General features: G+C 68.1%; 43 protein-coding genes. 27 read left to right on the top strand and 16 right to left on the bottom strand.

The window, feature by feature from the left end; all coding sequences use genetic code 11:
- Positions 1-280: 280 nt before the first annotated feature.
- The 3 genes from rpsT to VN779_RS07875 all read right to left on the bottom strand — a co-directional run bounded on the left by rpsT (position 281) and on the right by VN779_RS07875 (position 4,709).
- Complete coding sequence (gene rpsT / locus VN779_RS07885) at positions 281-547, bottom strand: 30S ribosomal protein S20 (RefSeq protein WP_325721667.1); 267 nt, start codon at positions 545-547, stop codon at positions 281-283.
- Positions 548-846: 299 nt separating this feature from the next.
- Complete coding sequence (locus VN779_RS07880; protein ID WP_325721666.1) at positions 847-3,525, bottom strand: AAA family ATPase; 2,679 nt, start codon at positions 3,523-3,525, stop codon at positions 847-849.
- The gene (locus VN779_RS07875) at positions 3,522-4,709 is read right to left on the bottom strand and encodes a metallophosphoesterase family protein (protein ID WP_325721664.1); all 1,188 of its coding nucleotides are present in this window, start codon (positions 4,707-4,709) and stop codon (positions 3,522-3,524) included. The genes VN779_RS07880 and VN779_RS07875 overlap by 4 nt, the downstream gene beginning before the upstream one ends.
- 204 nt (positions 4,710-4,913) lie before the next feature.
- Between VN779_RS07875 and lepA the strand changes: the two genes are divergently transcribed.
- Together lepA and hemW are read left to right on the top strand one after the other, a co-directional pair.
- The gene (gene lepA, locus VN779_RS07870; RefSeq protein ID WP_325721662.1) at positions 4,914-6,776 is read left to right on the top strand and encodes a translation elongation factor 4; all 1,863 of its coding nucleotides are present in this window, start codon (positions 4,914-4,916) and stop codon (positions 6,774-6,776) included.
- 58 nt (positions 6,777-6,834) lie between these two features.
- Positions 6,835-8,055 (top strand): radical SAM family heme chaperone HemW, encoded by a 1,221-nt coding sequence (gene hemW / locus VN779_RS07865; protein ID WP_325721660.1) that lies wholly within the window; start codon positions 6,835-6,837, stop codon positions 8,053-8,055.
- 55 nt (positions 8,056-8,110) lie between these two features.
- Here hemW and VN779_RS07860 read toward each other — a convergent pair whose 3' ends face one another.
- On the bottom strand, positions 8,111-8,995 hold the full coding sequence (locus tag VN779_RS07860) for a DUF3097 domain-containing protein (RefSeq protein ID WP_325721658.1): 885 nt from the start codon (positions 8,993-8,995) through the stop codon (positions 8,111-8,113).
- Between the two features lie 213 nt (positions 8,996-9,208).
- Between VN779_RS07860 and hrcA the strand changes: the two genes are divergently transcribed.
- The 3 genes from hrcA to VN779_RS07845 all read left to right on the top strand — a co-directional run bounded on the left by hrcA (position 9,209) and on the right by VN779_RS07845 (position 12,386).
- Positions 9,209-10,330, top strand: a complete 1,122-nt coding sequence (gene hrcA / locus VN779_RS07855; RefSeq protein WP_325721656.1) for a heat-inducible transcriptional repressor HrcA — start codon at positions 9,209-9,211, stop codon at positions 10,328-10,330.
- Positions 10,331-10,421: 91 nt separating this feature from the next.
- Positions 10,422-11,552 (top strand): molecular chaperone DnaJ, encoded by a 1,131-nt coding sequence (dnaJ, locus tag VN779_RS07850; protein ID WP_325721654.1) that lies wholly within the window; start codon positions 10,422-10,424, stop codon positions 11,550-11,552.
- 75 nt (positions 11,553-11,627) lie between these two features.
- Positions 11,628-12,386 carry a 16S rRNA (uracil(1498)-N(3))-methyltransferase gene (locus tag VN779_RS07845; RefSeq protein WP_325721652.1) on the top strand — a complete coding sequence of 253 codons (759 nt, stop codon included), beginning with the start codon at positions 11,628-11,630 and terminating at the stop codon, positions 12,384-12,386.
- A 34-nt stretch (positions 12,387-12,420) separates the two neighbouring features.
- Here VN779_RS07845 and VN779_RS07840 read toward each other — a convergent pair whose 3' ends face one another.
- Entirely contained in the window at positions 12,421-13,074 is a 654-nt protein-coding gene (locus tag VN779_RS07840; RefSeq protein ID WP_325721650.1) for a hypothetical protein, read from the bottom strand.
- Positions 13,075-13,274: 200 nt separating this feature from the next.
- Between VN779_RS07840 and VN779_RS07835 the strand changes: the two genes are divergently transcribed.
- From VN779_RS07835 to VN779_RS07810, 6 genes are all read left to right on the top strand, one after another.
- The gene (locus tag VN779_RS07835) at positions 13,275-13,667 is read left to right on the top strand and encodes a histidine triad nucleotide-binding protein (protein ID WP_325721648.1); all 393 of its coding nucleotides are present in this window, start codon (positions 13,275-13,277) and stop codon (positions 13,665-13,667) included.
- 349 nt (positions 13,668-14,016) lie between these two features.
- Positions 14,017-16,104, top strand: a complete 2,088-nt coding sequence (locus VN779_RS07830) for a PhoH family protein (protein ID WP_349260697.1) — start codon at positions 14,017-14,019, stop codon at positions 16,102-16,104.
- Between the two features lie 8 nt (positions 16,105-16,112).
- A complete protein-coding gene (ybeY, locus tag VN779_RS07825; protein ID WP_325721644.1) occupies positions 16,113-16,592 on the top strand; it encodes an rRNA maturation RNase YbeY in 480 nt (159 codons plus the stop codon).
- Positions 16,593-16,595: 3 nt separating this feature from the next.
- Entirely contained in the window at positions 16,596-18,080 is a 1,485-nt protein-coding gene (locus VN779_RS07820) for a hemolysin family protein (RefSeq protein WP_325721643.1), read from the top strand.
- Between the two features lie 24 nt (positions 18,081-18,104).
- Entirely contained in the window at positions 18,105-18,458 is a 354-nt protein-coding gene (locus tag VN779_RS07815) for a cytidine deaminase (RefSeq protein ID WP_325721642.1), read from the top strand.
- A gap of 91 nt (positions 18,459-18,549) precedes the next feature.
- Positions 18,550-19,752: an LCP family protein gene (locus VN779_RS07810; protein WP_325721640.1), complete on the top strand. Its 1,203-nt coding sequence runs from the start codon at positions 18,550-18,552 to the stop codon at positions 19,750-19,752.
- 17 nt (positions 19,753-19,769) lie between these two features.
- On the opposite strand, the gene VN779_RS07805 is transcribed toward VN779_RS07810, so the two are convergent.
- Positions 19,770-20,372: a TMEM165/GDT1 family protein gene (locus tag VN779_RS07805; protein ID WP_325721638.1), complete on the bottom strand. Its 603-nt coding sequence runs from the start codon at positions 20,370-20,372 to the stop codon at positions 19,770-19,772.
- Between the two features lie 82 nt (positions 20,373-20,454).
- Positions 20,455-20,664, bottom strand: coding sequence for a hypothetical protein (locus VN779_RS07800; protein ID WP_325721637.1), 210 nt, complete (start codon positions 20,662-20,664; stop codon positions 20,455-20,457).
- Between the two features lie 389 nt (positions 20,665-21,053).
- On the opposite strand from VN779_RS07800, the gene VN779_RS07795 reads away from it, so the two are divergent.
- Positions 21,054-22,025: an acyl-ACP desaturase gene (locus VN779_RS07795; RefSeq protein WP_325721635.1), complete on the top strand. Its 972-nt coding sequence runs from the start codon at positions 21,054-21,056 to the stop codon at positions 22,023-22,025.
- A gap of 2 nt (positions 22,026-22,027) precedes the next feature.
- On the opposite strand, the gene VN779_RS07790 is transcribed toward VN779_RS07795, so the two are convergent.
- Positions 22,028-22,474, bottom strand: coding sequence for a VOC family protein (locus VN779_RS07790; protein WP_325721633.1), 447 nt, complete (start codon positions 22,472-22,474; stop codon positions 22,028-22,030).
- A 264-nt stretch (positions 22,475-22,738) separates the two neighbouring features.
- Here VN779_RS07790 and VN779_RS07785 point away from each other — a divergent pair, with 264 nt between their 5' ends.
- The 4 genes from VN779_RS07785 to VN779_RS07770 all read left to right on the top strand — a co-directional run bounded on the left by VN779_RS07785 (position 22,739) and on the right by VN779_RS07770 (position 30,859).
- Positions 22,739-24,430: a chaplin gene (locus tag VN779_RS07785; RefSeq protein ID WP_325721632.1), complete on the top strand. Its 1,692-nt coding sequence runs from the start codon at positions 22,739-22,741 to the stop codon at positions 24,428-24,430.
- A 171-nt stretch (positions 24,431-24,601) separates the two neighbouring features.
- Positions 24,602-25,366 carry a class E sortase gene (locus VN779_RS07780; RefSeq protein WP_325721631.1) on the top strand — a complete coding sequence of 255 codons (765 nt, stop codon included), beginning with the start codon at positions 24,602-24,604 and terminating at the stop codon, positions 25,364-25,366.
- A gap of 320 nt (positions 25,367-25,686) precedes the next feature.
- Positions 25,687-29,070, top strand: a complete 3,384-nt coding sequence (locus tag VN779_RS07775) for a choice-of-anchor D domain-containing protein (RefSeq protein ID WP_325721630.1) — start codon at positions 25,687-25,689, stop codon at positions 29,068-29,070.
- 220 nt (positions 29,071-29,290) lie between these two features.
- A complete protein-coding gene (locus VN779_RS07770) occupies positions 29,291-30,859 on the top strand; it encodes a cellulase family glycosylhydrolase (protein WP_325721628.1) in 1,569 nt (522 codons plus the stop codon).
- Positions 30,860-31,003: 144 nt separating this feature from the next.
- Here the strand turns inward: VN779_RS07770 and VN779_RS07765 are convergent, their stop codons facing one another.
- Entirely contained in the window at positions 31,004-32,923 is a 1,920-nt protein-coding gene (locus VN779_RS07765) for a cellulase family glycosylhydrolase (RefSeq protein WP_325721625.1), read from the bottom strand.
- Between the two features lie 297 nt (positions 32,924-33,220).
- Between VN779_RS07765 and VN779_RS07760 the strand changes: the two genes are divergently transcribed.
- The 6 genes from VN779_RS07760 (at position 33,221) to VN779_RS07735 (ending at position 40,391) form a co-directional block, all read left to right on the top strand.
- Complete coding sequence (locus tag VN779_RS07760) at positions 33,221-34,249, top strand: LacI family DNA-binding transcriptional regulator (RefSeq protein ID WP_325721623.1); 1,029 nt, start codon at positions 33,221-33,223, stop codon at positions 34,247-34,249.
- A gap of 289 nt (positions 34,250-34,538) precedes the next feature.
- Positions 34,539-36,200, top strand: a complete 1,662-nt coding sequence (locus VN779_RS07755; protein ID WP_325721622.1) for an ABC transporter substrate-binding protein — start codon at positions 34,539-34,541, stop codon at positions 36,198-36,200.
- A gap of 158 nt (positions 36,201-36,358) precedes the next feature.
- A complete protein-coding gene (locus VN779_RS07750; RefSeq protein ID WP_349260696.1) occupies positions 36,359-37,339 on the top strand; it encodes an ABC transporter permease in 981 nt (326 codons plus the stop codon).
- The gene (locus VN779_RS07745; RefSeq protein WP_325721618.1) at positions 37,340-38,299 is read left to right on the top strand and encodes an ABC transporter permease; all 960 of its coding nucleotides are present in this window, start codon (positions 37,340-37,342) and stop codon (positions 38,297-38,299) included.
- Positions 38,296-39,354 carry an ABC transporter ATP-binding protein gene (locus VN779_RS07740; RefSeq protein ID WP_325721616.1) on the top strand — a complete coding sequence of 353 codons (1,059 nt, stop codon included), beginning with the start codon at positions 38,296-38,298 and terminating at the stop codon, positions 39,352-39,354. Before VN779_RS07745 ends, VN779_RS07740 begins: the two co-directional genes overlap by 4 nt.
- A complete protein-coding gene (locus VN779_RS07735) occupies positions 39,351-40,391 on the top strand; it encodes an ABC transporter ATP-binding protein (protein ID WP_325721614.1) in 1,041 nt (346 codons plus the stop codon). The genes VN779_RS07740 and VN779_RS07735 overlap by 4 nt, the downstream gene beginning before the upstream one ends.
- Before the next feature lie 65 nt (positions 40,392-40,456).
- Here VN779_RS07735 and VN779_RS07730 read toward each other — a convergent pair whose 3' ends face one another.
- From VN779_RS07730 to VN779_RS07700, 7 genes are all read right to left on the bottom strand, one after another.
- Positions 40,457-41,428, bottom strand: a complete 972-nt coding sequence (locus tag VN779_RS07730) for an acetylxylan esterase (RefSeq protein ID WP_325721612.1) — start codon at positions 41,426-41,428, stop codon at positions 40,457-40,459.
- Positions 41,429-41,437: 9 nt separating this feature from the next.
- The gene (gene mmuM / locus VN779_RS07725) at positions 41,438-42,340 is read right to left on the bottom strand and encodes a homocysteine S-methyltransferase (protein ID WP_325721669.1); all 903 of its coding nucleotides are present in this window, start codon (positions 42,338-42,340) and stop codon (positions 41,438-41,440) included.
- A 748-nt stretch (positions 42,341-43,088) separates the two neighbouring features.
- Positions 43,089-44,669, bottom strand: coding sequence for a Na+/H+ antiporter (locus VN779_RS07720; protein ID WP_325721611.1), 1,581 nt, complete (start codon positions 44,667-44,669; stop codon positions 43,089-43,091).
- Between the two features lie 133 nt (positions 44,670-44,802).
- A complete protein-coding gene (locus VN779_RS07715) occupies positions 44,803-46,506 on the bottom strand; it encodes an MFS transporter (protein WP_325721610.1) in 1,704 nt (567 codons plus the stop codon).
- 134 nt (positions 46,507-46,640) lie between these two features.
- The gene (locus tag VN779_RS07710) at positions 46,641-47,264 is read right to left on the bottom strand and encodes a TetR/AcrR family transcriptional regulator (protein ID WP_325721606.1); all 624 of its coding nucleotides are present in this window, start codon (positions 47,262-47,264) and stop codon (positions 46,641-46,643) included.
- Between the two features lie 35 nt (positions 47,265-47,299).
- The gene (locus VN779_RS07705) at positions 47,300-48,553 is read right to left on the bottom strand and encodes an acyl-CoA dehydrogenase family protein (RefSeq protein WP_325721605.1); all 1,254 of its coding nucleotides are present in this window, start codon (positions 48,551-48,553) and stop codon (positions 47,300-47,302) included.
- Positions 48,554-48,567: 14 nt separating this feature from the next.
- Complete coding sequence (locus tag VN779_RS07700) at positions 48,568-50,244, bottom strand: long-chain fatty acid--CoA ligase (RefSeq protein ID WP_325721603.1); 1,677 nt, start codon at positions 50,242-50,244, stop codon at positions 48,568-48,570.
- 103 nt (positions 50,245-50,347) lie between these two features.
- Here VN779_RS07700 and VN779_RS07695 point away from each other — a divergent pair, with 103 nt between their 5' ends.
- From VN779_RS07695 to VN779_RS07675, 5 genes are all read left to right on the top strand, one after another.
- Positions 50,348-51,409 carry a phosphotransferase family protein gene (locus VN779_RS07695; RefSeq protein WP_325721601.1) on the top strand — a complete coding sequence of 354 codons (1,062 nt, stop codon included), beginning with the start codon at positions 50,348-50,350 and terminating at the stop codon, positions 51,407-51,409.
- Between the two features lie 14 nt (positions 51,410-51,423).
- The gene (locus VN779_RS07690) at positions 51,424-52,623 is read left to right on the top strand and encodes an acyl-CoA dehydrogenase family protein (protein WP_325721599.1); all 1,200 of its coding nucleotides are present in this window, start codon (positions 51,424-51,426) and stop codon (positions 52,621-52,623) included.
- Positions 52,620-53,747, top strand: a complete 1,128-nt coding sequence (locus VN779_RS07685; RefSeq protein ID WP_325721597.1) for an acyl-CoA dehydrogenase family protein — start codon at positions 52,620-52,622, stop codon at positions 53,745-53,747. The genes VN779_RS07690 and VN779_RS07685 overlap by 4 nt, the downstream gene beginning before the upstream one ends.
- A gap of 479 nt (positions 53,748-54,226) precedes the next feature.
- A complete protein-coding gene (locus VN779_RS07680) occupies positions 54,227-54,871 on the top strand; it encodes an N-acetylmuramoyl-L-alanine amidase (RefSeq protein ID WP_325721596.1) in 645 nt (214 codons plus the stop codon).
- A 42-nt stretch (positions 54,872-54,913) separates the two neighbouring features.
- Positions 54,914-55,220: alpha/beta fold hydrolase (locus VN779_RS07675; RefSeq protein ID WP_414639608.1), on the top strand; the 307-nt coding region annotated here is incomplete at its 3' end.

Here is a 55,220-nt window from a genome sequence, read left to right as displayed (position 1 = left end):
TATCAGCGGCGCATTGCCGCAATTGTCGGGTACGGCACAGCGAATCGGCCAAGCGGCGGGCCTGGCAAGGCGCCGGAGCATCCTCGCGCTCCTCATTCAACACCGTGGGTCGTCTGTGGATGTTTCGGCAACGCAGCCAGGCCCGTCGATCGGCCGATTCGCCCCCACAATGGGATCAGACGCCCTCTGATAACGGCAGCGGCCCGGCGGGTCCCCGAAGGAACCTCGCCGGGCCGCCGACACGAGTCAATGCCGCGTCAATGCCGCACGGGTCGCCAGATCAGGCGGCCATGTCGTTGACCTTCTTGGCCATCGCGGACTTCTTGTTCGCGGCCTGGTTGGCGTGGATGACGCCCTTCGAGACCGCCTTGTCCAGAGCGCGGGACGCGGCGCGCGCCAACTCCTGCGCCTTGGCCTGGTCGCCGCTCGCGACCGCCTCGCGGGTCTTGCGGATCGCCGTCTTGAGCGAGGACTTGATCGACTGGTTGCGCTGACGCGCCTTCTCGTTGGTCTTGATCCGCTTGATCTGGGACTTGATGTTCGCCACGAAAAGCCTCTTCACATCCTGGTGGTGGTTACAGCGCGGCGGGCCGCCGGGATCCGTCCCGAAGGTCGCGCGACGTCTTAGAGGTGTGACCACCGGCAGGCCGTCCGGCCCGCGCGTCCCAGGGGGACGCTGTGCAACGCCGCGCTACTGCGATCCCAGACCGGCTCGGAGAGCAACGTCACAGAGAACCGCAGGCCACGCGACCGCCACTTTAGCAGCCGCCGCGAGCTTCCCCGAAATCGCGCGACTCGAGCAACTCCGGCTTAGGTAATCCCGCTTGATGTATGCCAATGCCACAGCTAGAGGATCACGCTGCACGCGCCGCCGATCCGAAAACGCTCCGGCGCATGCGTCAGCAGGATGATCTGCACGCGGGTTCCCGCTCGGTCCAGAATTGCTGCCAGCTGATTAAGCCGTGCACGATCTGTGTGCCCGAGTGCGTCGTCGAGGATCAGCGGTACGCCGCCCACGTCCTGCGCCCCAGGCGGCGTGATCAGTTCCGCGCAGGCGATCCGGCCAAGCAGCGCCAACTGCTCCCGCGCGCCCGCCGAGAGCTGGTCGAACGCCACAGTCGCGCCATCCGTCGTCTTCGCGCTGATGGTCAGGTCTTCGTCCACCGCGATCCCGACGCCAGATCCGAATACTGCTGCCGCGTACTTTTCCACCAGCGCGCGGAACGGCTCGGCGTACCGCAGCCACGCCCGCGAGCGATAGCGATCAAGCGTCTCGAACAGGAGCCTTGCCGCAGCGGCCTCCCGATGCAGCTGCTCGTACGTCCGCTGCACGCGCGCCTGGTGCGTCGACGCGGCGTCGAGCGACTCCTCCGGCCCGCTTTCCGCGAACGTCGCGATCCGCTCGGCGAGCGTGGCCAGCCGCTCACGCCGGGCGACCTGCTCCTCTTCCAGCCGGGCCGGCAACGAACGCGCCGTGCCGAGCCGCAGCTCCAACTGCTCGGGATTCAGCTGCTCGATCCGATCAGCCGCCGCCTGCCGCTGCGCCCGCAACTGCCCGAGTTCCGACTCGGTGCGCGCGGCGGGCAATTCGGCGAGCCTGGCCTTCGCGTGTCCGGTATCCGCTGACGCGTTATCCACTTCACGCCGCAGCGACGCGATCTGCTGCCGCAGCCCGACGACGCGCGACTCCTCGTGCCCCGCTGCGGAATCGGCGCCGTGCAGTCGCGCCGCGGCGTCGTCCTGCGCGCCACGCAGCTGTGTTTCCGCCGCCAACGCCGCCTCAAGAGTTGTGGGCACTGGCGGTTCGGCGGCCCGGCCACCCTCATGCGCCGCGATCCGATCCCGCAGCGCCGTCAGCCGATCGTGCAAGTCAGACAGCTCTTCACCATCTTGGCGCGCGTCGGCGACCGCGGCGTCCCGCTCCTGAACCGCCGCGCGGCGTTCCTCTTCAGCCGCGCGCCGCCTGCGGTGAGCGTCCTTGGCCGCCGCCAAATCCGCGACGCCCGCCGCCGAGCACAGCTCCCGGTACTGCGAGCGTGTCGTGCGTTCCGCTTCCCGGCGCGAGCTCTCGCCCGCGCCAGGGCTGATCACAACCCGCACCACGCCCGGCGCCTCGACCGTGATCGACTCGACAGCCGGATAACTGGCAGCCGCAGTCGCAGCCGGCTCGGAACCCGAACCTGAACTCGAACTCGGGCCGATCGCCGCAGCATCGACACCCGCCGCATCGCCGCTGGCCACGGTCACCAGGGCGTCTCCCAGCGGCGTGACACTCACCGTCGCCGCGTTCGCGTGCAGGAGCGCCGCCGCCTTGTCCCACTGCTTGTGCGCGCTCTCGATCCGATCCAGCACTTCCTCGGTGACGGGATTGGCCGCCAAAAGCTGGTCCGCGCCGCGCACCCGCCCAACGGCATCTTCGGCGCGTTCGAGCTGCGCCGCGAGTCGATCCGCGGCCTGCCGGTCCCGATGCCAGCGCACGTCCTCGCCGGCCAGGCGCACCGCCGCTCGCAGCCGCTCCACCTCGTCGCGAAGACCGGACGCATGCTGGTGTGCGTTCTGATAATCAGCCTGCGCCACGGCCAGTTCCTTGGTCGCGATGGCCAGTTCCGTGTCCAGTTGCGCCGACCTCGCGGCGAACCGGCCCAAATCCGCGGTCGCGGCCTCGATCTGCTGCGCGAGCGTCAACGCTGCGTCGATCTGCCCGAGTCGGCCACGTAACCGTGTCAGCTCCGCGTTCTGCTCCTCCAGCGCGGCCAGGTCCGAGCGCGCCTCATCCAGTTCGAGCGCCGCCTCATGCGACTCGCCGCGCAGCCGCGTCTGCTCCGCGATCGCGCCCTCGGCGTCCGCCAATGCCTGCTTCGCCGCCTCGACCCTGCTGTTCGCCTCGTCAAGCGCGGCGCGCGCCTCGGCGTATTCGCCGCGCGGCTCGCCGCGCTTCGGGGTGTAGTAGAGCTCGTACTGCTGGCGCGCCCGCTCGTGCAGCGCCTCCTCCGGCCCGGTGCGCACCGCCTGCGCGTTCTGCCGCTCCAGCGCGCCACTGACCGCGGGCAGGCCCGCGATCGCCGACTGGCCATCCGCGCGATGACCCTGCGCGCGGCTGCGCTGCCAGTCCTGACTGATCCTCAGCTGCCGCCACAAGAACAGGTCGATGCCCGCCTCGTGCAACAGCTCAGCGAAGCGCTCATGTGCGGGGTTGCCACTGACCTGCTGCGGTGTCGGGCTCAGCACCCGCAACTCAGTGGTCTTCCCCTTGATCCACTGCTTGCGGTACACGACCCGATAGCCGCCGAAGCTCAGCTCTGCTTCGACACACGGTCCGACATCACGCCCGGCCGGCTGCACGGCCATGATCTCTTTGCGGGTCGAGCTGGCCTTCTCTTCGAGCAGCAGGTCCAGCGCCTCGACCAGCGAGGTCTTGCCGATTTCGTTGGGCCCGGACACGATCGTCACGCCCTGCTCGGCGAACTGCACGGTCCGCTCGCGCACACCCCGGTAGTCGGTCAGCGTGATCCGGTGCAGCCTCATCGGGCGCCCGCCTCGTTCGTGATCGCCATGCTGCCGCTTCCGTTCGCGCTGCCGCTCCTGATATCGCCGCCGGCGAGCCGCAGCAGTAGGCCGAGCGCGTCGCGCGCGGTGTCACTGTCCAAGCCGCGTAACTCCTCCACCGCCTCGGCGGCGAAGCCAGTCAACGCCAAGTCCGCGAAGTCCTGATCATCCGACCGCACGCGCAGATCGCTGCGACCCGACGGCGCAATGGCCGCGAACAGGTCGCGCCGCTGCTCGACCGCCTCGGTGAGCCGGGCGTGCTCGGCGATGGTCAGGTCGCCGCGCAGGATCGGCTTCGCCACGGTGCGCGACGGTTCGGGGAAGTCGTCGAGCCACGTGAGCACGTCATCCGCCGAATCGGCGCCCCGCAGCACGAACTCCCGCTCCGCGAAGGTCCAGGTCGCGACCTGATGCGGCGTGACTTTCACCGCCGCGCCGGGCTCGATGTCGACCACGAGCAACTGTCCGGGGTCGATCTCGCGCGTCGCGGTCGGCTCGGGCGTGCCCGAGTACCAGATCTGGCCGGTCGCGCCGACCTGCGTGCGCGAATGCCGGTCGCCGAGCGCTGCGAAATCGATCCGCCGCTCGGTCAGCGCCTTTTCCAGGGCTGACACGCTGATCGGATCCTGCGTCAGCTGCGAGGCCAGCGAGTCCACCCCGCCGTGGCCGACCGCGATCCGCACCAGCGCGCTCTGCGGTCCGATGATCGGTGCGCGCACCGCCAAACGGTCGATCTGCTCGGCCGGTGGCTGCTTGCCATCCCAAGGTGCCGCAAGCAGTTCCACGCCTGACCGCACCTCGACCACGCCCGGCCGGTCCAGCACATGCACGTTCGCAGGCCGTTCAGCCCCGAACCAATGCGACGCGTAGATCGAAGCCGAGGAAAGGTGATCATGGTTGCCTGGCAGCAAGTACACCGGCACCTGCTGCGAGACGGCCCGCAGCGCGCGCAGCGCCGGAGCCGCCGTTTTGCGCGCCACCTGCACGTGCTCGAATACGTCACCGCAGACCACGATGAACTCGCAGCCTTCCGCCGCCGCGATCCGCCCGATCTGCCCAATCGCCTCAAGCCGTGCCTGGTCGTAGCGCCCCTGCGTCCCGGGACTGAGAAAGTGCCTGGTCATGCCGAGCTGCCAGTCAGCCGTGTGCGCGAACCGGACCATTCAGGGCCTTCCGAAGATCGGGATGACGCGAGGCTCAAGCATGGCATGCGGGCAGCGCCCGTCGCTGGCGGTTCTCGCTAACGCAAGGTGCGGGCCGGCCGCTGCGCCGCAGGTCCTGGAGTCCCGCTCTCCGGCCATTCGGAGAACGAGGTGGCCGCATGGGACCATGGAGCCGGTTCCCACAAGTCGAATGGATTGACTTCGTTGCCCTCGCTTCCGCCCAACGTGCCGCAGCCGTCTCGCACGGATCCCGCGCTGATCCGGAACTTCTGCATCATCGCGCACATCGACCACGGCAAATCCACCCTGGCCGACCGGATGTTGCAGCTCACCGGCGTGGTCGACGAGCGGCAGATGCGCGCGCAGTACCTCGACCGGATGGACATCGAGCGCGAGCGCGGCATCACCATCAAGTCGCAGGCGGTCCGGCTGCCCTGGCGCATCGAGGGCACCACGCACATCCTCAACTTGATCGACACTCCCGGCCACGTCGACTTCACCTACGAGGTCTCCCGCTCGCTCGCCGCCTGTGAGGGGGCGGTCCTGCTGGTCGACGCCGCGCAGGGCATCGAAGCACAGACCCTGGCGAACCTGTACATGGCGCTTGAGAACGATCTGACGATCATCCCGGTGCTCAACAAGATCGACCTGCCGGCCGCCCAGCCGGAGAAGTACGCGGCCGAGCTGGCGCACCTGATCGGCTGCGACCCGGACGAGGTGCTCAAGGTCTCCGGCAAGACCGGGCAGGGCGTGCCCGAACTGCTGGACCACGTGGTCCGCACCATCCCGGCGCCGCTCGGAGAGCCGACCGGCAAGGCCCGCGCGATGATCTTCGATTCGGTCTATGACTCGTACCGAGGCGTGGTCACGTACGTCCGCGTCGTGGACGGCCAGCTCACCAAGCGCGAGCGCATCCTGATGATGTCGACCGGCGCGACCCACGAACTCCTGGAGATCGGCGTCATCTCGCCCGAGCCGACTCCCGCCGACGGGCTCGGCGCCGGCGAGGTCGGTTACCTGATCACCGGCGTGAAGGACGTGCGCCAGTCCAAGGTCGGCGACACGATCACCGCACAGCACAAAGGCGCGACCACTGCGCTCGGGGGCTACAAGGAACCCAAGCCGATGGTCTTCTCAGGCCTTTATCCGATCGACGGATCGGATTACCCGGACCTGCGCGACGCGCTGGACAAGCTGCGCCTCAACGACGCCGCGCTCGTCTACGAACCGGAGACCTCGGCGGCGCTCGGCTTCGGCTTCCGGGTCGGGTTCCTCGGCCTGCTGCACCTGGAGATCATCCGCGAGCGGCTTGAGCGCGAGTTCAACCTCGAACTGATCGCCACCGCCCCGAACGTGGTCTACCGCGTCGTGATGGAGAGCGGCGAGGAGCACACGGTCACCAACCCGAGCGAGTTCCCCTCGGACGGCAAGATCGCCGAGGTGTACGAGCCGATGGTGCGCGCGACCGTGCTGGCGCCCTCCGACTACATCGGCGCGATCATGGAGTTGTGCCAGTCCCGCCGCGGCAACCTGCTCGGCATGGACTACCTCTCAGAGGACCGGGTCGAGCTGCGTTACACGCTGCCGCTCGGCGAGATCATCTTCGACTTCTTCGACGCCCTCAAGTCAAAGACCCGCGGCTACGCGTCGCTCGACTACGAGGCGACTGGCGAGCAGCAAGCCGAGTTGGTGAAGGTGGACATCCTGCTGCACGGCGAGAAGGTCGACGCGTTCTCGTCGATCGTGCACAAGGACCGGGCCTACAACTACGGCGTGAAGATGGCCGAACGGCTAAAGGACCTGATCCCGCGTCAGCAGTTCGAGGTCCCGATCCAGGCCGCGATCGGCGCCCGCGTGATCGCCCGCGAGACGGTCCGCGCGATGCGCAAGGACGTGCTGGCCAAGTGCTACGGCGGCGACATCACGCGAAAGCGCAAGCTGCTGGAGAAGCAGAAGGAAGGCAAGAAGCGGATGAAGATGGTGGGCCGGGTCGAGGTGCCGCAGGAGGCCTTCATCGCGGCGCTGTCCACCGACTCCGACGCTCCTGTCGAAGCGAAGAAGAAGTAGCGGAAAAGCACGAAGACCAAGTCGCGAGCAAAACGAGCAGCAGGCGGACAATCGTTTCATGCCATCAGTTGCACCCGACGGAGCGCCGGTCCCGGACGACGGTGCGCTGCCTGCCGAGTCCGTAGCCGCTTTTGGCGAGCGGGCGTTCGGCTTCTACGTGCACGTGCCTTACTGCGCGACACGCTGCGGTTACTGCGACTTCAACACGTACACCGCTAAGGAACTCGGCGGCGGCGCTTCGCAGGCGTCCTACGCGGAAACGGCCATCGCGGAGATCCGGCTGGCCAGGCGGGTGCTCGGCGACCGATACGTGCCCGTCGAGACCGTGTTCTTCGGAGGCGGCACGCCCACGCTGCTCCCCGCAGGAGACCTGAAAGCGATCCTCAAGACGATCCGCGACGAGTTCGGCCTCGACGCCGCGGCCGAGATCACCACCGAGGCGAACCCCGAGTCGGTCGACGAGAAATACCTGGTCGAGCTGGCCGAGGGCGGCTTCAACCGAATCTCGTTCGGCATGCAGTCCGCGCGCAAGCACGTCCTCGAGGTGCTCGAACGCGGCCATACGCCCGGCCGGCCGGAGCAGTGCGTGCGGTGGGCGTACGACGCAGGATTCGAACAGGTCAATCTGGACCTGATCTACGGCACGCCGGGAGAGAGCGACGATGACTGGCGCGCCTCGCTGGAGGCTGTGATCGGTGCGTATCCGGATCACGTGTCGGCCTACTCGCTCATCGTCGAGGACGGTACGCGTCTCGCGGCTCGGATTAGACGCGGCGAGCTGCCTAACATCGACGACGACGTACACGCGGACCGATACGTCATCGCCGACGAGATGCTCAGCGCCGCCGGCTACCGCTGGTACGAGGTCTCGAACTGGGCCGTGTCCGACGACGCGCACTGCCGCCACAATCTGCTGTATTGGAACGGCGCGGATTGGTGGGGCGTCGGACCGGGAGCGCACAGCCACGTCGCGGGCACGCGCTGGTGGAACGTGAAGCACCCGGCGGCCTACGCGCAGCGCATCGCGGCGGGACAGTCACCGGGCCACGCGCGCGAACTACTCGGCGGCGAAGATCGCCGAATCGAACGCATTTTGTTGGAGCTCAGACTGATCGACGGTCTCGATCTCGCCCTGCTCTCGCCCCAGGCGCGCACCGCCGCAGGACGGGCGCTCGGAGACAAGTTGCTGGAACCGCTGCCGTTCGCCGATGGGCATGCGGTGCTGACCCTGCGCGGCCGCCTGCTCGCCGATGCGCTGGTCCGCGACCTCACGGACTAGATCGATAGTCGCACCGTCCGATTACCTGAATAGATAATCGGACAAGGGGTCGTACCTAAGGCGCGGTGACGAAGTCGATCAGCGCCTCTACTCTGCCCAGCAACGTCGGCTCCAGATCCTTATACGAGGTCACGGCGCCGAGGATGCGCGGCCAAGCCTGGCGCGGGTCGAGCGGCCAGGTCGGATCCTTGCGGCGTAGGCGCTCGCAGACCCCTTCCTTCCACTCCTCGCTTCGCGGCACCTTCGGCCACGCCTCAAAGCCCAGCACCTGCGGCTTGACGGCCTGCCAGATGTCCACATATGGATGGCCGAGCACCAGGACACTGTCCTCCCGGCCTTCCTGCACCTGCCGCGCGATCCGGGTCTCCTTCGAGCCCGCGACCATATGGTCCACCAGCACGCCGAGCCGCCTGCCTTCGCCCGGCTGGAATTCATCGATGATGCCGGGCAGGTAATCAACCCCATCAAGCAGCTCGACGACCACGCCCTCGATCCGCAGGTCGTCGCCCCACACCCGCTCGACCAACTCCGCGTCGTGCTTGCCTTCGACGTAGATGCGGCCCTCGCGCGCCACCCGCGCCCGCTGGCCGTGCACCGCCCGCGAGCCGGAGGCGGTTCGAGCAGCCGGACCTGTTTGCTCGGATTTTGATTTAGGTCGCACCAGGCCGATCGGCTTGCCCTCTAACAAAAAGCCAGGGCCGAGCGGGAACACCCGGCGCTTGCGGAAGCGGTCCTCGAGCGTGACCGTGAATCCGCCCGGAGTCTTCTCGACCCGCACCACCGCTCCACAGAAACCCGTGGTCACCTCCTCGACCACCAGGTCCGCAACCGCCTCCACCTCCTGCAGCGGGCGGTTCGCGCGGCTGAACCGGCCGCCGCGCGGCAGCAGGTCATCCGGTCCGTACTGCTTCGGCCTCGGGCCACGGTCGCGGGAGTCCACGCGCTTGAGAGTAGCGCCAGCCGCCGCGTCCACGGGCGCTCTGCGGCTTGAGTTGCGCGCTTGAACAGGCGATCGGTGCGATCGGCGGCCGCTGGCTGAAGACTGATCCCGCTCCCGCGCCGTACACTGGACTCACCGCCATTGGCACTCACTCGTCCCGAGTGCCAGGAGCGCTCGGTGATCAGGCCGCTACAAGAGCGGGAGGTGGTAGGCGTGCGCGAGGATCCACGGCCGGGCGACACGAGGTTCAGCGAACCCAGGCCCGGCGAACCCAGGCTCGGCGAGCCGCGGCTCGCGGACTCCAGGGTCGAGGACCCGAGGCTCGATCGCAGACGCCTCGAAGTGCTGCGCGCGATCGTCCAGGACTACGTCTCCACCCAGGAACCGGTGGGCTCGAAGGCCCTGGTCGAGCGGCACAACCTCGGTGTCTCTCCGGCGACCATACGAAACGACATGGCCGCGCTGGAGGAAGACGGTTACATCCACCAGCCGCACACCAGCGCCGGACGGGTACCCACCGACAAGGGCTACCGGCTCTTCGTCGACCGGCTCTCCAACGTGAAGCCGCTCTCCTCGGCCGAGCGCAGCGCCATCCACGCTTTCCTCGGCGGCGCGGTGGACCTCGACGACGTGATCTCGCGCACAGTGCGGCTGCTCGCTCAGATCACCCGTCAGGTCGCTGTCGTGCAGTACCCGTCGCTGTCCCGCTCCGCGGTACGGCACGTCGAACTCGTCGCGATCACATCCAGCCGCATCATGCTCGTGCTGATCACGGACACCGGCCGGGTCGAACAGCGCTTCGTCGAGACCATCCCGGTCAGCGAGGTGACCGTCGCAGATTTGCGCGCTCGCCTCAACGCCCTGATCGCCGGGCACCGGCTCTCTGACGTGCCCGGCCGCGTCGACGACTTCGCCGATCAGTTCCCGCACGAGGACCGCCCCGCGGTCGACTCGCTGATCGCTGCGCTGCTCGAAGTGATCGTCGAGCAGCGCGAGGAGCGGGTCGTGCTCGGTGGCACGGCCAACCTCACCCGATTCCGGCAGGATTTCCCGGACACCATCGGCCCGGTGCTCGAGGCACTCGAGGAGCAGATGGTGCTGCTCAAGCTGCTCGGCGAGACCACCGGACCGTCCACGCTCACCGTGCGCATCGGGCACGAGACCGGGTACGAAGGGCTGTCCGCGACCTCCGTGGTCACCAGCGGCTATGGCCGCGACGGGGATACGGTGGCGCAACTCGGTGTGCTCGGTCCGACGCGCATGGACTACCCGGGCACTATGGGCGCGGTCTCAGCCGTTGCTCGTTACGTCGGGCGAATCCTGGATCAGGCGTAGCCTGGTCCGTCGGCGAGAGCTGTAAGTAGCACCACAGGCACACGCAACCGCACCACGCAGGCAGTGTCCGAATCCGGCTGGAGTTACACGAGTGGCGACCGACTACTACGCGGTCCTGGGGGTACGACGTGACGCTACCCAGGAGGAGATCAAGAAGGCGTACCGCCGTCTCGCTCGCGAGCTGCATCCAGACGTCAACCCGGATCCGGAGACCCAGGAGCGGTTCAAGGAGATAGGGCTGGCCTACGAGGTCCTGTCCGACGCGCAGAAGCGTCAGGTCTACGACCTCGGCGGCGACCCGACCCGCACCTCGGCCGGAGCGCCCGGCGGCGGCTTCGGCGCGGGCTTCGCGTTCAGCGACATCATGGACGCCTTCTTCGGCGGCGGGGCGTCACGCGGGCCGCGCTCCCGAGTTCGCCGCGGCCAGGACGCGCTGATCCGGGTCGAGATCGACTTGAGCGAGGCGGCCTTCGGCGCGCAACGCGATATCCAGGTGGACACCGCTGTGGTCTGCCCGACCTGCGCCGGAGACGGCGCCGCGCCGGGCACCTCGCCGGTCACCTGCGACATGTGCCGGGGACGCGGCGAGGTCTCGCAGGTCACCCGCTCGTTCCTGGGCCAGGTGATGACCTCCCGGCCGTGCCCGCAGTGTCAGGGCTACGGCACCGTCGTCCCCACGCCGTGCGTCGAGTGCGCGGGCGACGGCCGGGTACGCACCCGCAGGACGCTGACGGTGAAGATCCCGCCCGGCGTGGACAACGGCACCCGCATCCAGCTGGCGGGCGAGGGCGAGGTCGGCCCCGGGGCCGGTCCGGCCGGCGACCTGTACATCGAGATCGTCGAGGAGCCGCACCAAATCTTCCAGCGGCGCGGCGACGACCTGCACTGCACGGTCACCATGCCGATGACCGCCGCATCCCTCGGCACCAAGATCCCGCTGGAGACCCTGGACGGCTCGGTGGACCTGGACATCCGTCCCGGCACCCAGTCCGGCCAGGCGATCACCCTGCGCGGCCGCGGCATCCAGCACCTGCGCGGCAGCAGCCGGGGTGACCTGGTGGTGCACGTAGAGGTGCAGACGCCGAAGAACCTCGACCCGGAGCAGGAAGAGTTGATGCGCAAGCTCGCCAGGTTGCGCGGCGAGGAGCGGCCCTCCGGCACCTTCGCCCCGGGCAAACAGGGCCTCTTCTCGCGGATCAAGGACGCCATCAACAACGGCTGACGGCCGAGTGCTGAAGACTGCTGCGACAACTATTACGACCATCGTTCCGGCCCCTGCCACCACGACTGCGCTGATATGACAACCGTGCCCGTGTTCCGCGTCGAGACGGAGAAGCTGTCCGGATCGGCGATCCGGCTGGACGGCCCTGAAGGCCGACACGCCGCGCTCGTGCGCAGGCTGCGGCCCGGCGAGCGGCTCGACCTTACCGACGGCGCGGGACGGCTCGCCGAGTGCGTCGTGCGCTCGGCCGTCGGGTCCGGCGACCCGGCGCTCGACGTCGACGTACTCGAACACCGGTCAGTGCCGAGGCCGCAGCCGTGCATCACGGTCGTGCAGGCGCTGGCAAAGGGAGATCGCGGCGAACTAGCCGTTGAGATGATGACCGAGATCGGCGTCGATGTGATCGTGCCGTGGGCCGCGTCCCGGTCCATCGTGCAGTGGCGCGGCGATCGCGGCGAGAAGGCGCTGGCCAAGTGGCGTTCGACCGCGGCCGAGGCGGCCAAGCAGGCGCGGCGGTTGTGGTGGCCGCAGATCGCGGAACCAGCGACGACGACGCAAGTCGCGCGGCTGCTCGAGAAGGCGACGGTAGCGGCGGTACTGCACGAGGACGCGGCCGGCTCACTCGCCGATCTGACGGTTGATCAGGAAGGCGAGCTAATCCTGATCGTCGGGCCGGAGGGCGGGATCTCGCCCGAGGAACTGCGGGCCTTCGCCGACGCGGGCGCGGTCGCTTACCGCATGGGACCGACTGTCTTACGCACGTCCACCGCCGGTACGGCTGCCGCTGCCGTCCTGCTCGCGCGCTCCGGCCGCTGGTCATCTAGCGGCCGGTAACGCACCTCGTCCGCGACTACAGGCAAAACCCGGGCTACAGGCAGAACTTGTCGGTGAACGTGTCCGACTCCGTGTCCGGGAAGAAGACGTGCGCCAGGCCTTGAGTGCACGAACCGGCCGTCGGGACGAACGGAGCGGACCAGAAGTCAGGGCCGCCAGTGCCGTTGACGAAGGTCCGCGCCCCGACGATCGCGTCATGCGTGAGATCGAACACGGCCATGCCGAGGTCGTAAGGCTGCTTCTGCACACGGAACTGGAGCCACGGGTACGCGTAGCCGTACACGGTGTGGCACTTCGGCGAGTAGAACTGCTTCACCGAGAACGCGATCATGCCGTGCCAGTGTGCGTACGCAGTCGTGCCGACCTGGTAGGCGTCCGGGCAGGGGATCGGCACCAGGACAGGCCTCGGAGCAGTCGAACTTGGAGAAGTCGGCTTCGGCGTGGGCGTCGCGGCCGCCGTCGCCTTAGAGTCAGCAGTCGAGGACTGAGCGGTGTGGGTCGGGACGGCCGTGGTGCCCGAGACCTTGACGGAAGCCGCCGGTACGAAGGCGGGGGAGCGGGTCGCGGCGGGCAGCGCGGCCTTGATCGTGCTGGCTTCAGAGGTCGGCTTGTCCAGCGCGAGCGGCACCGCGGCGAGCGCGGCGGTGAGCAGTGCGGTGGCGACGATATGTGCGGCGAGGCGGTCCATTGGAGCTGCTTTCCTGCTATGCGTGGGATCCGGGGAAGTACCCGTTGTGATCACGTGGTGGCGATCCGGAACGGTACACAGTGGGAGACCAACGAGAAGCCCTAAGATCGGTCCGACTGAACGGAATCGACTCGTTCGTGCGAACGATGATCACTGAATCGAGCGAATCGGGACCTGCGGCTACAACCCCGGAGAGCGGTATGACAAGCACGGAAACGGCCTACGACGAGAGCTGCCTGTTCTGTCGAATCGTGGCCGGGCAGATCCCCGCGACGGTAGTGCGGGACAACGCCGACTTTCTCGCCTTCCGTGACATCAACCCGCAGGCCCCCACGCACGTGCTGGTCATCCCCAAGGCACACGGCTACCGCGACGTCGGCGAACTTGCCGCGAAGAACCCGGAACTGGCCGGTCGGCTGCTCGCCGAGGGCGCCGAGGTCGCCCGGCAGGAGGGGCTGCCCGACTTCGCCGACATCCCCGGCTACCGCCTCGTGTTCAACACCGACGACGCCGCCGGTCAGACGGTCTACCACGTCCACCTGCACGTCCTCGGCGGCGACGCGCTCGGTCACTTCGGCTCCGCGCCGCACTAGCCCGACTCGGCTCCCCGCCGAAACCGTGACTTAGCGCGGCGTTGACCAGCGCTTTGCCGGACCAGCTGTTGAAATAATTCCTGGGGAGCGAGACGTTTGTGCTCGATATCATGGACAGCGTCCCCGTCAGCGTCGATCGAAGGAATGATTCGAAGGCCCCCGCGGCCCGCCTATGACTGAGCAGCCGAACAGGTCCCGCACCTCTTCCTCCACCCCTCGCGCGCGCACCCGCAAGGGCGCATCGTCCGCCCCCGCGCCGGCCGCCTCGTCCGCAGCTGCGCCGTCGGACAAGCCCGAGGCCGCCGCCCCCGCCGCGCAGGCCAAGATCACCATCCCCGCGGCGCACCCGATGGTGGCAGTCCTGGGCACTGGCGACAGCATCCTGCGGGTCATCGAGCAGCAGCTTCCCGGCCTCGACCTGCACGCCCGCGGCAACGAGATCACCGCGACCGGGCCGCGCGACGACGTCGAGCTCGCCGAGCAGCTGTTCGCCGAGATGCTGCTGGTGCTGCGTACCGGCGCGCCGCTGACCGACGACGCCGTCCAGCGTTCGATCAGCATCCTGCGCGCGGCCCGCAACGGCGAGTCCGGTGAGCGGCCCGCCGAGGTGCTGACCCAGAACATCCTGTCTAACCGCGGCCGCACCATCCGGCCGAAGACCGTGAACCAGAAGCGGTACGTCGACGCGATCGACCGGCACACGATCGTCTTCGGCATCGGCCCCGCGGGCACCGGCAAGACATATCTGGCGATGGCCAAGGCGGTACAGGCGCTCCAGGCCAAGGAAGTCACTCGGATCATCCTCACGCGCCCCGCGGTCGAGGCCGGCGAACGCCTCGGCTTCCTGCCCGGCACGCTCTACGAGAAGATCGACCCCTACCTGCGCCCGCTCTACGACGCGCTGCACGACATGATCGACCCCGACTCGATCCCGCGCCTGATGGCCGCCGGAACCATCGAGGTCGCCCCGCTGGCATATATGCGGGGCCGGGCTCAGCCCCTGTTTACAAAGGTCCTTACACCCGATGGTTTCCGCCCGATCGGGCAACTTCGGGTCGGCGACCTGGTCATCGGCTCGAACGGCGAGCCGACTCCGGTACTCGGCGTCTATCCGCAGGGCGAGAAGGACGTCTACCGCGTTTCCGCGCAGGACGGATCTTCGACACTCTGCTGCGGCGAGCATCTGTGGACCGTGCGGACCGCGGCCGACAAAAGGCGTAACAAGCCCTGGCGAGTGCTTGAGACACAGGAGATGATCGGCAATCTCCGCGCGGCCCATGCGCGGCGCTACGAGCTGCCGATGCTCACCGGTCCGGTGTGCCTGCCGGAGTCGCCCGTACCGATGGATCCGTATGTCCTCGGGCTACTGCTCGGTGACGGGTGTGTCACCGGGTCCACGACTCCGTCGTTCGCCACGGCGGACGCCGAGCTTGCAACGGCGCTCGAAGCCGCGCTGCCTGGCATGCGCGTGCGGCACAAGGGAGGCGTCGACTACGCGCTCAACCGGGTCAGGGCTCAGGGTGAGGTCATCACTCTCGAGAACCCGGTCACTCGGACGATGCGGACACTCGGCCTGCTCGGCATGGGGTCGCACGCGAAGTTCATCCCGGATGACTATCTGTACAACAGCGCCGAGGTTCGGGTCGCACTGCTTCAGGGGCTCTTGGACTCTGATGGCGATCCAGTGACGCAGGCGGGCCGAACCTGCCGGATTCAGTACACGACCACATCTGACGTGCTGTGCGAGAACGTTGTCGAGCTGGTGCGGTCGCTTGGCGGCGTCGCCTATGCGCGGCGGCGTTCGGCGCTCGGTCGCACGCCTGGTCTCGCGAACGGAAGGCCGGTCGCGTACCGGCATGACTCTCACGTCATCGACATCCGGCTGCCCGGGGGTATCGAGCCCTTCCGGCTCGCCCGCAAGCGCGACAAATACCGCGCCGAGGGTGGCGGGGGACGTCCGATGCGCTTCATCGACAGCATCGAGCCGATGGGCCGCGAAGAGACCGTGTGCATCCAGGTCGCGGCGGCGGACTCGCTCTACGTCACCGAGGACTACCTGCTCACGCACAACACGCTCAATGATGCATTCATCATCCTGGACGAGGCGCAGAACACCTCGGCCGAGCAGATGAAGATGTTCCTCACCCGGCTCGGCTTCGGGTCGAAGGTGGTTGTCACCGGCGACGTCACGCAGGTGGACCTGCCCGGCGGCACCCAGTCCGGGCTGCGCGTGGTGCAGGAGATTCTCGACGGCGTGGACGACATCCACTTCTCCCGGCTGACGAGTGTCGATGTGGTGCGTCACCGTCTGGTCGGCGAGATCGTGGACGCCTACGGGCGTTACGACGCGGCCCGGCAGGAGCGCGAGCAGGGCGGGGTCGCGCCGATGAACCGTGCGCAGCGCCGCGCCGCCCCACGCGCCCGCGCGGTGGGATGATTCGCGCCATGTCGATCGATATCAACAACGAGTCGGGCGTGGCCGTGGACGAGGCGGCCATCGTCGCGCTCGCCCGGCACGTCCTCGACCAGATGGGCATCCACCCGCTGGCCGAGCTGTCCATCCTGCTGGTCGACACCGCCGCGATGGAGCAGCTGCACATCCAGTGGATGGATGAGCCGGGGCCGACCGACGTGCTGTCCTTCCCGATGGACGAGCTGCGTCCCTCGCGGGCCGAGGACGACAACGAGCCGACGCCGGGGCTGCTCGGCGACGTGGTGCTGTGCCCCGAGGTCGCGACCAAGCAGGGCGAGGCGGCCGGGCATTCCATGGAGGACGAGCTGCACCTGCTCACCACGCACGGCATCCTGCACCTGCTCGGCTATGACCACGCCGAGCCGGACGAGAAGGCCGAGATGTTCGGGCTTCAGCAGGAGTTGCTTGACCGCTGGCGCAAGCAGGCCTCCGATGAGCGGCGCGGACGCTGAGCTGTGACCGCGACGATCGCGTGGCTTCTCGTCGGCGCAACGGTGTCGGTGCTGATCGCCGGGCTGGCTGCCGGGGTTGAGGCAGCGCTGGCCCGCATCTCCCGGGTGCGTGCGGCCGAACTACTTGAACGCGGCGAGCCGGGGGCGGCGCGACTCGTCCGGCTGACGGCGGACCCGGCGCGTTATGTCAACCTGGTGCTGCTTATCCGCGTAGTCGGCGAGATGGCCGCCGCGGTGATGGTCACCATGGTGTGTGCGCATCGCTGGGGTCTGACGTTGGGCACCGGCGCGCTGTCGGTAGCCATCATGGCCGTCGTCTCGTACGTCGCGGTCGGCGTCAGCCCGCGTACGCTCGGCCGCCAGCACGCCCCGCAGATCGCCGCGGCCGGAGCCGCGGTCCTGCTGCCGCTCGGCCGCATCCTCGGCCCGCTGCCGCGCGCGCTGATCGTGCTCGGCAATGCGCTGACACCCGGCAAGGGCTTTCGCGAAGGACCGTTCGCCACCGAGGCCGAACTGCGCGCGCTGGTCGACATCGCCGAGCAGAACAGCGAGATCGAGGCGGCCGAGCGGCGCATGGTGCACTCGGTGTTCGAACTCGGCGACACGCTCGTCAAGGAGGTCATGGTCCCGCGCACGGACATGCTGTTCATCGAGCGCGGCAAGACCTTGCGGCAGGCGCTGAACCTGGCGCTGCGCAGCGGGTTCTCCCGGATTCCAGTCACCGGCCAGAACGCGGACGACGTGGTCGGCATCGTGTATCTCAAGGATCTGGCGCGGCGGATGTACGAGGGCAGTCCGGAGGCCGACCCGCTGTCCGTGCCCGTCGAGGCGGTCATGCGGGCCGCCACGTATGTGCCGGATTCGAAGCACGCTGATGAACTGCTGCGCGACATGCAGGCTCAGCGCATCCACCTGGCGATCGTGATCGACGAGTATGGCGGCACGGCCGGACTGGTCACTATCGAGGACATCCTCGAGGAGATCGTCGGAGAGATCGCCGACGAGTACGACCTGGGCAAGCCACAGGTGGAATGGTTGGCCGGCCCAGGAGATCTGAGCGGTGGGGCGCGCGTGTCCGCGCGGCTCGGCCTTGATGAACTCGGCGAGCTGTTCCACCGCGACCTTGAGGACGAGGACGTCGAGACGGTCGGCGGCCTGCTCGGCAAGCGGCTCGGCAAGGTGCCGATTCCGGGCGCCACGGTACGCATCGACGGGCTCACCATCACCGCCGAGTCCACTGAGGGTCGCCGGCGCAGGATCGGCACGGTTCTGGTTCAGGCGGCGCCGGACGAGGACGAAGATGGCGGCGAGCAGCCAGCACTGTCGCGTGCCCCTGACTCAACCGGCGCTGAGTCTCGTGGTTCGCAATCACGGAGCCTCGAGTCACCGGCCGGCTATTCACGTGACGAGGCGTCGGGCGAGGGGAGCCGCAACGGCTCACGTCCGGTCGACGACTTCGATCCGGTCGACGCCGATTCCGATGATTGAGATTGAACGCGAGGAACTGAACCGATGACCGCCGAGCAGCCCGCGACCGTAGCACCGCTCGATCCGGAAGACGCGAAGATCATCACGCTGGCGCGATCCGCTCGAGCCCGCAACCGCACGCCGGAAGGCGCCGCGGTGCGCGACGCCACCGGCCGTACCTACGCCGCGGTGACCGTGTCGCTGCCCTCGCTGAAGCTCTCCGCGCTCGAAGTCGCGGTAGCGATGGCGCTCTCCTCGGGCGCCGACCGGCTGGAAGCGGCCGCGATCGTGTCCGAGGCGCCCGGACTCGCCGACGCCGATTTCGCGGCTGCCCGGGACCTCAACGTCGGCGCGGTGTTTCTCGCCGCACCCGACGGCGCCGTGGTTACCCGGCGATAGTCACGTCGCAGAATCGTGACAGTTCTGCACGAAAGTGCGCCGTGGCGCGCGCCACAGCACCTCGGCGGCGGGCTTGTCGTACGGTGGCACGGTGAGCGGTAACGGTTCAGACCGGTACTACGGCAGCGGCGGCGGTGGCGGCCGGTGGCCTGAGTTCGACCCCGAACAGGTCACTCAGGACGCCCCGGCGCGCGATCCGCTGGCCCCGTCTACCTCGACCTATGGACGCGGCGGCAAGAGCACCAGGCCACCGCGGGAGCCGCGCGCGCCGGGTTCGGGCCGCCCGGGCGGCCGGCGCAGTTGGGTGCGTATCACCGTGCTCACGCTGCTCGCGCTCATCGTCGTCTTCGTGGGCACCGGGATCGGCACCTGGCTGTGGGCTTCCGGCAAGGTGACCAAGGTGGCCGCGCTCTCCGACTACGACGGCAGGCCGGCGCAGGGCGCGGGCACGAACTGGCTGGTCGTCGGCTCCGACAGCCGCTCGAATCTGACCCAGGCTCAGAAGAACGAGTTGCATGTCGGCTCGGACCAGGGCCAGCGCACCGACACCATCCTGCTGCTGCACTACGGCTCCGGCGCGCCCGCCTTGATCTCCATCCCGCGAGACTCGTACGTCACCATCCCGGCGTACACGGACTCCTCCGGCACGGCGCACAGCGCGCGTAAGAACAAGATCAACGCGGCCTACGACCTCGGCGGCGCGCCGCTGCTGACCAAGACGGTCGAGATGGCCACCGGCGTACGCGTCGACCACTACATGGAGATCGGCTTCCTCGGTGTCGTCAACGTCGTCGACGCGGTCGGCGGCGTGCACCTCTGTCTCGATGCACCAGTGAAGGACAGTCATTCCGGTGCGGATCTGCCGGCCGGTTGCCAGAACCTGAACGGCACGCAGTCGCTCGCGCTGATCCGCACCCGCTACTCGCTGGCCAACTCCGACATCAGCCGGATGGCGAACCAGCAGAAATTCGTGGCCGCGCTGGCCAAATCCGCGATGCGGCCGGGCGTCGAGTTCAACCCGTTCACGCTCTACCCGTTCCTGGACTCGGCGCTCGGGGCGATCGCGGTGGACAACGGTTCCGGTCTGTCCGACCTGGTGAGCATGTCCAGGAAGGTGGGGCCGATCACCGGCGGCAAGGGCAACGTCGGTACCGTCCCGATCAAGAACGAGGGCTACCAGGTCTCGGGCCTCGGCTCGACGGTGCTGTGGGATTCCACGAGGGCGCAGCAGTTGTTCGGCGCGCTGAATCAGGGCACGGCGATCCCCGGCGGACTGCTGAACCGGATCGGGTGACAGCCGCGCGCTGGTTCTCAGCCGCGGATGGCTGAGATCAGCGAGATCACCGCGAGCACCGCCATGATCACGGCCGCGACGCGGGTAATCCACTTGAGTGAAATGAGCCGCAGCAGCGCCTGACCGCCCAGGATCGCCAGCGCGGCGACCGCCCACAGCGCCACCACGGCGCCGATGCCGACCGGCAGCCAGTCGTACTTGGCGGCGAGATTCGCGGTGACGATCTGGGTCAGGTCGCCGAACTCCGCGATCGTGATGACGGTGAAGCTGGTCAGCAGCGCGCGCCAGGTGCCGTTGCCGGGCTTCGCGCTGAGCGCCGCCTCCTCGGCCTCGCTTTCCGCCTCCGCGTCGTCCTGCCGGCCGTGCCGGAAGATCAGGAACGCGCCGAGCAGGAACAGTGCGGCGACGATCCCTTCGAGGGTGCGGTGCGGCAGCAGCGAGAGCAGCGCTCCGGCCGCCAAAGCGATCGCGACCTGCACAGCGAAACCGCCGGCGGCGCCGATGAACACATCCCGGGCGCGGTACTTGGTCGCCAGCACCAGGCTGGCTAACGCGGTCTTATCGGGTAGTTCGGCGAGGAAGACCACGCCGAAGGTGGTGGCTATGACGGCAGCGTTCACTGGGCGCTGTTCATCGCTCGATGTTCACTGATCGGTCCACGGGCCTCGACGCTGTCCTCCGGTCGGCTTTGCAGCGACCAGTCTAATCGCCGTACAACGCCCGCTTGAGCGCGATCATGCCGATGATGACGCCTGCCACCGCGAGGCCGACCACGATGCCGATCAGGAACGGCGCGTGCTCCTGCACCGCGAGCAGCGCGGTGATCAGGCCGATGCCGACGGCGGGCAGCACGGTCGAGCGGGTCAGGATGCGCGGGCGCTTGGTCGCGGCCGCCGCGGGCTTGGTCGCCATGCGCAGAGCGTAGGGCAGCGCAGGCCAGGCGCGGAAGGGGCGAAGTGTCCCGGAAAAGCACATCGCCGCATCGGTGCGGCGATGCGGCGATGTTTATTCAATTCAGCGCTCCGGACCGGCCCGGCTCAGGGGCCGAGCGGTTCGGGGCCTGGGCTCCTGGGCGCGCTATGCGCGGCCCCCGGAGTCCACCCTCGACTACGAGAGTGGCTGAGATCACGTTATTTGTCAACTCGCGCAACAAAACTCTGCGGAGGTCGAGTGACGGGCCTGCTCCGCCCTGATTGTGCGCTCTCTCAGCTTCATAAGCTACGTTGGCGTAACCTACGCAATCGTAGGTTACCCGTGCACATCCAACGTGCACGTCCGAACCGGCCCCCCAGGAGCCAGCCGTGCCCCTTCCGACCGACTCCCGTCCCACCGCCGACGCCGTGGACCAGACCGCGCTGCTGTACGAGCTCGAACCCGTCGTGGAAGAGAACCTCAACCGCCATCTCGCGGTGGCCAAGGAGTGGTTCCCGCACGCGTACGTCCCGTGGAGCGAGGGCCGGGACTTCGACGGACCGCTCGGCGGCACGCCGTGGGAATCGGGTCAGTCCAAGCTGGACGAGACGGCGCGCACCTCGCTGATCCTCAACCTGCTGACCGAGGACAACCTGCCGAGCTATCACCACGAGATCGCGTTGCTGTTCGGCCGGGACGGCGCCTGGGGCACGTGGGTGCACCGCTGGACCGCCGAGGAGGGAAGGCACGGCACGGCGATCCGCGACTACCTGCTGACCACGCGCGCAGTCGACCCGATCGCCCTTGAGCGGGCTCGGATGACTCACATGTCTACCGGCTACGTGTCGCCGAATTCGCGGCAGTTCGTCAACTCGGTGGCCTATGTGTCGTTCCAGGAGTTGGCGACGCGCATCTCGCACCGCAACACCGGCGTCTACAGCGGCGAACCGCTGTGCGAGCAGCTGCTGACCCGGATCGCTGCGGACGAGAACCTGCACATGATCTTCTATCGCAATCTGCTGTCAGCGGCCTTCGACGCGGCGCCGGACGCCACGATGGAGGCGGTGCTCGACGTGGTCAAGGGGTTCCAGATGCCCGGCGCCACGGTGGAGAACTACACCCGCAAGTCGGTCGAGATCGCGCTCGCGGGGATCTACAACCTGCGCATCCACCGCGACGAGGTTCTCGTTCCGGTGCTGCGGAACGTGAAGGCTTTGGAGCGCACGGACCTCGGCCCGGCCGGCGAGCGCGCCCGCGAGGAACTGGCCGGGATCCTCGACGCGCTCGACGTCGCCGCCAGCCGCTTCGAGGAGAAGCGGGACGCGCGCCTGGCTCGACGGGCCGAGTCCGCACAGCGTTGAACTCATGACTCTGGGATGACCGGCAGCCCGGCCGCGTCCAGCGGCCAGAACGGGTTGTGCGCCACCTCCCACAAGTGGCCGTCTGGGTCGGCGAAATAGCCTGAGTAGCCGCCCCAGAAGACCTGCTGCCCTTGCTTGACCAACGTGCCGCCGGCGGCGACCGCTGCATCAAGCGCCGCGTCGACCTCCTGCGCTGACGCGACGTTGATCGCGAGGGCGATATGCCGGAAGCCGTCACCGGCGGAGGGCACGCCCGCGTCGGCGGCCAGATCACTGGACGGGAAAAGCGAAAGCAGCGCGCCGGCAGTACGGAAGAAGCTCACGCCGTCGCCCGCGTTCGCCACCTGCGGCCAGCCGAGGCGCTGGTAGAAGGTGGTGGCGCGGGCGAGGTCTGATACGCCGAGGGTGACGAGGCTGATGCGCGGCGGCGGGAAGGCGGCGGTCGACATGCCGGAAAGCCTGCCAGGCACTACCGACAATGCAGCTGGGCATTCCCTTCGACGGTGGACGGCGCGGGTCGTCGCGCTCTTCATTGTGCGATGACGCTGTGATTACACGTCATGAGCTGCGAACTAAATACTCGTATCAGTATTCACTCATGAAGCCGTAGCGAGCGTGACCATCACCCTTCTGGGCCGTTTCGCGGAGAAGGCGGCACCTTTCCGATCGCCGCTTTCTCCTCTACTGATCAGAAGAGGTCCTCCATGTACGACATGGCCAAGCGCAGCCTGGCCTTCACGGTCGCGACGGGTGGGTTGCTGCTGACCGGGACGGGCTATGCCCCGGCCGAAGCGGCCGTCGGCTTCGGCGCTCTCCCCGGCCCGGCGCAGGCCCAGGGGTCCGCCGCGAACCAGGCATCGTCCCCGTCCAGTGTCAGCACTCCCATCAGTGTCAGCGGACCCGAAGGCATCCAGCCGAAGGCTGCTCCAGAGAACGTCCACGTCCTGAAGCCGGCCGCGCCGCACCTTCCGGCGGATTCCGGCTCCGGTGCCGGCGCCTCGGCGACCAGCACGGTGAAGGACTCCAAGGGCATCCTGTCCGGCAACACCGTACAGATCCCGATCGACCTCGGCCTGAACCTGTGCACCAACCAGGTCGGCGTCGGGGCCGTGGGCAACCACGTCGCGCCGAGCGCCTGTGGCGGCTCGAACGCGGCCGGCGGGTCGAAGAGCGGTTCGTCGGCGACGGCGAGCACCAGCCACTCCGGTGGCATCCTGTCCGGCAACACCATCCAGGCGCCGATCAACGCGCCCCTGGAGGTGTGCGGGAACCAGGCGATCGCCATCGGCCTGAAGAACACCGTGCACGGCACCACCTGCCCGGCCCCGGGTTCCGGCGACGGCGCGGGCAGCACCGGCGGCGGAGCCAAGGCGACGGCGGTCACCGACCACTCCGGTGGCATCCTGTCCGGCAACATCATCCAGGCGCCGGTGAACCTGCCGATCAACGCCTGCGGTAACCAGGCCAACGTCATCGCTGCCAAGGACAAGCTCAGCGGCAGCGACTGCTCCACGAACCCGACCGGCTCCAACACCTACGGCGGCTCGAGCGCGACCGCGGTCGTGCTGCACTCCGGTGGTCTCGGGTCGGGCAACGTGGTGCAGACCCCGATCAACGTGCCGGTCAACGCGTGCGGTAACCAGGCCAACGTCATCGCACTGGACAACCGCGACGGCGGCTCGACGTGCGTCAACGAGGCCGGTACCAGCTCGGCGACCAGCATGATCGCGTACTCGGGCGGCATCGCGTCCGGCAACTCGGCGCAGGTTCCGATCAACGTGCCGATCAACGCGTGTGGCAACCAGGTCAACGTGATCGGTGTCAAGAACAAGGTCGGCGGCTCCGAGTGCTTCATCCCGGGCCCGCCGAGCGCGACCAGCACCAGCATCGTCACGCACTCGGGCGGAGCCCTGTCGGGCAACGAGGCCAACGTGCCGATCAACGTCCCGCTGAACGTGTGCGGTAACCAGGCCACTGTCATCGGGCTCGACAACAAGACCGGCACGGTGCTGTGCGGCCAGGAGTCCACGCCTCCGGCGACGCCGTCGGCTTCGGCCTCTTCGTCGCCGAGCATGTCGGCGAGCAGCTCGCCGTCTTCGTGCAGCTACTGCTCGTCGTCACCGTCGGCTTCGGCCTCGTCCTCGCCGAGCATGTCGGCGAGCAGCTCGCCGTCTTCGTGCAGCTACTGCTCGTCCTCGCCGTCGGCTTCGGCCTCTTCGTCGCCGAGCAACTCGGCGACGTCGACCACGCCGGGCACGCCGAGCACTCCGTCCAAGCCGCACCACGGTGGTTCGCTGGCCGGCACGGGCACCGAGGAGGGCGCGATCGCGGCGATGGCCGGGGCCGCGCTGCTCGCGGGCGTCGGGCTGCGCGCAGCCTCCAAGCGCGGGCGCCGGCAGCACTGAGCCGGGCGTCCGTCGTACGGTCATGAGACGACCGAATAACTGAATAAGAGGGCAGATCCCAACTCTTCGGGATCTGCCCTCTGTTTTACCGACAAGCCGGTAGGATCGGGCGCGCCGCTGTCGGGGTGTCAGCCGGCTGACCGGTCAATCGAAGGGACGGAAGGAGCGCACGTGTCCGACGGATTCGATGTCTACGATCCAGGCGGCGGATACGACCTCTACGACACCTCTCCGGGCACGACAGCCGCGCGGCCCTGGACCCGGTACCTCGGTGGGCTCGGCGAAGCGCTGATCACGCTCGGGCTGATCATCGCGCTCTACGCGGTGTACGAGCTCTGGTGGAGCAACATCACCGCCGGCCAGCAGACCGCCCGCAACTCCGCGGCCCTGCTGCACCACTGGGCTGATGCCTCGCCGCCCACCGCGACCAAGCCCAGTGACGCGATCGCGACCGGGCAGAGCTTCGGATTCCTCTACATCCCGGCCTTCGGTCCGGACTGGCGTGCGCTGATCATGCAGTCCGTCGACCGAACCAGGGTGCTGAATACCGGCGCGGTCGGCCACTACACGCAGCCGCCCTCGGCCCTGCCCTGGGACGCCTCCGGCAATTTCGCGATCGCCGGTCACCGGGACGGCCACGGCATGGTCTTCCGCGATCTGGACCAACTCGCCGCGGGGGACCGCGTGTACGTGCAGACCGCATACGGCTGGTTCGTCTACCAGTTGGACCGCGAAGCATCTTCGGTGCCGATCAACGATGTCGGCGCGGTGGAGCCGATCCCGGTCGGTTCCGGGTTCACCAAGCCCGGCAGGTACATCACGCTCACCACGTGCACGCCGATGTATATCGACTCAAGCCGAATGGTGTGGTGGGGCCACCTGATCGAGCAAACGCCAAAGGGGCGGACACCGGCTGGCGTGACACCCATTTCTTAAGCCCCGGCGGCGGTTCCGGGTAAGCGTCGGCCGCCTACCTTGGATGAGTACGAGCCATGGCAGAACCGCGCAAATCGCCGCGGCGTTGGTTCGGATTTCGTCACGGTTCGGAACCTTGCCGATTCGCGCGCCCGCGCAGGCCGTAGCCTCTCCTCGCAGTTGCGCCTCATGCTGCCCGGCGCCGGAACAGCACAGCTTTCAGAGGGGGGAAGCCGGTGAACGTCGTGCGTGGATATCCGCGTGCCGCTTTCATAGGTTTGATCACGGCCGGACTCATATCCGCAGCCGCCTATGTGGCCTTTCCGGCGCACGGGCAGGAGGTGACCGTCTCCCAGGACACCCTGCGCACCGGCTGGGACCAGAGTGAGACGACCCTGGACCCCGCGTCGGTCAGCGCCTCGGACTTCGGCCAGCAGTTCGCGGCCACGCTCGACGGCCAGGTGTACGCCCAGCCGCTCGTCATCGGCAACACGCTGATAGCCGCGACCGAGAACGACAAGGTCTACGGTCTGGACAAGTCGAGCGGCGCGATCCTGTGGACCGACAATTTCGGTCCGGCCTGGCCCGCCTCCACCATCGGCTGCTCGGACCTGACGCCGAACCTCGGCATCTCCGGGGCTCCGGTCTACGACTCGGCGTCCGGATACGTGTATCTGGTCACGAAGGTCAATGACGGTGCGGATGCGCTGCACCCGCACTACTACATGCACGCGGTCAATCCGACCAGCGGTGCGGAGAAGCCGAGCTTCCCTGTGGCCATCGGCGGCCACCCCTCGAACGACGCGTCAGCTACCTTCGACGCGGCTTACCAAGGCCAGCGGCCGGGCCTGCTGTTCCTCAACGGTGTCGTGTACGCCGCCTTCGGCTCGCACTGTGACTACGGACCCGACTACCGCGGATACGTCGCGGGCGTCTCCACGGCCGGCAAGCAGACCGCGCTGTGGTCTGACGAGACCGGCACCGGCAACAACGGCGGCGGAATCTGGGCCGGCGGCGGCGGCCTCGTCTCCGACGGCGACGGACAGATCATCTTCGCCACCGGCAACGGCGTCTCCCCGGCTCCCGGCCCCGGGAACGCTCCTCCCGGCAACCTGGCCGAGTCGGTGGTCCGGCTGCACGTGAACGCGGACGGCTCGCTCTCGCCGACCGACTTCTTCAGCCCGCACGACGCGACGAAGATGGACGCCAACGACACCGACTTCGGCTCGGGCGGCCCGCTGGCGCTGCCGGACGGATACGGCACGGCGGCGCACCCGCACCTGCTCGTGCAGATGGGCAAGGACGGCCGGCTTTTCCTGCTCGACCGGGACAACCTCGGCGGTCACGCGGCGTCTACGGGTACTGACGCCGTGCTCGGTATGGTCGGCCCGTTCCAGGGACTGTGGGGGCACCTCGCGTTCTACGGCGGCGACGGCGGCTACGTGTACGTGGTCGGCAACGGCGGTCCGCTGCGCGCGTTCAAGGTGGGCGTCGACGGTTCCGGGAACCCGGCGCTGAGCCTCGTCGGCACCAGCACGGGCTCCTTCGGCTACACCTCCGGCTCGCCGGTGGTGACCTCCAACGGCACGACCTCCGGCACCGGGGTGGTGTGGGTCGTGTGGTCCTCCGGACCGACCGGCGCCAACGCCGAACTGCGGGCGTACAGCCCAGAACCGAACGGCAGCGGCGCGCTGACCGAACTGTGGTCCTCGCCGATCGGCACCGCGGTCAAGTTCACCACCCCGGCCACCAGCGACGGCCGCGTCTACGTCGGCACTCGCGACGGCAAGATCCTCGCCTTCGGCCGGCCGGCCAACTCCGCGCTCACCGGTTCGCCGGTGTCCTTCGGGAACATCCCGGTCAGCACGACCGGCAACGCGACGTTGACCGTCACGGCCGCCAAGTCGCTTAATGTCACCGCGATCTCCGCCACCTCGCCGTTCGCGGTCACCGCCCCGGCGCTGCCGCACGCGATGAACTCCGGCGACACGCTGTCGATCCCGATGACCTTCGTTCCGGGCGGCACGGGGACGATCAGCGGGACAGTCACGGTGACCACCGACTCCGGGCCAGTCTCGTTCACCGCCTCCGGCTACGGCACCAAACCAGGCCTCGGCGCGAATCCGCCGAACGCCGTCTTCGACGACCAACCGGTGGGCCTGAGCGTCACTCAGAACATCCAGGTGACCAACACGGGTACGGACACTGAGACGATCGGCGCGGTCACCGCTCCCGCCGCGCCGTACGCGGTCACCGGGCTGCCCGCGCCCGGCGCCACTGTCGCGCCCGGCGGCTCGTTCATCGCCTCGGTCACCTACAACCCGACCGTGACCGGGACGAATACGGACTCGATCACAGTCACCTCGACCTCGCCGGACGACCCCGGCGTGACGCACACGGTGACGATCTCGCTGACGGGCAACTCGATCGTCGGCCAAGGCCACTTGACCGTCTCGCCGTGGCCGCTGGACTTCGGCATGGTTCCGCTCGGTTCCACGGTCACCAAGACCTTCAGCATCACCAACACCGGGAACATCCCGGTGACCGTGACCAAGGCCAAGGCGCCGGACTCGGACTTCAGTTCAGCCTCGCCGCTGCCCGAAGGCCAGGTGATCGGCCCGGACCAGACATACGTCCAGCAGGTGACCTTCACTCCGACCTCGATCGGCGCAAAGACCGCGCAGTACGAGATGACCAGCGACGACGGGCAGGGCGCCCGCTTCCTGCCGATCTCCGGAACGGCGACCGGCGTCGTGCCGCCCATCACGACGGGCTGGCAGTTGAATGGTTCGGCCACGGCGACCGGCGCGGCAGGCACGATCCAGCTGACTCCGGCGGCCACCGCCGAGGTCGCCGGCTCGGCCTTCTCGACCACGCCGGTGTCCACCAACAATCTCGCGGCTTCGTTCACCGCGCAGTTGAACGGCGGTACCGGGGCGGACGGGCTGACCTTCTCGCTGATCGACGCGACGCAGAACCAGCCGACCGCGGTCGGCACTCCGGGCGGGGGCCTCGGTCTCGACGGCCTGAGCGGCATCGGCGTGGCGCTCGACACGTTCTGGAACGCGAAGGTCAATTCGGCCAACTACGTCGCGATCGCGACCGGCTCGGACAACGGCTTGGGCTCGGCCACGTATCTCGCGACCGCCCCGGTTCCGGCGCCGTTGCGCACCGGTACGCATGCGGTGACCGTGACGGTCCTCGCGGGTGTCATCACCGTGTACGTAGATGCGGCCCAGGTTCTGACCTACAAGCCGGCAGCGGGTCTGATTCCGGCGACCGCGTACGCGGGCTTCACCGCAGGCAACGGAGGAAAGACCGACCTGCACGCGGTGAGCAACATCGCCATCGCCACATCTCCGGCCTCTGCGACGGTCACGGCGCCCACGGCCAGTCCGGGCGTCGTGTCGTTCGTGGGCGTGCCGGTGGGCTTCCACAGGCTCACCGCGGTGACGCTGAAGAACACCGGCCTGGTGCCGGTGGTGGTCACCGCAGCGACCGCTACCGGACTGACCGGCGAACTCGGAGTCTCCACCCTGCCCGCGGTGGGCACGGTGATCGCGGCAGGCGGCTCGATCACGGTGAACGTCACCTTTGTACCGACCATGCTGAGCAAGGTGACCGGCTCGCTCGTGGTGACGACGACCGGCGGAACGATGACCGTTCCGGTCACCGGCGCCACCTGGCCGTTACCCGGCGTGCTGCACACCGTGAAAGCCCACTGAAAGCGCCCGCCTCAGTAGGCGCCTAGGCGCGGATCCCGGCCCGTGCGTGCACTCCTTCGTGAAAGGAATGCATGCACGGGCCGAGTCGTCCCTGGTGTCGCGAGTGCACCACATGCAACTTTCAGGTCTACTTGATCGGTTAAGTAAGCGGTCCTACCGTGCAAGGGCACCAGAGCCCGGCACCGTCGCCGTGCGCTCATTTGCCCACGGAGGTTTCTGCATGGATACGCTCCACAACCGCTCTGCACGGCTGCGCGCCGCGCTTGCCAGCATGGGCGTCGCCGCGCTGGCCGCGGGCGCCGGGCTCGTCGCGCTCACCACCGGCCCGGCCTCGGCTGCCACGCCGGCTTGCTCCGTCACCTACACCGTCAGCAGTCAATGGCCCGGCGGCTTCGGCGCGAGCATCACCATCGTCAACAACGCGTCCGCGATCAACGGCTGGACGCTCGGCTTCTCCTTCGGCGCCGGACAGAGCGTCACCCAGGGCTGGAACGGTACCTGGACGCAGAGCGGCTCGAACGTCACCGTCGCCAGCCTGAGCTGGAATGCCTCGCTCCCGACCGGCGGCTCGGTGCAGCTCGGCTTCAACGGTTCCTGGACGGGCAGCAACCCGGTGCCGGCCGCGTTCACGCTCAACGGCACCACCTGCAACGGCGCGTCCGCGAGCGGCAGCCCGACGCCCTCAGCCAGCCCGTCGAAGTCGGCCTCGCCGAGCGCGTCCCCGTCCTCCTCGCCTTCGGCCTCGCCCTCCGGATCAAGCGGTGGCGGCGGCTCGGCTCCGCAGTTGCACGTCTCCGGCAACAAGATCGTGACCGGTAGCGGCGCCACCTGGACTCCGCACGGCGTGAACCGCTCCGGCGGCGAATACGAGTGCGTACAGGGCTACGGCATCTGGGACGGCCCTACCGATCAGGCCTCTGTCACCGCCATCAAGAGCTGGAACGCCAACGCGGTGCGCATCCCGCTCAACGAGGCCTGCTGGAACGGCGAGTCGTACGTCACCTCGGCAGATGCGGGCTCGAACTACATCAACGCGGTCAAGGCCTTTGTCAGCCTGCTGAACTCGAACGGACTCGTGGCGATCCTGGACCTGCACTGGACTGACGGCACATACACAGGCAACTCCTCCGGCTGCTCGAGCGCGACCGCGACTTGCCAGAAGCCGATGCCGGACGCCGCGCAGGCCATTGCGTTCTGGACCTCGGTCGCCAACACCTTCAAGGGCAACAACGCGGTCATCTTCGACCTGTTCAATGAGCCCTACGCCTCGCGCGCGACCGGCGACACCACCTCCGGGTGGTCCTGCTGGAAGAACGGCGGCACCTGCAACGGAATCGGTTATCAGGTGGCCGGCATGCAGGGCATGGTCAACGCGGTGCGCGGCACCGGCGCCAGCAACGTGCTGATGCTCGGCGGGGAGGAGTACTCCAACGACCTGACCGGTTGGCTGGCCAATGAGCCCACCGACCCGGATCACAACCTGGTCGCCTCGTTCCACGACTACAACTTCAACACCTGCGCGCCGCAGTCCTGCTGGACCAGCCAGGTCGCCCCGGTCATCGCCAAGGTCCCGGTCATCGCCGGCGAGATCGGCGAGAACGACTGCTCCGGCAGCTTCATCAACCCGCTCATGTCCTGGCTGGACTCACAGGGCACCGGCTACCTTGCCTGGACTTGGGACAACTGGTCCGGCGGCTGCTCCAGCGGCCCGACCCTGATCACCGACTACACCGGCACGCCGACCAACTTCGGCGCGGCGTACAAGGCGCATATCACGACACTGCCGTAGTCGGCCGCCCGCCTGAGATCCGAGCACCTCAGGCGGGAACGACACCGCGCCGCGGTCCCTCCGCACTAGGGACCGCGGCGCGGCTTGTAAGTATCAGTGATCGACTCCGCAAGTCAATCAATGAGTTTCCTTCAAACGTTCGAATCAGCCCTCGAGCTTGACGATCCGCACTCCGAACGGCGGCAGCGTCACCGCGTCCTCGGCCAGCTTGCCGCCGCCGCGCACCGCAGGTTTCACGGTCAGCTCCTCGGCGGCCTGGCTGACGAACCACACCCACCGGGTGCCGTCCTCATGTTCGAGCACATCCACCGCCACCCGCGGCTCGTCCACCGTCACCGCCCTCGCGACGCCCGCGAAGTCCGCCAGCGCGTCGTACAGGTCTCGCGTCGGCTCGGGGTTGACCCGCGGCAGGTACGCGGCCATGTGCTCGATCGGATAGGTGCAGAACACCATCGAGCCGGCCCCGACGCGCCGGACCAGCAGCGCCGGGCGGCCCTTTCCGTCGACCGCGACGACCTCGGCGTCGGTGGGCAGCACCGGCAGCATCGCGCGGCTGTGCTCGTTGCCACCAGTGCGGAAACGCAACCTGCTGCCCTCGGCCAACGCGCCGAACGGCCGGACGAATTCGAACTCGAACTCGTCCTCCTCCACCGTGTCGACGAGCCCGTAGACGAGTTGGTGTTCGAACCCGAACAGGGTGTTCATCGCGGCGTGCCAAGGGCCGCGCTGATTGCCGTGCGCGCCGGCGAAGTAGGAGACGTACACCGTCGCGCCGTCCGCGGCCACATCAGCCAGCGCGTACCACGTCGGCGCGAGCAACTGCTTGGTCGAGGGCAGTAGGTAAAGCTTGGCGTCGGTGCCGATTCCGTCGCTTTCCCGCGCGACCGCTACCGGCAGATCCGCAAGCCGCGCCGCGATATAGGCCTGGCCGAGCGTCAGGCACAGCTCAGGCCGATCCCTACCCGGCTCGGTGAACGGGTACTCGGTGTCAAGATATGAACTTACAACCAACGCTGTCTCGGCGGGGGTACGGTGCAGCCGCGGGAAGTCGACCTGTGCCAGCACGTCGGCGAACGCGCGCAATTCGGCCAGCTGCGGCTTCGGTGTGCCCTGAGCGTCGGTCAGCCCGAAGTGCAGCTCGAACGGATGGTGTCGGTAAGGGTCCTGATGTTCGAGCCCGTCGAAGTCGGTGTTGTTCCAGGCGCCCCAGCCGGTGGCCCCGGCCAGCAGCGAGTTGTGCAGTGTCTGCCGGTAGAAGTGCGCGCCGTTCGCGTCGGAGACGAAGTCCGAGGTGAGCCCGAACTCCTCCAGGATCACCGGCAAACCGAACGAGCCGGCCAGCTCGCAGATCCAGGCGGCGGTGTAGTGCTGACGCACCGGGTCGTTGCCCATCGGATAACTGTGCGGGCCGAGGAAGTCGCACAGCCGCGCGGCGTCGCGCAGCCGGAATCCGTTGTCCTTGCCGGTGATCTCCAGCCCCCACGCTCCATCGCCGAGCGAGATCGGCTGGGTTCCGCCGCCGGCCCGCACCGCGTCGATGATCAGCTGCGCCCAGGAGGCGACCTGTTCGCGCGGGGCGTCCTCGCCGCCGTAGATCGGCATCTCGTTGGTCAGCAGCCAGCCGGCTACCGCGGGATGCGCGGCGAAGCGCCGGGCCATCTCACCGCCGAACCAGGCCTGTTGCGCGACCATCCACACGTCGCTGTAAAGGTCGCGGCCGCCGCGCCAGGCCGGGTCCCAGTTCTCCCCGGACATGTGCCCGACGATCAGCGTCGGGATCGTGTACATGCCCTGCTCGGTGTGCAGGTCGAGGAAGCGGGCGTAGTTCGCGCAGCACTCCTCGTCGACCCGGTTCGGTTCCGGCATGAAGTCCGGCCAGTAGAAGAACGAGCGAGTGAAGGTCAGCCCGTGCTCGTGCAGCACCGCGAGTTCCGTCTTGACCGTGTCCGCGTCGAACTGACGCCACATCAGCGGGCCGCCGCGGCGGGACCAGAAGTTCGCGCCGATCCACGGCGCGGGACTGGATCCGGGCTCGCCGGGCAGCCGGAGGGAGGGACGGTGCATGCGGGTCACGACCTTTCACGGGCGGGACTTGAGGCGCGTTCGGAGCGTCGGCACCCCTGGGCAGGGAGGCCGGTGGGTGCTATACCGGTTTAGTGGACCGTAATTCGGGCTGCCGCGCAAGAGCCATTCCCGGGTCGGGTGGTCGGCCGAACCCGGCCGGTGCTCTACCGCATATGTAACCTTCACGCCTCCCGGCGCGGCCACCCGCTGCGGTGAAGGCTGCGCTCTGAGTCGCCGCCGCACCGTAGACTGCCCACGGACGGTGGGGTTGCTGCTCGGTACTGGAGGTTGCACGAGGTGAAACGGCCGACGATCGCGGACATCGCCCAGCGGGCCGGGGTCACCAAGGCGGCGGTGTCCTTCGCGCTGAACAACCAGCCGGGGGTCTCGCCGACCACCAGGCAGCGAATTCTGGAGATCGCCCGGGAGATCGGCTGGCAGCCCAACAGCGCGGCGCGCGCCTTGTCCGACGGGCGGGCCGGAGCGTTCGGCCTGGTGATCGACCGTCCCGCCGGAATCCTCGGCGCGGAACCGTTCTTCATGCAGTTGATCGCGGGCATCCAGGGCGCGCTCGCGGAGGGGCATACCGCGCTGCTTTTCACCGTGGCCGAGGACCGGCAGTCGGAGATGGAGCTTTACCGCACCTGGTGGGCGCAGCGCCGGGTGGACGGGGTCTTCATGGTGGACCTTCGCATCGACGATCCGCGCATCGCGGTGCTGCGAGAACTGGCGCTGCCCACGGTGGTCGTCGGCGCACCCGAGGGCTCGGGCGGGCTTTCCGCGGTATGGACCGACGACGAGACGGCGGCCAAACTCGCGGTGGAGCACCTGGCCAAGCTCGGCCACCGGCGGATCGCCCGGGTTACCGGTATGACAGACCTCTGGCACACGCGCATCCGCACCGACGCCTTCATGCAGGCGGCGAGCGAGGCAGGTATCGAAGCGCACTGCGTCACCGCGGACTACACCGCGGAAGGCGGCGCCGACGCGACGACGGCGCTGCTGGCCGAGGCCGAACCGCCGACCGCGATCGTCTACGACAATGACTTGATGGCTGTCTCCGGGCTCGGTGCGGCGCAGCGGGCCGGGGTCGACGTGCCCGGTGAGCTGTCCGTGGTCTCGTGGGACGACTCGGTGCTTTGCCAACTCGTGCATCCAGCGCTCACCGCCTTGCGCAGGGACGTGGTCGCGTACGGCGCGCACGCGGCGCAACGGCTGCTGGAACTGGCCGGCGGCGGCGCTCCAGGCTCGCGCGGCGAGCCACCGGCCGTGCTGACGCCGCGGGCGTCCAGCGCGCCGCCGCCCGCCCGCCGCCGCCGCCGCTGACACTGGCACTGGCACTGGCACGAACCGAGTCATAAGTCCGATTCTGTCCTTATTTCCGGTGCATCGTGCTTGATCGGCGAATGTTTCTTTCCACCCTGCCCGGCCTGCGCGGCTCCGGCCGGTGCCCCGACCTGCCTGGTCCCAAATCCGCCGCTCCGCACTCTTGACGCTTAACCGGTTCAGTGCCAGCATCCGTGAACACTCGGCAATGCTGCGAACCGGTGGCAGCAGTACCCGCCTGGTTTGTGAATCCGCACCAAATCCTGGCGTAGCGAAGTGAGGCTCAACGATGAGATCTAGATGGCGCGCGGTATCCGCCCTGGTCCTGGCCCCGACACTGGCCGCAGCCGCGGCTTGCGGTAGCGGAGGCTCCGGTTCCACCTCAAGCTCCGGCCCGAGCGGCGTGCTCACCGTCGCCGCCGGCTCCAATCCGTTCGAAGCGAACTTCAACCCGTTCTCGCCGAGCGTGCAGCCCGGCAGCATCGGGATGATCTACGAGCCGCTGATGTACTTCAACCGAGCCAAGTCCGGCGACATCGAGCCCTGGCTTGCCAAGTCCTACACCTGGAACTCCGACGGCACCGCGATCACCTTCAAGCTGCGCACCGGCGTCACCTGGAACGACGGCAAGCCGTTTACCGCTGCGGACGTCGCCTACACGTTCAACCTCGACACCGACCCGGCGCTCAACACCAACGGCCTTCCGATCAAGAACGCCGTGGCGAACGGCGACGACTCGGTGACCATCAACTTCACCAAGCCGGCGTTTCAGAACCTGACTTACGTCGCCGGTCAGACCATGATCCTGCCCCAGCACATCTGGTCCACCGTCTCGGACAAGAAGACCTGGACCGACCCCAAGCCGGTCGGCACCGGTGCCTGGATGGTCAGCAAGATCAACAGCCAGGTCATGGTGTACGCCGCGAACCCGCACTACTACCAGGCCGACATGCCGCATTTCAAGACCGTCAGGTTCCTGGAGTACAGCACCAACGCGACCGCGGACCAGGCCATCGAGTCCGGCTCGCTCGACTGGGCGGGCGGGTTCATCCCGGACATCAAGAAGAACTACCTGGCGAAGAACCCGAAGTACGCCCTCGAGGACATCCCGCTCTCGGTGACCTATCTGATGCCCAACTACAAGCAGGGCCCGACCGCGGACAAGGCCGTGCGCCAAGCGATCAGCCAGGCCATCGACCGCGACTTCATCAGCCAGTCCGTGTACAACGGGTACGCCCCGCCGACCAACCCGATGGACCTGCTGACCCCCAACTTCAACAACATCCTCGACCCCACCCTGGCCGGCCAGAGCTTCGGCAAGGCTGATCCCGCCGCTGCCAAATCCACGCTGCAGGCGGCCGGCTACACCCTCGGCTCGGACAATGTGTTCCGGGACAAGTCTGGCAAGCCGCTGAACATCTCCATCAAGGTCGTCACCGGCTGGTCCGACTACATCAGCATCCTGCAGATCGCGGAGCAGGAGCTGGCCGCCGCCGGTATCAAGCTGACCGTGGTGCCGGAGGCGTACGCCGCCTGGTTGCAGGACCAGAACAACGGCAACTTCCAGCTCATGATCGACAACTTCGGCTACACCTCCGATCCGTACACGTACTACAACCAGCTGCTCAACGGTTCAGTCGCGCCGCCGATCGGGAAGCTGGACCAGTTCGGCGACTACGGCCGCTACGACAACCCGCAGGTGGACTCGCTGCTCGTGGACATCGCCGGAACCGCCGACACGGCGAAGCAGAAGCAGGACTTCTACCAGATCGAGCACCTGGTGCTGCAGGACGTGCCGACCATCGCGCTGTTCGCGGCCCAGGACGAGATCGAGTTCAACGGGAACCACGTCAAGGACTTCCCGACCACGGACAACCCGTACGCCGCGCCGCCGATCTGGCTTCAGCCGGACGAAGGCTGGGCGGCCCTGCGTATCGCTCCCGCGAATTAAGCCGGCCCGACGTCGAATGACCTGACGCGGCACCGGCGCGCTTGAGCGGCGCCGCGTGTCCCGGGACGCACGGAGATTTTAACGTGCGCAGTGGGACACGCGGCCGCCGCGGCGCCTCGGGCCGTGATCGACCACACCTGAGGAGGCGGGACGTGCGCCTGCGCTACTTCGGCCGGAAACTCGGCTTCTACCTGGTGGCCGCATGGATCGCGATCACCTTGAACTTTTTCCTGCCCCGGTTGATCCCCGGCGACCCGGTCGCCGTGATCATCAGCAAGCAGTCGCAGACCGGCACTGTGCCGCCGGGCGAGGCGGACCAGCTGCGCAAGCTGCTCGGACTCAGCTCCGGAAGCTTGGCCAGCCAGTACGGGCAGTATCTGAACTCGCTGGCTCACCTGCGCTTCGGGCTGTCCATCACTTCCTTCCCGACTCCGGTGATCGATCTGGTGCGGCAGGGGATCTTGTGGACTCTGATCCTGGTGGGCATCGCCACGGTGATCAGCTTCCTGCTCGGCGTCGGGCTCGGCACGGTCATCGGCTGGCGGCGCGGCAGCAGGCTGGAGGCGATCGTCCCGGCCACCACGCTGCTGACCGCGGTGCCGTATTTCTGGCTGGCGCTGCTGCTGGTGTATCTGTTCGCGAACAAGCTCCAGTTCTTCCCCGCGCAGGGCGGATACGACGTCTCGCTCGACGTCGGCTGGAGCGGCGCCTTCATCTCTTCGGCGATCCAGCATTCACTGCTGCCCGCGATCACCCTGATCATCGCGTCGATCGGCGGCTGGCTGCTCGGGATGCGCAACATGATGGTCGCCACGCTCGCCGAGGACTATGTGGTCGCGGCCGAGGCCAAGGGTCTGACCCCGCTGCGGGTCATGGCGAAGTACGCGGCGCGCAACGCCGTGCTGCCCAGCGTGTCAGGGTTCGCCATCTCCATCGGCTTCGTGGTCACCGGGCAGATCGTGATGGAGCAGGTCTTCAACTACCCCGGCATCGGCAACCTGCTGTTCAACGCGGTGCAGAACCAGGATTACCCGCTGATGCAAGGGGTCTTCCTGGCCATCAGCTTCGCCGTGCTGGGCGCGAACCTGCTGGCCGACCTGCTCTACGGCGTCATCGACCCGCGCACGAAGGAGGCGTAAGTGTCGGCTACAGTCACCACCCAGCTGGTGGAAGCACCGTCCGAGACCGTCGCTCGGGGCTCGGGCATGCTGCGCACCGCGCTGCGTTCCCGGCGTCTGATCGTCGGGCTCTGCATCGTCGGCTTCTTCGTCCTGCTGGGGATAGTCGGCCCGTTTCTGGTGGGCAACCCGAATCTGGTCAGTCTGGACCGCGCGGCCGCTCCGTCCGCCGCGCACTGGTTCGGCACCACGGACATCGGCCAGGACATCTTCGCGCAGACCGTGGTCGGCACCCGGATCACGCTGGAGATCGGCGCCGCGGCCGGACTCGTCGCCACCGCGATCTCGGTGATCATCGGGATCGGCGGCGGCTACGTGGGCGGCTGGGTGGACGAGATCCTGGCCCTGCTCTCCAATGTGGCCCTGGTCATTCCCACGCTGCCCCTGGTCATCGTGGTAGCCGCGTTCGTCAAGGACACCGGTCTGCTGCCAACCATCTTCGTGATCGCGCTGACCAGCTGGGCCGCGTCGGCGCGCGTGCTGCGCGGCCAAACCCTTTCGCTCCGCAACCGGGACTACGTACTCGCCTCCAAAGCCCTGGGCGAACCGGTCTGGCGCATCGTCCTGGTGGAGATACTGCCGAACGAGCTGCCGATCATCGTCTCGCAGTTCCTGTTCTCGATGATCTTCGCCATTCTCGCGCAGGCGGGCCTGGCCTTCATCGGTTCACAGAGCCCTGACCTGCTCAGCTGGGGCAACATCCTGTATTTCGCGCAGAACGCCGAGGCGCTCTCCTCCGGTGACTGGTGGTGGTTCGCGCCGCCGGGCCTGTGCATCGCGCTGCTCGGCGCGGGCCTGGCCCTGATCAACTTCGGGCTCGACGAACTGCTTAACCCGCGGCTGCGCGTGTACCGCGAACCGCGCGGCCGCCGCCAGGCGAAGGCGCTCAGCCCGGTAGTCGAAACGGAGATAGAGCAGTGATCACGACGACCGGAATCGAGGCCCTGCACGGCTCCGCGGGCCTAAGCACGGACATCGTCTTGCGCGCGAGCAACGTAAGTGTCGAATACGCCGGTCGCCGCCCGACCAAAGCCGTGCGCGACGTGTCACTCGAACTGCGTCGCGGCGAAGTGCTCGGCATCGTGGGCGAGAGCGGTTGCGGTAAGTCAACCTTCGCATATGCGCTGACCCGGATGCTGCGGCCGCCGGCCCGGATGACGGCCGGCGTCGTCGAGTACTTCGACCGGGACGGCGAGAGCGTGGACCTCGCCACCCTGGAGGGCGACCGGCTGCGCGATTTCCGGTGGAACAAGATCGCCATGGTGTTCCAGAGCGCCATGAACGCGCTGAACCCGGTGACCAGCGTCGGCAGTCAGATGGACGACATCTTCCGGACGCACCGGCCGGGCATGGACAAGGCCGCGCGCCGAGCCCGCTGCGGCGAACTGCTGGAGATGGTGGGCATCGACGCGAGGCGGCTGCGCTCCTACCCGCACGAGCTGTCCGGCGGAATGCGCCAGCGCGTCGTGATCGCGATGGCGCTGGCCCTGGAGCCGCAGATCGTGGTGATGGACGAACCGACCACGGCCCTCGACGTGCTGGTCCAGCGGGAAATCCTGGACGAGGTCGAACGGCTGCGCGCGGAACTCGGCTTCTCAGTCATCTTCATCACCCACGACCTCGCCCTCCTCCTCGAAATCAGTGACCGCCTCGCTGTCATGTACGCGGGCCAGGTCGTCGAGTACGCCCCCGCTGAACAGGTCGCCACCTCACCCCTGCACCCCTACACCCGCGGCCTGCTGCGCTCGTTCCCCGACCTTCGGGGCGAGCGGCGCGAAATGCACGGCATCCCGGGCAGCCCACCCGACCTGCGCACCGAACTGGCCGGCTGCCCCTTCGCGCCGCGCTGCGAGTCCGTCTTCGATCCTTGCCGCGACATGACCCCGCCGCTGCAAGCGCCGCCTCGTGCCTGGCCGGTCGCCTGCCACCTGCACGATCCCCGCTACGCCCGCACCACAGACGAGGCCGGCCGATGAGCGCCCTGACCGTGACCGACCTGACCGTCGACTACCGCCAGCACGGCAGCCGCCTGCGCGCGGTGGACGGTCTCTCCTTCGAGCTGGAACCCGGACAGACGCTAGCCCTGGTGGGGGAGAGCGGCAGCGGCAAGTCCACCGTCGTCAGAACCCTGAGCCGCTTCGTCAAGCCCAGCTCGGGCGAGATCGCGCTGGGCAGTGTGACCGACCGGCGACTGAGCCGCCGCGCCGAACGCAAGACCTACCACAAGACCCTTCAGCTGGTATTCCAGGATCCGTTCGCATCCCTCAACCCGATGCACACGGTCGCGCACCACTTGCGCCGGCCCCTTATCCTGCACGGCGGCCACCGGCGCGGCCCGAAGCTCGACGCCGCGGTGCTGGACCTGCTGCGCTCCGTCAACCTCACCCCGCCGCAGGACGTGGCACGCAAGCACCCGCACGAGCTGTCCGGCGGCCAGCGCCAGCGCGTCGCCATCGCCCGGGCCCTGGCCACCAACCCGAAGGTGCTGCTGGCCGACGAACCCGTGTCAATGCTCGATGTCTCGATCCGGTTGGAGATCCTCAATCTCCTCGACCACCTGAAACGAGACCGCGATCTCGCGCTGCTCTATGTCACGCACGACCTGGCGACCGCGCGGCACTTCTCGTCGCAGATCATGGTGATGTACCGGGGAGAGGTGGTCGAGCGCGGGCCGAGCGATCAGGTGATCCTGAACCCGGCGCATCCGTACACGCAGTTGCTCGCCTCCGCGGCGCCGGACCCGAGGCTGACCCGCGCGCAGCTGGCCGATGCCCGCACGCAACGAGCCCAGCTACGCGATTCTCGCGTCGCCGAGCATCGGGAATCAGTGGTCGATGAGGGCTGCCGGTTCCGCGGCCGCTGCCCGTTCGCGATGGAGGTCTGCGCGACCCGGCCGCCGGACCTGCCGGCGGCGAAGGGCGCCGTCAACGGCTCGGCGGCCGGCCATGTCGCGCGTTGCTGGTTGCTTGACGAGTCGGCGGCGGCCGCACCTGCCGCCGACTCGTCGAACTAACAGGGTTCTTACCCGCGGATTCCGTTACACCGGACCGGCGCCGTTACGACGCCGGTCCGGTGTGACTACTTGGTCACCGACGCAGCGAACGAGAACGCAGCCGGCATGTGGTGGGCCTGCCCACCCTCGTGCCCGTTGTACGTGTAGACCGTGATCTCTTTCGATCCCGCGTAGTGGTTGTACGACGCGTAAACCGTCGACGGCGGGCAGATGTCGTCCATCAGCGCGACCGAATACAGCGCCGGAGTGGTCGCCCGCGCCGCGAAGTTCAGCCCGTCGAAGTAAGACAGGGTCCTGAAGACCTGCTCGACCTTGTCGCGGTGCACCTTGCAGAAGTTCGCGATCTCCTTGTACGGATAGCCATCCGTGATCTCGGTCGCGCGCCGGAAGTGCTGGAGGAAGGGCACGTCGGTCAGCACACCGGCGAGGTCGGTCACAAGTCCTGCGACCGCGATCGAAAGGCCGCCGCCCTGGCTGCCGCCATGCACCACGACACGCGACCCATCCACGAACGGATGAGTCCGCGCAGCCTCGACCGCGCGCACCGCGTCGGTGTAGAGCCGGCGGTAGTAGTAGGTATCCGGGGCGAGGATCCCCCGCGTCATCACGCCGGGATAGGCCGGGCCGTTGCCGTCGGAGAAGTCGTCCGGGGTGTCGCCGACCGACCACGAGGCGCCCTGGCCGCGCGTGTCCATGATGAAGTGCGCGTATCCGGCGCTGGCCCAGAGCAGCCGCTCGAAGTGCAGGCCGCGCCCGCCGCCGTAGCCGATGTACTCGACGATAGTTGGAAGCGGTCCCGTCGCCGACGCAGGACGCAGCATCCACCCCTTAATGGGCTGACCTCGGTAACCGCGAAAGGTCACGTCCTCCACCACAACGGTGCTCAACGCGGTTTCTACCTGCTCGAACACGGCGTCGATCGGGTGCGAGCGCGCCGAGGCGAGTGTGTCGGCCCAGAACGCCGCGAAATCCTCCGGTTCCGTGCGCGCCGGGACGTAATCCACGAGTTCTTCCAGGTCCTTGTCTACGAACGCCATGTTCAGACCTTACCGGGGGGTCGAGCCGCTGGGATACGCCTCTTTCAGCACTTGCGCGACCGCGCTGATTCCCGCGGGACCGACCCGGCAACAGCCCCCGACCAGCCGCGCTCCAGCCTGCACCCACGTGCGCACCAGGTCCGTGTCGAACGTATTCGATCCCTTCCACGCGCGCGTCGCTGCATCCCACGTCTCACCGCTGTTTGGATAGACGACCACTGGCTTACTCGTCACAGTTGCGGCAAGCTCCACGGCCGCCGTGACGTCCTGCGGCGCGCAGCAGTTGACCCCGATCGCGATGACCGAATCCACTGACTCAGCAAGGGCGAACGCATCCTCCAGCGGCTGCCCGGCGCGCGTGCGCGATCCCGAAACGGTGTACGAGAGCCAACTCGGCAGACCCAAAGCACCGACGACCCGCAGCATCGCTTCGGCCTCATCGATATCTGGCACGGTCTCCAGAGCAAGAACATCAGGCGCGGCCGCCGCCAGCGCCTCGATGCGCGGCCGATGGAACCGTTCAAGTTGCGCCACGGTCAGCCCATAGCGCCCGCGGTACTCCGAGCCATCCGCCAGCACCGCGCCGTAAGGACCCACCGACGCTGCGACATAACAAGGCCCAGCCCGCCGCGCCAACTCAACGCTGAGGCCGAACAGCGCCGCAGCCTGCTCACGCCGGATTCCCTTTTGCGCAAAGCCGCCGAAGCTCGCCTGGTAGCTGGCCGTGATAGCCACCTGAGCGCCCGCCGCGACATACGCCTCGTGCGCCGCGACGATCGCCGCCGGATCGTCCGCGAGCAGCCGCGCCGACCACAATGCGTCCGACAGATCGTGGCCCGCCGATTCGAGTTGATTGGACATCCCGCCGTCGAGCACCAGCGGTCCAGCGGCCAGCGCGTCCGCAAGTGTCATCACACATTGATCCTAAACCCGACCAATCCCGCTGCAATTCGACGCTAACCAATCGCCGACTGTCCCGTTCAACTGGACAACCTGCCTTTCCCCGCCCTCGAACCGCCGCCCGCCGTCCCGCTTTTCCCCCAATAAAGCCCCGCGATGACATCTCCGCTACGCGGCTGGACTACAGCGGCGAGTCTCGTTTAAAGCGGCGCTGGACCACAGACGCCCTTGCGCGCTGGGTGTCTCGCGATAGCTTCGCCGACGGCGGATGAGGGTAACGCGGGACACGCGTGCACAGGTTTTTCACTTGAGCACGCGCAAACGGGCCGCACGCACCACCGGCTCAAGTCCGCAGGAAGCTGGAAAGTGCAGCGCGGCAGCGAAGGTGAAGTGGTGCGGAGCGCACCGACCGGACACCGGTACCTCACCCGAGCGCAACCGCATGCGGCGTGACAAGCAGAACCGGCAGGTCCGCTAGTACCCGCCTTTCTGAAAATCCGTGCACGCGTGTCCAGCGTTACCCTCAACCGCCGTCGGCGAAGCTATCGCGAGACACCCAGCGCACAAGGGCGTCTGTGGTCCAGCGCCGCTGTAAACGAGACTCGCCGCTGTAGTCCAGCCGCGTAGCGGAGATGTCATCGCGGGGTTTTATTGGGGGAAAAGCGGGACGGCGGGCGGCGGTTCGAGGGTGAGAAAGGCAGGTTGTCCAGTTGAGCGGGACAGGCAGCGGCTCGTTGGTTGTCCAGTTCAGCGGGACAGATCAGTGCCGCTCGGTGCGCAGATCCAGGCGGCGCATCACGCGGTCGACCAGTTCCGGGTCGGAGCCCGGTTCGGCGCGTGCGGCGAGCAGTTCGCGTCGGCCTGCCGCGATCATCTCCTGGTCCAGGGCTTGGAGCTGCTTGACCTCGCCGTAGCGCTTCTTGGCCGCCGCGCGCATCTCATCGTCGACCGATTCGGGAAACGCCTGGGCTAGGCGCCCCTGGCGTCGGTTGGCCAGTCGCTCGTACAGCTCGTCGGGCACCGAGCCGGACTCGGCGGCCCTGTTGAGTTGGCGCAGCTCCGCCTTGGCGACCCGGTACCACAGCCGTTTCTCGGCCTCTCGCTCCGCCTGATCGTCCGCGTCGACTCGCAGGAGGCGGACCAGGACCGGCAGGGTCAGCCCTTGGACGACCAGGGTGAACAGGACGACTGCGAACGCGGTGAACAAGAGCGCGTCGCGGCCAGGGAACTCTTGTCCACCTTCGACGGTGAGCGGGATCGCGAGTGCCAGCGCGACAGTGACCACACCGCGCATCCCGGCCCACCACATCACCACGGTTTCGCGCCACGTGATCGGTTTGTCGTCTGCCTCGGCTCGGCCCATCCGATTCGCCAGCCAGGCGGCCGGCAACAGCCAGGCGAGCCGCGTGAATACGACGACTGCGACAACGGCGAACGCGTCACCGAGCAACGAGGTCCAATGATCGCCGACGTCCCGCACGACGACGTACAGCTCCTGTCCGATGAGCCCGAACGCGAAGCCGGTCACGAGTAGCTCGACGATGTCCCAGAAAGCCGTGCCCACTAGTCGATACGCGACGTCGTCGGCGTCGATCTTGTCGGAGAGGTACAGCCCGTATACGAGTACTGCGAGTACGCCCGACCCGTGCAGGTGATCGGCCGCGACGTAGGCGGCCGTGGGAATGAGGAGGCTGAGACTCACTTGGAGGGTCGCGTCGCCGAGCAGGCTCATCGCCCGGTTCGAGCCCCAGCCGAGGACAAGTCCGACGACGACTGCGATCAGCGCGGACAGGGCGAACTCGCCGATCGCCTCCCAGCCGGAGAAGTGGTGCGAGACCACGGACGTGACCGCGACGCTGTAGATGACGACGGCGGTCACATCGTTGAACAGCCCCTCGGTTTCCAGGGTGCTGATCAGCCGGCGCGGCAGGCTCAGATCCCCGGCGACCGCAGTCGCGGCTACCGGGTCCGGCGGCGAGATGAGCGCGCCGAGCAGTACCGCCACGCCGATCGGCAGGCCCGGATTGAGCACGCTGAAGACCCCGGCGACCGCGGCGGTGGTGACCAGGACGAGGAGGATCGCCAGCAGTAGCACCGTGCGCCAGCTCGCCTTGAACTGCCGCCAGTGGGTGCGCCTGGCCGCGGCGAACAACAGCGGCGGCAGCACCAGCGGCAGGATCAGGTCGGGCCGGATGTTGGGGTTCGGCACCTGCGGCAGCAGCGCCATCGCAGCGCCGAACAAGGTCATCAGCACCGGAGAGGGAAGCCCGATCCGGCGTCCTATCGGCACGGAGAAGATCGTGGCCAGGCCGATCACGAAAAGAATGGTCAGTTGGTCCACACGGGCTCCTCCTGTCGGGCCGGTCGGTGGCCGGTTCGGCGGGATACCCGTGATGCTATCCGGATGGTAGTCGTCTAGGGCGAATTGTCCGGCTCCCGTCGGCCGGGGCGGCGGCCGACGGGCACCGGGAGGGTTAAGCGGAGGCGGTCTCGCCGCCGAGCTGGGCCAACTGTTCGCTGATCCGCTGTTCGTGCGCGGCGACGTCTTCGCGCGCCTTGCGTGGGCTCCAGCGTCCCGCCATCAGGAAGATCGCCGGGATGAACACCGCCTCGCCGCCGAGGCACACCCACCACCAGGTCTGCCAGTTCTTCGGGTTCTGCGCGGCCGCTTGCTGTACCGCGGGGCCGTACTGGCTGAGGATGGCGAGTTGGGGCGCCGCTTTTTGGACCGCCAGGAGGTTGGGGATGCCGACTTCCTGCACGGCTTGGGCTTGGAGGGCCGGGGGGATCTGGTTAGGCGGGTACTGCTGTAGTTGGGCGAAGAGCTTCGGGTGCTGCTGCACGATCGCCAGCGCGGGCCCGGCCTGCGCCTGCGCGGAGGCGACTTGCGCGCCGTGGTCGACCAGGGGAGTCGCGCTCGAGACGACGATCGGGAGGATCGCGGAGGAGATCGCGACGATGGCGCGGATGATCCAGCCGTACACGGCCAGTCCGGTCGCGGTGGCCGCCGGGTTACGCCGCTCGACGGTCTCGGTGAAGCTCGCCATCCACGGCGCGTAGGTGAAGCCGCCGAAGATGCCGATTCCGGCGACCAGCAACGCGAAGGTGTAGTAGCTGGTCTGTGGCCGTGTTGCGGCGAGGGCGAACGGGATCAGGACGGCAATCGATGCTAGGGCGCCGATGACCATGAACGGTTTGCGTACCTTGGCCCAGTCAGAGAGCAGGCCGACGACAACGAGGCTCACCGCGTTCGCCGCCCAATACCAGTTGAGCAGCCCGGCTGTTCGTTGGACTGTGTAGCCGAACGTGGTGACGAAGTAGACGGTGAACGAGCCCACCGCGGCGAAGTAGAGGAGCAGGAAGAGGCTGATCGCGAGGGCGGAGGAAAGGATGTCCGTGCGCAGCATCTGGCGCCAGTGGCCGCGCAGGGCGGTTTCGGTGTCGAGGCCCTGGGCGCGGGCTTCGATCAAAGCTCGGTCACGCAGGCTCACCATGATCTGGTCGCGCAGTTGGGGAGACAGTTCGCGCAGACCGAAGAGCGCGATGACGAACACGAGTAACCCGGCCCAGCCGGCGTAGCGGAACTCGTCCTGCCACGTCGTCGAGCCCGAATACGTGTGACTGGTCACGGCTGTGACGACCAGGCTGCCGACGACCGGACCCATGGTCCAGAAGCCCATCGCGGAAGCGCGCCCCAGTTGCGGGGAGAAGTCGCGCACCAGGGCGGGTGTCGTGACCAGGATGATGCCCTCGACGAAGCTGACCAGGGCGATCAGGAACAGGAACATGCCCTTGGAACCCGCGTTGGGGACCGCGAAGGCGACCAGCGCGCCAGTGATCAGCAGTCCGTAGACGGTCAGGTTCGCCCGGCCCCAGCGATCCGCGAGCCCGGCGAGCAGCGAGGCGAATGCGCCGACCGCATTGCCGACGACCGATACGTACACGAAGAACGTGAACGTCATGTTGTAGTGCGTGATGATCGCGGTCGATACCGCGTACTGGATATAGAGCTCGTAGTAGAGCACGACGGTCGCGGCGACCACGATCGCGAGGTACGCGTACCGAGCCGCGGTGTCGGGGTATCTGGTCAGCTGCCGGTGCCACAGGACGTTCGTGGCTCGGGGCGACGCGGGACGTGGTGCGGGAGTGGGAATTCCTTCCGTTGCCGAAGCGGACATTGCGCTGACCTCCTGAGCGAAGGACTCACCAACCGCACGGCGTTGTGCGGCGGCGTGAGCGTAGTACCGACCGGACGGTATGGCTAGATGGGGTGGATGCGGTATTCGTCCGGCGGTAGGGCAGGAGCGGTGAACTACTCGGGGCGTAGCGAGGCGAGGAAGAGGTCGGCGTAGTGTTCCGCGATCTGCCGCCTGGTCAGGCCGCCCTCGCGGTGGTACCAGGTGCCCAGCTGATTGACCGAACCGAAGAAGAAGTGCACGGCCAGATCCGCCGGCACATCCTTGCGAAACGCCCCGTCCCGCTGGCCTTCCTCGACCAGCGCGCGGAACCGCTCGTGGTAGCGCCGCCGCTCGGCCCGGACCTGCGTGCGCTGCGGATTCGGCAGCATGTGGACCGAGCGGAAGGAGACGATCGCCTCCTCGATCGAGTCGAGGGTGCTTTCGACGACGTCGGCGGCGGCCGAGCGGACTCGTTCGGCGGCTGTGCCTGGGCCGTTGGCGATCGCGTTCAGGCGCTCGGTCTGGCGGCCGAGCAGCCGGTGGTAGATCTCATAGAGCAGGTCGTCCTTGGACGCGAAGTAGTGGTACATCGCGCCCTTGGTCACGCCGGCGGCGGCCACGATCTCTTGGACCGAGGTCCCTTCGACGCCTTGCGCGGCGAACAGGCGCAGCGAGGTGGCGATCAGGCGCTCCTGGACCGGTAGCCGCGCGAGGTCGGGAGTCGGGGAGGGAAGCTCCTTGATCGGTGTGCGTGGCATGTCAGCAAGGGTATCGACAGACGTCGGACGGGCCGTCATACGTTGCTGCCTGGGCGGTCAAGGCTCTGCTGGTTCAAATACGGCTTGAGTTCGGTACGCGCGACGGACCGGATGTGTACCTCGTCGGGTCCGTCGGCGATGCGGAGGGTGCGCAACGCGGCCCACATCGCGGCCAGCGGCGTGTCGTCGCTGACGCCCGCGCCGCCGTGCGTCTGGATCGCCTTGTCGACGACGTCCAGCGCCACGCGCGGCGCGACCACCTTGATCGCGGCGATCTCGGTACGCGCGCTCTTGGTCCCGTAGCGGTCGATGAGCCACGCGGTCTTGAGTGTCAGTAGCCTGGCTTGCTCGATCGCCATGCGGGACTCGGCGATCCACTGCTGGACGACGCCTTGCGCGGCCACCGGCTTGCCGAAGGCGACGCGGCTGACTGCGCGCTGGCACATCAGCTCCAGCGCCCGCTCCGCCATGCCGAGCGCTCGCATGCAGTGGTGGATGCGGCCGGGGCCGAGCCGCGCCTGCGCGATCGCGAAGCCGCTGCCTTCCTCTCCGATCAGGTTGGCGGCCGGGACGCGAACGCCGTCGAACACGATTTCGGCGTGGCCGTGCTGGTCCTGGTAGCCGAAGACCGGCAGCGCGCGGACGATCTTCACGCCCGGAGCGTCGAGCGGGACCAGAATCATGGACTGTTGCTGGTGCGAGGGGTTGTCGGGAGCGGTTTTGCCCATGACGATGAGGATCTTGCAGCGTGGGTCCATCGCGCCGGAGGTCCACCACTTGCGGCCGGTGACGATGTACTCGTCGCCGTCCCGCTCGATCCGGGTCCTGATATTCGAGGCGTCCGAGCTGGCGACCTCGGGTTCGGTCATGCCGAAGCCGCTGCGGATCTCGCCGCGCAGCAGCGGGGCGAGCCAGCGTTCCTTCTGCTCGGGAGTACCGAACAGGTGGAGGACTTCCATGTTGCCGGTGTCGGGCGCGGCGCAGTTGAGGGCTTCCGGCGCGAGATCGATCGAGCGGCCGGTCAGCTCAGCCAGCGGTGCGTAATCGGTGACCGAGAGCCCGTGGTGTGGCTCGTTGGCGTCCGGGAGGAAGAGGTTCCACAGACCGCGTTCGCGTGCGGCGTTCTTGAGGTCCTCGACGATCGGCGGTACGCGGTGTACGTCCCCGGCTTCGACGAGCGCGCGGCGCTGCGCCGCATACACGGGTTCGGCCGGGTAGATGTGGCTGTCCATGAACGCCTGTAGGCGGTCCAGGTACTCCTTGGCGCGGGGGCTCGGCTCGAAGTCCATCGCAGACTCCTGTCTTATGCGCCGGTGTTGGCGTCGGTGTGCGGGATGGTGTCGAGCTTGTGCACGTCCAGCGCGCCGTCGCGGTGCCGGGCGCGCAGCACCTTCTTGTCGAACTTGCCGACCGTGGTCTTCGGTACCTCGTCGATGAAGGTCCAGTAGTCAGGGACCTGCCACCGGGCGACCTTCCCGGCGAGGAAGACGGCGAGGGCTTCGGGCGTGGCCTCGGCTTCGGGCTTGAGCACGACGCAGGCGAGTGGGCGCTCGTCCCACTTGGGGTCGGGAATCGCGACCACGGCGGCTTCCAGGACGGCGGGGTGTGCCAGCAGCTGGTTTTCCAGGTCGACCGAGGAGATCCATTCGCCGCCGGACTTGATCAGGTCCTTGACGCGGTCGGTGATCTGGAAGTAGCCGCGGTCGTCGATGGTGCCGAGGTCCCCGGTGCGCAGCCAGCCGTCGTGGAACTTCTCCGGCGCGGGATCCCGATAGTACGAACCGGTGATCCACGGGCCGCGCACCTCGATCTCGCCGACCGACTCGCCGTCCCAGGGCAGCTCGGCGCCGCCGTCCACGTCGACGACGCGCATTTCGACGCCGGGCGCGACCCGGCCGGACTTGAGCCGCCACTCGACGTCCTCCGGGGTGCCCGGCTCGACCCCGGCCGGCGGGTGCGCCATTCCGGCTACCGGGCTGGTCTCCGTCATACCCCAGCCCTGGATGATCCGCAGCCCGTAGCGCTGTTCGAAGGCCTCGATCATGGCGCGCGGCGCGGCTGAACCGCCCGAGGTCGCCATGCGGAGCGAGGAAAGATCGATGGGCCGGGCCTCGCCGTAGTTGAGGATCCAGTTCCAGATGGTGGGGACGGCGGAGGCGACAGTCGAGCGCTCGGCCTCGATGAAGTTGACCAGTCCGTCAGGGCCCATATGCGGGCCGGGCAGGTGCAGCGTCGTGCCGTTGAAGAACGCACCGTACGGGATGCCCCAGGCGTTGACGTGGAACATCGGCACGATCGTCAGGATCCTGTCGGACTCCGTGGTGCCGGCCATGCAGGCGGCCTGCCCAGCCAGCGCGTGCAGGAAGTTCGAGCGGTGCGAGTAGACCACGCCCTTCGGGTCACCGGTGGTCCCGCTGGTGTAGCACATCGCGGCGGCGGATCGTTCGTCGAGCTCGGGCCAGTCGTAGCCGGGTTCTTCGGCGGCGAGGACCTCTGAGTACCGCAGCACTTTGACGCCGGCGGGAACGCTGGCGAAGAGGCCGAGGTCTGCCTCGCCGACCACGATGTACGCCTCGACGTCGGTCAGTCCAGGTGCGATCGCGGCCAGCAGCGGCGCCAGGCTGCCGTCCACGATGATCACCCGGTCGCCGGCGTGCTGGATGATGTGCGCGACCTGATCGCCGGGCAGTCGTATGTTGAGCGTGTGCAAGACCGCGCCCATGCAGGGAACCGCGAAGTAGGCCTCCAGGTGCTCCTGCGTGTTCCAGCAGAAGGTGCCGACCCGATCGCCCGCGCCGACGCCGAGGCGGGCCAGCGCGGCGGCCAGTCGTTCGGCGTTGCGCGCGACCTCGGCGTACGTCGCGCGGCGTGCCTTGGTGCCTTCCCAGGTGACGCACTCGCTACCGCCGTAGATGCGCGAGCCGTGCCGCAGGATCGAGGTGATGGTCAGCGGGTAGTCCTGCATCGTGCTGGAGATCATCCTGGGCGCCTTCCGCCATTGGTAGGGCTAGCCGACGTACCGACTAGTCGGTACTGTTCCACCGAGCCGTACTCCGTGCAACCCCCGAGCGAGAGACCCGAGCATGAGCAATCCGGACCACGCCGACCCGCCGGGTCTCGCGCTCTCGCCGCTGCGCGCCTACCTGGCCGAACACGCGGCGCAGCTGGGTGTCGGGGCCGGGGACGGAGCGCTGAGCGCGCAGCTGATCGCGGGCGGCAAGTCGAATCTGACGTATGTGCTGAGCGGGCAGCGGGACGGCGCTTCGGCTTCGTGGGTACTGCGGCGACCGCCGCTGGGGCACGTGCTGGCGACCGCGCATGACATGACGCGCGAGTTCCGGGTTCTGGCCGCGTTGGCACCGACCGGCGTGCCGGTACCCGCGGTGCACCTGCTGTGCGAGGACCCTGACGTGATCGGCGCGCCGTTCTATGTGATGGAGTTCGTCGAGGGCACGGTCTATCGGGAAAAGTCGCAGACCACTGCGTTGACCGCTGAGCGTGCGCGTGCGATGTCGTGGGCGCTGGTGGACGTGCTCGCCGACCTGCACGCGGTGGATCCGGCAGCGGTTGGGCTCGGCGATTTCGGTCGGCCCGAAGGCTATTTGGAGCGGCAGGTCGCGCGCTGGGGCAAGCAACTGGCGGCCTCGCGCAGCCGTGAGGTGCCCGGAATCGATGCGCTGCACGAGGCACTGGGCGAATCGGTGCCGAAGTCGCAGCGTGCTGCGATCGTGCACGGTGACTACCGGCTCGACAACGCGATCGTGGACGAGCAGGACCGTATCGCGGCAGTGCTTGACTGGGAGATGGCCACGCTCGGTGACCCTCTCGCGGATCTGGGATTGCTGTGCGTGTACTGGACTGAGTTGGAAACGCTGGGTGGCGGCGCGGCGCTGACCTCGGCGGTCGATAGCGACGCGGGTTTTCCGGCACAGGACGAGCTGGTCGAGCGGTACGCGTCGCGCAGTGGCCTCGACGTGACCCCGCTGCCCTGGTACATCGCGTTCGGTTACTTCAAGCTCGCCGTGATCGCGGAGGGCATCTACTACCGCTATCTGCAGGGGCAGACGGTCGGATCAGGCTTCGAAGGAATGGGCGGTCTGGTGCCCGCGCTGGTCCGGCGCGGTCTGGACACCCTCGCCCGGTGAGAAAGGAGGCTGCTATGTCGCTGCACGAGCGAATCAAAGCTCTGCTGGAGGAGCACGATCCGGCGAGCACGCCACGGACGGAGTTCCTGCGCGCACGGTTCGACGCGGGTTTGGCCTGGGTGCACTTCCCGGTCGGACTCGGCGGGCTCGACGCGCCGCGCGAGCAGCAGCGGATCGTCGATGAGGCGCTGGCTGCGGCCGGAGCCCCGGACAACGATCCGTACCGCATCGGCATCGGGCTCGGCATGGCCGCGCCGACGATTCTCGCGCACGGCACCGACGAGCAGCGCCGCCGGTTCCTGCGCCCGTTGTGGACCGGCGAGGAGGTGTGGTGCCAGCTGTTCAGCGAACCCGGCGCCGGCTCCGACCTCGCGGGGCTGGCGACGAAGGCGGTGCGGGAGGACGGTTCCGATGAGGGTTCTGACTGGATCGTGACCGGCCAGAAGGTATGGACCTCGATGGCGCACGAGGCGCGCTGGGCCATCCTGATCGCCCGCACCGACCCGAGTGTGCCGAAACACAAAGGCCTGACATACTTCGTCTGTGACATGACGGACCCCGGCGTCGAGGTGCGGCCACTGCGGCAGCTCACCGGCGAGGCGGAGTTCAACGAGGTCTTCCTGACCGGGGTTCGCATCCCCGATGCGCATCGGCTGGGGCCGGTCGGCGCGGGCTGGGCCGTGGCGCAGACGACGCTGATGAACGAGCGGGTCGCGATCGGCGGCGGCGCGCAGCCGCGCGAGGGCGGCGTGATCGGTGTGGTGGCGCAGGCTTGGCGCGAGCGGCCTGAGCTGCGTACCGCCGCGGCCCACGACGCGCTACTCGATCTGTGGGTGCAGGCGGAGGCCGCGCGGTTGACCGCGACAAGGCTGCGGCAGCAGTTGGCCGCCGGGCACCCGGGGCCGGAAGGCTCGGCGGCGAAGCTCGCGTTCGCGCGGCTCAATCAGGAGATCTCAGGGTTCGAGGTTGATCTGCTGGGCGAGGAGGGGCTGCGCTACGACGACTGGTCGAGCGATCGGTGGACGACCGACCGGCCGACCACGGTCGACTTCGCCGGCCGCGGCGCCGGGTACCGCTACCTGCGTGCGAAGGGCAACTCGATCGAGGGCGGCACCTCGGAGATCCTGCGCAACATCATCGCCGAGCGGGTGCTCGGCCTGCCCCCGGAGATCCGGGTCGACAAGGACGTCCCGTGGAAGGATCTGGCCCAGTGAGCCCCGTCGCACTGCTTTACTCAGAGGTCGAAGACGACCTGCGCGCCTCGGTGCGCGCGCTCTTGGCCGATCGCAGTCCGTGGAACGCCGTGCTGGCGCGCTGCGAGACGGATCAGCCTTATGACACGGCCCTGTGGAAGTCGCTCGCGGCCGATCTCGGATGCGCGAGTCTCGCGATCCCGGAGAAGTTCGGCGGCGCGGGTGCGTCATGGCGCGAGGCGGCGGTGGTGGCCGAAGAAGTCGGCCGCGCGGTCGCGCCGGTGCCGTTCCTCACTAGCTCGGTCGTGGCCACCGCGGCTGTTCTGGCGCTCGGGGAAGCTGCCGCGGACGCTGGCGAACTGCTGGATCGACTTGCTGCTGGCCGCGTGACGGTTGTTCTCGCAGTGCCCTTCTCTTACGCGCCGGATGCGGCCTTCCCGGAGGCGGTGCGCACTGATGAGGCCGGGCGGCTGTCGGGAGCTGTGCGGAGCGTGGCGGACTCGAGTGTCGCAGACCTCTTGCTCGTTCCGGCGGTGACGGAAGACGGTCCGGCGCTTTTCGTCGTCGAGGCTGACGATGAGGGACTTAAGCGCGACGGCGTGACCTCTTTGGATCTGACCCGGCCGCTTGCCGATCTCGCGTTCGCCGGCGTCGCCGGCCGTCAGCTCGCTTCCGGCGACGCGGCGGTGGCGGCGCTTTCCCACGCGCTTCGCGTGGGCGCCGCGGTGCTCGCCTCCGAGCAGCTAGGAATCGCAGAAGCCTGTCTTGAACTGTCTGTCGGCTATCTCAAAACCCGCTATCAATTCGGCCGCCTCATCGGCTCCTACCAAGGGCTCAAGCATCGCGCCGCCGACTTGTGGGCCTCGGTTGCGCAGGCCCGCGCCGTAGCCCGATACGCGGCCGCGTGCGTCGCGGACGACGACTCGGACGCGCCGGTGGCCGTCGCGCTCGCGCAGGCGTACTGCTCCGGAGTCGCGGTGCGTGCTGCGGAAGAATGCGTGCAATTCCACGGCGGCATCGGATTCACGTGGGAACACCCGGCGCACCTCTACCTCAAGCGGGCGAAGTCGGCGTCTATCGCGCTCGGCACGGCGGCCCGTCACCGTGCCGCGCTCGGGCAGTTAGTCGACCTGCCCGCCGCGTAGGCGCGGAAATCGCTGTCAGAGTACGCCGGGACGATCAACCAGGTCTTCAACGGCTGGATTGGCGACGTGCGGATCGTGAACCGCGCCCTGCGCCCTGATCAGTTCATGATCGCGTGACGCAGATCGCCTGCTGCCTGCGGTCAACGCAGCGTAATCGCCCAACACGGTGGATACCGGCGCGATCGACTCGCTAGGGTTGCCGGGTGACGACGCGAACGAAGGTAAGGCGCGCCCCGGCCGCCGCCACGGTTTTGCTGGCGGGTATTACGGCTTGGGCGTGCGCGGGCTGCGGTGGAGACGCGCACGCGACTCCCGCCGTGCTCGCCGCCGCCTCCGCGTCCTCAGCCGATAGCCTCAGCAGCTCTGCCAGCGCGAGTGCCGTGGCTTCCCCCGCTGCGTCGCCAAGCGTCAGCGCGCCCGCGTCCACGTCACCCTCCGCTGCGGCGCGGGCGAACGCCGCGGCCGGTACAGGTGGCCAGGTGATCGTCCTCGACCCCGGCCACAACGGCGGCAACGAAAGCCACGCGGCCGAGATCAACGAGCTGGTCCCGCAGGGCTTCGGCCAGGAAAAAGCCTGCGACACGACCGGCACCAACGGCGACGACGGCTATAGCGAGCACCAGTTCAACTTCCAGGTGGCGCTGCTGGTCCAGGCCGACCTCGAGCAGCGTGGCCTGCGCGTCATCCTGACCAGGAACAACGACAGCGGCGTCGGCCCCTGCGTCAACATCCGCGCCGCGATCGGCAACAGTGCGCACGCCGCGGCCGCCGTCTCCATCCACGCGGACGGAGGCCCGGCCGGCGGCCACGGCTACCAGCTGCTTGAGGCGCAGCAGTCGGTCGGCGGCTCATCAGTCGAGTCGGCATCGCACCGCCTCGCCGTCGCGATGCACGCCACCTTCAGCCAGGAATCCGGGCTGACTCCGTCCAACTACGTCGGATCCGACGGCTACGAACCGCGCGACGACATCGCCGGCCTGAACCTGACCACGGTGCCGAAGATCCTGGTCGAGTGCGGCAACATGCGCAACGCCTCCGATCTTGCTCTGGAAGAGTCGGCGTCGGGCCGGGCGCGCATGGCCAGGGCGATCGCGGACGGGATCCTGCGCTTCCTCGGACAGTGACCTCGGCTGGCGATGGGGATAGCGGAGGAACGGGACAGGGCGATGACTGCGCACGTGCGAGCGGCCGCGCCGACCGAGTCCTTCGTCGTCACCGATGACGGCTGCCGCCTCTGGACCGCTCGTCACGAGACCGCGAACGCCGCTTCGGAATTTGCGGAGGCTGGGCCGGATTCGGCCGCGATCCTCTGCCACGGCGGTCCCGGCTTCTGGGACACCCTCGCACCGGTCGCCGAGCTTCTCGCTGAGGGCGGGCCGGCCATCCGCTGGGATCAGCGCGGCGGGGGCCGCAGTCAGCATCAGGGGCCATACACGTTGCACCGGTTCATCGCCGACCTCGACGCGGTGCGTT

Origin of the sequence: Actinocrinis sp., assembly GCF_035605935.1 — a bacterium.
Classification (GTDB): domain Bacteria; phylum Actinomycetota; class Actinomycetes; order Streptomycetales; family Catenulisporaceae; genus Actinocrinis.
This window is presented reverse-complemented; position numbering and strand designations above follow the sequence as displayed.

Bases quoted from the DNA above. Each gene is read 5' to 3' on its own strand.
- VN779_RS07880 (WP_325721666.1), bottom strand. From the start codon at position 3,525: ATGAGGCTGCACCGGATCACGCTGACCGACTACCGGGGTGTGCGCGAG.
- VN779_RS07875 (WP_325721664.1), bottom strand. From the start codon at position 4,709: ATGGTCCGGTTCGCGCACACGGCTGACTGGCAGCTCGGCATGACCAGG.
- hemW (WP_325721660.1), top strand. From the start codon at position 6,835: ATGCCATCAGTTGCACCCGACGGAGCGCCGGTCCCGGACGACGGTGCG.
- VN779_RS07845 (WP_325721652.1), top strand. From the start codon at position 11,628: ATGACAACCGTGCCCGTGTTCCGCGTCGAGACGGAGAAGCTGTCCGGA.
- VN779_RS07840 (WP_325721650.1), bottom strand. From the start codon at position 13,074: ATGGACCGCCTCGCCGCACATATCGTCGCCACCGCACTGCTCACCGCC.
- VN779_RS07835 (WP_325721648.1), top strand. From the start codon at position 13,275: ATGACAAGCACGGAAACGGCCTACGACGAGAGCTGCCTGTTCTGTCGA.
- VN779_RS07830 (WP_349260697.1), top strand. From the start codon at position 14,017: ATGGTGGCAGTCCTGGGCACTGGCGACAGCATCCTGCGGGTCATCGAG.
- ybeY (WP_325721644.1), top strand. From the start codon at position 16,113: ATGTCGATCGATATCAACAACGAGTCGGGCGTGGCCGTGGACGAGGCG.
- VN779_RS07815 (WP_325721642.1), top strand. From the start codon at position 18,105: ATGACCGCCGAGCAGCCCGCGACCGTAGCACCGCTCGATCCGGAAGAC.
- VN779_RS07800 (WP_325721637.1), bottom strand. From the start codon at position 20,664: ATGGCGACCAAGCCCGCGGCGGCCGCGACCAAGCGCCCGCGCATCCTG.
- VN779_RS07790 (WP_325721633.1), bottom strand. From the start codon at position 22,474: ATGTCGACCGCCGCCTTCCCGCCGCCGCGCATCAGCCTCGTCACCCTC.
- VN779_RS07785 (WP_325721632.1), top strand. From the start codon at position 22,739: ATGGCCAAGCGCAGCCTGGCCTTCACGGTCGCGACGGGTGGGTTGCTG.
- VN779_RS07770 (WP_325721628.1), top strand. From the start codon at position 29,291: ATGGATACGCTCCACAACCGCTCTGCACGGCTGCGCGCCGCGCTTGCC.
- VN779_RS07765 (WP_325721625.1), bottom strand. From the start codon at position 32,923: ATGCACCGTCCCTCCCTCCGGCTGCCCGGCGAGCCCGGATCCAGTCCC.
- VN779_RS07755 (WP_325721622.1), top strand. From the start codon at position 34,539: ATGAGATCTAGATGGCGCGCGGTATCCGCCCTGGTCCTGGCCCCGACA.
- VN779_RS07735 (WP_325721614.1), top strand. From the start codon at position 39,351: ATGAGCGCCCTGACCGTGACCGACCTGACCGTCGACTACCGCCAGCAC.
- VN779_RS07730 (WP_325721612.1), bottom strand. From the start codon at position 41,428: ATGGCGTTCGTAGACAAGGACCTGGAAGAACTCGTGGATTACGTCCCG.
- mmuM (WP_325721669.1), bottom strand. From the start codon at position 42,340: ATGACACTTGCGGACGCGCTGGCCGCTGGACCGCTGGTGCTCGACGGC.
- VN779_RS07715 (WP_325721610.1), bottom strand. From the start codon at position 46,506: ATGTCCGCTTCGGCAACGGAAGGAATTCCCACTCCCGCACCACGTCCC.
- VN779_RS07710 (WP_325721606.1), bottom strand. From the start codon at position 47,264: ATGCCACGCACACCGATCAAGGAGCTTCCCTCCCCGACTCCCGACCTC.
- VN779_RS07705 (WP_325721605.1), bottom strand. From the start codon at position 48,553: ATGGACTTCGAGCCGAGCCCCCGCGCCAAGGAGTACCTGGACCGCCTA.
- VN779_RS07700 (WP_325721603.1), bottom strand. From the start codon at position 50,244: ATGATCTCCAGCACGATGCAGGACTACCCGCTGACCATCACCTCGATC.
- VN779_RS07695 (WP_325721601.1), top strand. From the start codon at position 50,348: ATGAGCAATCCGGACCACGCCGACCCGCCGGGTCTCGCGCTCTCGCCG.
- VN779_RS07690 (WP_325721599.1), top strand. From the start codon at position 51,424: ATGTCGCTGCACGAGCGAATCAAAGCTCTGCTGGAGGAGCACGATCCG.